The sequence below is a fragment of the Paraconexibacter sp. genome (genome assembly GCF_059438195.1).
This window is the reverse complement of record NZ_JBLKKY010000035.1, coordinates 1-48,281: the sequence shown is the minus strand read 5'-3', so window position 1 is coordinate 48,281 and position 48,281 is coordinate 1. Positions and strand designations below refer to the sequence as shown.

Sequence of the window (48,281 nt, the reverse complement as noted above, 5' to 3'; positions counted from 1 at the left end):
CGCGTCGACGCCCGCCCCGGCGCCGGCCCCGGCGCCCGCTCCGGCGCCCGCTCCGCCCCCCGTCCAGACGAGCGCGTCATGAGCGCGGTCTGGCAGGAGCGTCGGCTGCGTGCGATGGGCAGCGACGTCGCGCTCGTCGGCGGGTCCGGCGAGCTCGCGCTGGCCGAGGTCGAGGCGCGCCTCGACGCTGCCGAGCGGCACGTCCGGCACCTCGACGCCGCCTGGACCCGGTTCGATCCCGCGTCGGATCTCGCGCGGCTCAACGCCTCGTCGTCCGGTCGGGTGGAGGTGCCGGTCGTCCTCGGCGCCGCGATCGCGGCGGCGCTCGCCTGCCGCGTCCGCAGCGGGGGACTGGTCGACCCGACCTTCGCCGCGCCGATCGCGGCGCTCGGCTACGACCGCACGATCGTCGGGCTCGAGCGCGTGTCGCCCGGCGACGTCGCCGACGCGGCCCGAGTGCGTCGCGCTCGCCCCGGGCGTCCGCCGCTGCGCCCCGCCGACGTGCGGGTGAGCGCCGACCGGCGACGCATCGAGCGCGCTCCGGGCGTCGCACTCGACCTCGGGGGCGTGGGCAAGGGACTCGCCGCCGACCGCCTCGCCGCCGTCCTGCGCCCGCTCGACCGCTGGGCCGTCAGCGTCGGCGGCGACCTCCGCTGCGGCGGTCGGCGCCGCGACCTCCTGCAGGACGTCGACGTGACGCATCCGGTGACCGGGGCGGTCGTGCGGCGGCTCGCCGTCGATCGCGGAGCGGTCGCGACGAGCGCCATCACGGCGCGTGCGTGGCGGACGCCGGAGGGCGAGATCGTCCACCACCTCCTCGACCCCGCGACTGGTCGCCCCGCGTGGACGGGCCTCCTGCAGGCGACGGCCGTCGCGCGCACCGCGCTCGTCGCCGAGTGCCGCGCGAAGGAAGCGCTGTTGCGTGGGCCCGCCGGAGCTCGCCGGCTCCTCGCCCGCGACGGCGGCGTCCTCGTGCACGCCGACGGCACGGTGGAGGACGTGGCCCCGGCCGTCCGGCTCGTCCGCGAGGAGGTGGCGGCATGAGCCTCTCCGAGGTCGTCGGCGACCACGGCTGGTGGCTGCTCTCGCGCACCGCCGGCATCGTCGCCCTCCTCGCGATCACCGCCTCGGTGGGGCTCGGCCTCCTCACGGCGATCCGCGAGAAGCGCCGCCCCGGTTTCGCGGCCGCCGTCCGCGCGACCCACGAGCACCTCGCGCTCGTCGGCCTCGTCTCGATCGCGGTGCACGGACTCGCGCTGCTCGGCGACCCGTGGCTGCGACCGGGCGTCGAGGGCATCGCCGTGCCGTTCGCGCTCGACTACGAGACGGTGTGGGTCGGCCTCGGCGTCGTCGGCGGCTACCTCGCCGCGATCCTCGGGCTCAGCTTCTACGTCCGGGACAGGATCGGGCGCGCGCGGTGGCGCGCCGTCCACCGCGCATCGAGCCTCGTCTACGTGCTCGCCGTCCTCCACACGATCGGGGCCGGGACCGACGCCTCGACCGCGTGGATGCAGGTGCTCCTCATCGTCACCGGAGCGCCGATCCTCGCGCTCCTGCTCATCCGCGTCAGCCAGCCGCGGCGTCCGGCTCCCGCTCCGAAGCGGGCAAGTGGACGACCGGCACGGACGCCGGCGTGACGTCCGGGGACGGCATCTCCATGCCCTTCGCCGGGAGGCGCGACATCGCCAGCTCGGTCATCGCGGTGATCGTGAGCGACGGGTTGACGCCGATGTTCGCCGGGACGGCGGAGCCGTCGCAGACCATGAGGTTCTCGTAGCCGAACACGCGCTGCCGCGCGTCGACGACGCCGCTGCGCTCGTCCTCCCCGATGACCGCGCCGCCGAGGATGTGCGCGGTCGTCGGGATGTTGAAGAGCGCCTCGACCGTCGAGCCCTCGGCGATGCCGCCCGTGCGCTCGGCCATCCAGGTGGCCGCGTCGAAGCCGGCCTGGATGAACGTGGGGTTGGGCTTCGCCGGGTCCTGCTCGGTCTGCAGCCGCACGCCCTTCCCGAGGCGCTTCGGCCTCGACCGCAGCGCGATGGCGTTGTCGAGCGTCTGCATGACGAGGATGATCACCGTGCGGCGGCCGTCGCCCTTGAAGAACGTCGCCTTGAAGAAGCGGCGCGGGTGGCGCAGGACGGCCGCGAGGAACTTGAGCGGCCGCGTCACGCGCGTCCCGCCGCCGGTGAGCATCGTGTTGAGGTACTGCATCGCTCCGCCCGCGTCGCCGTAGACGCACGTCTCGATGTGCGTGTCGGGGTCGGGGTAGATGCTCGAGGTGATCGCGACGCGCTGCTGGATGTCCTCGGGGAAGTCGTCCGGGAGCTGGACGCTGAGGATCGCCTCGCTGTTCGTCCGCACGAGCTCGCCGAGCCGGTCGGAGATGCGCAGCGATCCGGCGTGCTTCACCCGCGCGAGGAGGCCGTTCGTGCCGAGTGCGCCCGCGGCGAAGACGACGCCCTTCGCGGTGATCTCACGACGGTCCTTGCGCAGCCACGCCCCGGCGCGCTCGTCGCTGACGACGTATCCGTCGGAGCCGTTGGCGGCGCCGAGCGGACGGACGTCGGTGACCATGCGGCAGTCCTCGACGCGCACGCCCCGGCGCTCGGCGAACCAGAGGTAGTTCTTCACGAGCGTGTTCTTCGCGTTGTGCGGGCAGCCGACCATGCAGCGGCCGCAGTCGATGCAGCCCGTGCGGTCCGGGCCCTCGCCGCCGAAGTACGGGTCGGGGACGGTGACGCCCGGCTCGCCGCGGAAGACGCCGACGCGGGTCTTCTTGTACGTGTCGGCGCAGCCCCATTCCTCGCCGAGCTCCTTGAGGAGCTGGTCGGTGGGGTCGTCGCGGTCGCAGGTGACGACGCCGAGCATGCGCTCCGCCTCGTCGTAGTGCGGGCGCAGCTCCTCGCCCCACTCGCCGAGGTGCGCCCACTGCGGGTCGTCGTAGAAGCGCTGCGGCGCGCGGTAGAGCGTGTTGGCGTAGCCGAGCGAGCCGCCGCCGACGCCCGAGCCGGAGGCGATGAAGATGTCCTTGAAGATCGTGAGCCGCAGGATGCCGCGCATCCCGAGCTCGGGACGGAAGAAGTACCGGCGCAGGTCCCACGTGCTCTTCGGCAGCTCGTCGTCGGCGAAGCGGCGACCGCATTCGAGGACGAGGACGCGGTAGCCCTTCTCGGCGAGCCGCAGCGCGCTCACGCTGCCGCCGAAGCCCGAGCCGATGACGATCCAGTCGTAGTCGTGCCTGCTCTCCGTACCCATCCGCCCATCATGACGGGTGCGTCACCTTCGTGCATCGGCACGGCGCGAGCGGGGTCCAGCGACGGGGGTAGGGTCGTCGCATGAAGATCCGCGCCGCCGTCCTCGAGGAGTTCGCGAAGCCGCTCGTCGTCCAGGAGGTCGACCTCGCCGAGCCGCGGCGGGGTGAGGTCCTCGTCCGCGTCGTCGCGTGCGGCGTCTGCCACACCGACCTGTACACGGCCTCCGGCGTCGACCCCTCCGGCTACGCGCCGACGGTGCTCGGCCACGAGGGGGCGGGCGTCGTCGAGGCGATCGGCGAGGGCGTCACGTCGCTGAAGCCGGGCGACCACGTCGTGACGCTCTTCGCGCCGCAGTGCAAGCAGTGCGAGCACTGCACGTCGGGGAAGACGAACCTCTGCATGGCGATCCGCGAGCAGCAGAACGCGGGCTACCTGCCCGACGGCACGACCCGCCTTTCACGGGACGGCGAGCCGATCCGCCACTTCATGGGCACCTCGACGTTCGCGGAGTACACGGTCATGCCCGAGATCGCGCTCGCGAAGATCACGAAGGACGCTCCGCTCGACCGCGCGTGCCTCTTCGCCTGCGGGCTCTCGACCGGGCTCGGCGCCGCGATGAACACGGCGAAGGTCGAGCCCGGCGCGACGTGCGTCGTCTTCGGCGCCGGCATGGTCGGTCTCGGCGCGGTCGCCGGCTGCCGGCTCATGGGCGCCGAGCGGATCGTCTGCGTCGACCTCTCCGAGGACCGCCTCGAGCTCGCGAAGGGGCAGGGCGCGACGGACGTCATCGTCGCGTCCGAGAGCACGACGCAGCAGATCCTCGACATGACCCGCGGGATGGGCGCCGACTTCACGTTCGAGGCGACCGGCCTCGTGAGCGTCATGCAGCAGGCCGTCGAGTGCGCCCGCATGGGGTGGGGGCTCGCCACGATGGCGGGCGTCGCGGGCAAGGGGGAGACCCTCGACATCATCCCGCGCTGGCTCATCCAGGGCCGTCGCGTCGCCGGATCGTCCTTCGGCGGCGTGAAGGGCCGCGACGAGGTGCCGGTGCTCGTCGAGCGCTACCTCGCGGGCGACATCGACGTCGACGCGTTCATGAGCCACCGCATCACGCTCGACGAGGTGAACAGGGGCTTCGACCTCATGCACGCCCAGGACGGCATCCGCTCCGTCATCCAGTTCGGAGAGGCCTAGGGCGGCCCGCCGTGGGCGGCGGGCTCAGGCTCAGTCGAGGAGCTCGAGCGCGCGCTCGATCGGACGCGCGAGGACGGCGCGGTCGCCGCGCACGACGATCGGCCGCTGCACGAGGGCCGGGTGCTCGACCATGAGCGCGATGAGCCGCTCGTCGCCGACCGACGGGTCGTCGAGCCCGAGCTCCTTGACGAGCGGCTCGCGGGTCCGCAGGACGTCGCGGGGTCCCACCCCCGCCTTGTCGAGGAGCCCGCGGAGCTCCGGCTCGGTGAGCCCGTCGACGTGGTAGCGCACCGACTCCCACTCGACGCCGCGCTCGGCGAGGAGCGCCGCGAGCTTCTTGCAGGTCGTGCAGGTCGGCTTCTCGTACACGAGGAGGTCGCTCACGGCGGCCACTGTAGCCTGGGCGCCCATGACCCGCTCGCAGCGCCTCGTCGCCGGATTCTTCGGGACGATGGGCGTCCTCCACTTCGTCGTCCCCAAGCCGTTCGTCGACATCGTCCCCGACTACCTGCCGGCGAAGAGGGAGCTCGTCTACGCCAGCGGCGTCACCGAGCTCGGCGGAGCGCTCGCGACGCTGCACCCGCGCACGCGCCGGTTCGGCGGCTGGCTCCTCCTCCTCACCCTCGCGGGCGTCTACCCGGCGAACATCCACATGGCGGTGAACCCCGACCGCTATCCGCAGGTCCCGGGCGGGCAGGCGGCCCTCATCGCCCGGCTCCCGCTCCAGTTCCTCTTCGCGTGGCTCGTCTGGAAGGCGACGCTGCGCGAGGACGCCCGCCGCGAAGGCTGAGCGAGCCCGGCCCGCGGCCTCACGCGGGCGGCGGCCACCCCTCGTCCATCTCGTACTCGTCCTCGCCGAGGGCGACGACGACGGGGTCGTTGCCGCGGGCGCTGATCGTGAGGGGCGCCTCCGGCACGTTCGTGTGCCACGTCGCCATCGCGACGTCGATCGGGCCGAGGCGGCGCGAGAGCCCGACGACGGCGCGGGCGTAGTGCTCCATGCCGCCGAGCGGCGCGGCGATCTCGCCGGTCTCCGGCGTCACCTCGAACGGCGGGAGCTGGCGCACGTCGGGCACGTCGGGCTCGGGCACGTCGAGCTCGATCGCGTGGGGGAGGACGACGGTCTCCCCGTCGATCGTCACCTCGATCGGCTTGAGGCGCTCGCAGTCGACGACCGCCGGCCCCTCGCCGGGGTCGCGGGCGACGACGGCGACGGCGCGGATCGCGCCGCTGTCGTGGATGAAGGCGCGGAGGAGCGCGACGACGCGGTCGAGCTCGCCGACGGACGCGACGACGTCGACGGGCTCGTTCTCGGGCTCGGGAGGAACGTCGGACACGCCCCGAAGGATCGCAGGCCCTTCAGGAATCCCGCCGTCGTGCCGAAGGAGTAACGATGCGAGGGCCTGGTCCGGAGAGCCTGCATACCTCGTCGAGCACGACGACCGCCGCACACCCCGCGACCGCCCTCGCGGATCTCAGCGACGAGCTGCTCGCGATCGTGGCGGCCGACGGCGCCCTCGTCGCGAGCGGCGGGGCGTGGAGGCGCGTCCTCGGCCACGACGCGGCGGACCTCACTCCGCGCCGGTTCCGCGGCCTCGTCCACCCCGAGGACCGCGAGGCCTTCGACGCCGCCTGGCGGGACGTCCTCGACGGCGACGGGCGCGAGGAGGTGCTCCTGCGGATCCTCGGCGCCGGCGGCCGCAAGCGCGAGATCACGTGGTCGGCGACCGCGCGCCCGGACGGCACGATCGGCATCCGGGGCCGGGACGACACCGAGCGGCGACGCGCCGAGCTCGACCTCGAGCGCCGGGTCGCCCGCCTCGAGCGCGCGAACAGGGACCTCGAGCAGTTCACCGCGACGGTCTCCCACGACCTCCGCGATCCGCTGCGGATGGTGACCGGCTACCTCGATCTGCTCTCGAGCCGCTGCGCGGACGATCTCGACGACTCCGGCCGCGCGTTCATCCGCCACGCCGCCGACGGCGCCGAGCGGATGCGCGCCCTCATCGACGACCTCCTCGCCTACGCCCGCGTCGGCGCCGACGGCACCCGGCTCGAGACGGTCGACGTCGGCGAGCTGCTCGACGCGGTGCGCGACGACCTGGGTCCCGCGCTCGACGAGTCGGGCGGGGTCATCGAGGCGCACGACCTCCCCGTCGTCGTCGGCGATCCGACCCAGCTCCGCCAGCTCCTCCAGAACCTCGTCGGGAACGCGCTGAAGTTCCGCGCCGCCGACGGTCCGAGGGTCGTCGTCTCCGGCGCCGAGGACGACGAGGAGTGGAGGATCTCCGTCGCCGACGACGGGATCGGCATCCCCGCGGCGCAGCACGGCCGCATCTTCGAGGTCTTCGGTCGCGCCCACGGCCGCGACGACTACCCGGGCACCGGCATCGGGCTGTCGATCTGCCGGCGCGTCGCCGAGCGCCACGGCGGCCGCATCGAGCTCCGCTCGACGCCCGGTGAGGGCAGCGTCTTCACGGTCCGGCTCCCCCGCCGCCCGTCCCCCGGTGCGCGCGAGCAGCGCCGGGACGGCGACGCCTGAGGCTGAGGCGCCGGGTCGCTCGGTCAGGGGCTCAGTCGACGCGACCGGCGATCGGCCGTCCGTCCGCGTCCCACAGCGACAGCCGCCCCGCGCCGTCGGGGTACTCGCCGATCGCGGCCTTGAAGTCCCCGCCGCCGCCGTAGAGCTCGATCGTCGCGGCGCCGCGGGCATCGCCGCCGCGCTGACCGACCCGGGTCCGCAGCGCGCCGCCCTCGTCGAGCAGCTCGACGCCGGTGCCGCCGTCCGGCCACGTCCCGAAGCCCGCGCGGTAGTGACCGTCGCGGTCCCAGAACTCGACGCTGCTCTCGCGGTCGGGGTCGGGCCCCTGCGCGAGCGCGGCGCGGAGGCGGCCGGCGGCGTCCCACATCATCGCCCCGGCGGGGCGGCCCGGCGCCTCGCCGACGTGGACGCGGTGGTTGCGCTCGGCGTCGTAGACGTCGACGCCGGCCGACCCGTCGATCCACGAGCCCGCGGTGAGGCGGAAGACGCCGCCGCGATCGGCGAGCTTCAGCGCGCTCGACCCTCCCGGCTCGACGGTGAGCGTAGCGCGCACGAGCCCGTCGGCGTCGGCGAGGTCGAGCGACAGGCCGCCGTCCGGAGCCGTCCCGAGGCGCGCGCGGACGCGCCCCGCCTCGTCGACGACCTCGAAGGCCCCGGCGCGCAGGGACGCGGGTGGGTTCGTCTCGTCGTCCATGCCCCGGATACGGCCGCCGCCGCGGCGCGGTTCGCTCGCCGTCAGGGCGCGGCGCGCGCGATCCGGTCGGCCACGACGCCCGCCCAGGCGGCGCCGATCGCGCGGAGCGCCTGAGCGCTCGCGTCGTGGTCGTAGGCGACGCGCCGCAGCTCGACCTCGTCGCGGTCGACGTGGAGCAGCGCGTAGGCGGCCCGCGCGTCGCCGTCGAACGGGAGGCCGACGCTTCCGGGGTTGACGACCTCGAGCGCGTGGCCGCCGCGCTCGATCCGCCGCGCGAACTGGACGTGGGTGTGCCCGACGACGAGCCGCCGCTCCCGCACGCTCGCCGCGAGCCTCGCGTCGCCCTCGCCGGCCTCGGGCGCGACGCCCGCCATGTCGTCCCCGGGCGCCGCGTGCACGCACCGGCAGCCCGAGACGAGGACCTCCGTCGGGAGCCCGCCGAGCCGCGCGACCGTCGCGGCGTCGAGCGCCTCGAGCGCCGCGTCCGCGGCGCCGCGGACGACGTCGTTCTCCGGGAGGTCGTCCGCGGGGTGCGTCGCGAGCCACCGGTCCCAGTTCCCCCGCAGCCACGCGGTCGGGAGCTCGATCGCCTCGAGCGCGGCGACGGTCGCGGCGGGCCACGCGCCGAAGGCGGCGGCGTCGCCTCCGAAGACGGCCGCGGTCGCGCCTGCGGCCCGCGCGTCGTCGAGCACGGCCTCGAGCGCCGGGAGGTTGCCGTGGACGTCGTAGAGGAGAGCGACGGAACCTGACATGTGACACGTCTACCATCCCGCGCCGTGGAGCTCCGCGGACCGACGCTCACCCTGCGCCCGCCCGGCCGCCGCGACGTCCCCGCGCTGTTCGCGCTCGGCTCGGATCCCGAGGTGACGCGGTGGTTCTCCTGGGGCCCCTATCGCACGGAGTCCGAGCCCGCCGACTACGTGCGGCGGGCGGAGGCGCGCCGGGAGCGCGGCGAGCAGCTCGACCTCCTCGTCGTCCATCGCGACGACGGGCCGATCGGCGTCACCGGCCTCTCGGAGTGGAGCCGCCGCGACCGCCGGGCCGTCGTCGGGACGTGGTTCGGGCGTCGCTGGTGGGGCACGGGCGTCAACGCCGAGAGCAAGGCCCTCGTCGCGCACCTCGCGTTCGGCGTCTACGGGCTCGAGCGCCTCGGGGCCTACGCCGACGTCCGTCACGCCCGCTCGCAGCGCGCGCTCGAGGGCCTCGGCTTCTCCCGCGAGGGCGTCCTGCGCGCCTTCCACCGTCACGGGGACGTCCAGAAGGACGTCGCCATCTTCTCGCTCCTGCGCGGCGACTGGGAGGCCGGCGAGCGCTGGCGCGTCCCCGTCGAGCTCGTCGGGGAGCCGCCGGCCGCCTTCAGGATCCCCTGAGGCGCGTCAGGCCCGGCGCGACTCCCAGCGGAAGCCGCGCACCGCGAGGACGACGCCGGCGACGCCCCAGAGGCAGACGATCGCGAGACCGCTGAGGTTGTCCCCGAGGGAGGCGCCGGTCACCATCGCGCCGGAGAGCCCGTCGATGAGGTGGGTGAGCGGCAGGGCCTGCGCGATGTCGCGCAGCACGTCCGGCGCGTCCTCGGCGTCGAAGAAGACCCCGGAGATGAAGATGACCGGGAGGAAGACGATGTTCACGTACGCCGGCGCGGCGTCGAAGTTCGGGATGACGTGCGACCAGGCGACGCCGAGCGCGGCGAGCGTGACGACGCCGACGAGGACGAAGACCGCGAGCTCGAGGTAGTCCCGCGGCCAGTCGACGCCGAAGAGCGCCTTGCCGGCGAGGACGACGAGCGACACCTGGACGACCGTGTTCGTCACCGCGTTGGCGAAGATCCCGACGAGGTACGACCACGAGGGCATCGGGGTCCCGCGCATCCGCTTGAGGACGCCCTGCTCGCGGAGGAAGACCATGTTCATCGCGAGCGCGCTGAAGGTCGTCGACATGACGCTCATCCCGGCGATGCCGGGGACGATGACGTCGAGGTCCTCCTGCGACCCGGCGAAGATCGCCCCGAAGAGGAGGAGGAACAGCAGGGGCAGGATGAAGTTGAAGAACGCCGCCGACGGGTTGCGCCAGAACATCCGGCGCTCGAGCCGGTACTGGTGCCAGGCGAGCGTGAGGCCGTCAGCCACGGGCCGTCGCCTCCTCGTCGGCCTGCTCCTCGGCCGTGAGCTCGAGATAGACGTCCTCGAGCGTCGGGCGCGTCACCGTGAGGTCGCGCAGCGGCTCGTCGCGGGCGAGCGCGGCGCTCGTGAGCTGGTGCAGGAGCGCCGTCGGGTCCTCGGTCTCGCGCGTCTGGAGCGTGCCGTCCTCGCCCCGCCACGTCACCCGGGTCCGGGTCGAGGAGCCGAGCTGGGCGGGGGGGCCGACCGCGACGATGCGGCCCTCCTTGAGGATCGCGACGCGGTCGCACAGCGCCTGCGCCTCGTCGAGGTAGTGCGTCGTGATGAGGACCGTCTTCCCGAGCTCCTGGAGCGACCGCACGACGTCCCAGGCCTGCCGCCGCGCCGCCGGGTCGAAGCCGGTCGTCGGCTCGTCGAGGAAGATGAGCTCCGGGTCCCCGACGAGGGCGAGCGCGAAGTCGAGCCGCCGGGCCTGGCCGCCGCTGAGGGTCCGGGTCCTCGCGCCGGCGAGGTCGGAGAGCCCGGCGAGGCCGAGCACCTCGTCGACGTCCCGCGGGCGGGGGTACATGCGGGCGAAGTGCTCGACGGCCTCGCGCACCTCGATGTGCCTGTAGAGGCCGGTCGACTGCAGGACGATGCCCACGCGGGCGCGGAGCTCGCGGGAGCGCTGCGCCGGATCGTGGCCGAGCACCGACACGATGCCGCTCGTGCGCGTCCGGTACCCCTCGAGGATCTCGACGGTCGTCGTCTTGCCCGCGCCGTTGGGTCCGAGCAGCCCGAAGACCTCGCCGCGGTGGACGTCGAAGTCGATCCCGCGGACGGCGTCGTGGGTGCCGTAGGACTTGCGCAGCTCGCGGACGAGGATGGCGATGTCGGCCGACGAGGTGGCGGGCATCGGCACCATCATGTCAAGCTGCGCCCCGTGCGATGCGCGTGCATCGACGTCGGCTCCAACACGACGCGCCTGCTCGTCGCCGAGCCGGACGGCCCGCTCCTCCGTGAGATCGCCGCCGAGCGCGTCTTCACGCGCATCGGCGCGGCCCGGGCCGGTGGCGGGCCGATCCCGCCGGCGACGGTCGCCGACGTCGCCCGCGTCGTCGCCGAGCAGGTCGCGCAGGCGCGGCGTCTCGGCGCCGAGCGGCTGCGCGCCGTCGCGACCGCGGCGGTCCGCGGCGCGCCGAACGCGGCCGCGCTCTGCGACGCCGTCCGCGCGTCCGCCGAGATCGAGCTCGAGGTCGTCGCCGCCGAGGAGGAGGCGGCGCTCGCCTTCCTCGGCGCGACCGGCACGTGCCCGGGGGCCGAGCCGCCCGAGGCCGAGCGCGCCGCTGCCGAGCGCCCGATCGCGGTGGTCGACGTCGGAGGAGGCTCGACCGAGCTCGTCGCCGGGACGCCCGCGGGCGGCGTCGAGTGGACGGTCTCGCTGCCGATCGGCTCGAGCGTCCTCGGGCTCTCGGAGACCCCCAGCGCCGCCGACCGGCTCGAGGCGCTCGTCGCCGAGGTCGCCGCCGCCTTCGAGGGGGTCGTCCCGCCCCCCGTCGACCGGGCCGTCGCCGTCGGCGGGAGCGCGGGCTCGCTGCGTCTCCTCGTCGGTGACCAGCTCACCCCCGCTGCGCTCGGGCGGGCGCTCGACCTCCTCTCCTCGACGCCGGCCGATGAGGTCGTGCGGCGCCACGGCCTCCATCCCGAGCGGGTGCGGATGCTCCCGGCCGGTCTCGCGATCCTCGCCGCCGCGGGCCGGACTCTCGGCGGCGCGCCGCTCGAGGTCGGTCGCGGCGGGCTGAGGGAGGGCGTCGTCCTCCGCGAGCTCGCGCTCGTCCGCTGACGGGACCGTGCCCGCACCCCTGACGGGGCGGGGGCGGGCGGCTAGCATCGTCCGCATGGCGAAGGCCCGCGAGATCCCCGGACTGCGTCCCGACATGAGCTTCGCCGAGGCCGCGGCCCGCACGGTGAGGGTCCGGTCGCAGGAGCTCGTCGATCACGCCGACGGCGTCCTCGACGTCACCGAGATCGAGCGCGTCCACGCGATGCGCGTCGCGAGTCGGCGGCTGCGCGCCGTCCTCGAGATCCACGCGGCCTGCTTCCCCGCGAAGCTCCACCGCTCCGTCCTCCGGGACGTGAAGGCGCTCGCGGACGCGCTCGGAGCGCGCCGCGACCCCGACGTGCAGCTCGCCGCGCTCGAGCGGTTCGCCAAGAAGGTCGGAGAGGGGGAGAGGCCGGGAATCGAGCTCTTCGCCGCGGCCGCCCGCGCCCGTCAGTCGGAGGGCAACGGGGTCCTCGCCGCCGCCGTCGCGGACATGCGCGAGCGTGATCTCGCCGGCCGGCTCCGCGCGCTCGCCGACGCCGCCGCGCCCCCGGACGAGGCGGCCGCGGACCGCGACGCCGCGGAGCTGGACATCGCGACGGAGGACGTCGCCTCGGCCGGTCCCGAGCCGCCCGGGACCGCCGATCCCGAGCCGATCGCGGTCGCCGCCGAGCCGGTCCCGGACGCGTCGGTGCCCGTGCCGGGCTCGGCCCTCGCGATCGTCCCGGTGGGCCGCGACGGAGGCGGGCCGCAGGAGGACGTCGCGGCCGAGGCGCCCGACACGGGCGGCGGCTGGCCCGGAGGGTGGGGGGCGCGCGCATGAAGGCGAAGAAGGTGAAGGGCCTCGACCCGACGGGCACGCTCGCCGACAACGTCGAGCGCATCGTCCGCGCCCGATCCGACGAGGTCCACGCGTTCGTGCCCGCGGCGCTCGACCCGGAGGAGGTCGAGGCGCTCCACGACATGCGGATCGCGGCGAAGCGCCTGCGCTACATCCTCGAGCTGCACCACGGCGCGTTCGGCCCCTACGCGGAGACCGCCGCGAAGCGCGCGAAGCAGCTCCAGGACGTCATCGGCGAGATCCACGACTGCGACGTGACGATCCCCGAGGTCGACGAGATGGTCGCCCGCTGCCGTCGCGAGGACGCCGAGGAGCTGCTGCGGCGCAGGAAGCCCACCGCGGCCGACGTCGATCCGGCGGCCGCCGCCGACCTCCCGCACGCCGAGCACTACCGCGGTCTCGAGGCGCTGCGGACCCATCTCAGCGCTCGCCGCGCCCACCTCTACGGCCGCTTCCTCGAGCTCTGGCGCGACCTCCAGCGGGAGGGCTTCCGCGCCCGTCTCGAGTTCGCCGTCGCCGAGCGGGCCGGCGGCTTCACACCGCATTCACACCCGGCCGCCGCAGGCCGCCTACCGTCGGCCGAGCGATGACCGATCCGAGCGTGCCCGCGCAGGACCCGATCCGGGCGATCGACACCGCCTCGCTCGGGGCCGAGCCCGAGGACGTCCCCGCCGATCTCAACTCCCCGGACCTCTACACGAACCGGGAGATCTCCTGGCTCGGCTTCAACGACCGCGTCCTCCAGCTCGCCGAGGACCCGAGCCAGCCGCTGCTCGAGCGCGTGAAGTTCGCCGCGATCTTCAGCTCGAACCAGGACGAGTTCTTCATGGTCCGGGTCGCCGGCCTCCACGACCAGGTCGACGCCGGCCTCGCCGACCGCGGGCCCGACGGGCTCACGCCGTCGGAGACGGTCGACGAGATCCGCAGCATCGTCACCGGTCTCGTCGCGCGGCAGTCCGCGTGCGTGCAGCGCGACCTCCGGCCCGCGCTCGAGGAGCACGGCATCCGGATCGTGTGCATGGAGGACGTGAGCGACCTCGAGCGTGACGAGCTCGCGCAGCGCTACCGGCGGCAGATCTTCCCCGTCCTCACGCCGCTCGGGGTCGGGCTCGGCCGTCCGTTCCCGTACATCTCGAACCTCTCGCTCAGCCTCGCGGTGCTCGTCCGCGATCCCGTGACCGGCGTGACGACGTTCGCGCGCGTCAAGGTCCCCAAGGAGAACGTCCCGCGGTTCATCGAGACCTCGCAGCACACGTTCGTGCCGCTCGAGGACGTCATCGCCGCCCACCTCGACGCCCTCTTCCCCGGGATGGAGATCGTCGACCACGCGGTCTTCCGCGTCACCCGCGACGCCGACTTCGAGGTCTCCGACGAGGCTGACGACCTCCTGCGGGCCGTCGAGGCGGAGCTGCGCCGGCGCCGCTTCGGAGAGGTCGTCCGCGTCGAGGTCGAGCACGACATGAGCCCTGCGCTGCGCCGCCAGCTCGTCGAGGCGCTCGGCGTCGAGGAGCGGCAGGTCTACGACATCGAGGGCCTCATCGACCTCGAGGACCTGTGGGCGATCGTGAAGCTGCCCGGCTTCGCGGAGCTGCGCGACGTCCCGTGGTCGCCGGTGACGCAGCCCCGGCTCCAGGGAGAGGACGAGGGGAAGGCCGACATCTTCGCGGCCATCCGCCAGGGCGACATCCTCGTCCACCACCCCTACGACTCGTTCGCGACGTCCGTCGAGCGGTTCGTCGAGCAGGCGGTCGCCGACCCGGACGTCCTCGCGATCAAGCAGACGGTCTACCGGACCTCCGGGGACGCGCCGCTCATCCCGTCGCTCATCCGCGCCACCGAGCGCGGCAAGCAGGCCGTGTGCCTCGTCGAGCTGAAGGCCCGGTTCGACGAGCGCGCGAACATCGGATGGGCGCGCGCCCTCGAGGAGGCGGGCGTCCACGTCGTCTACGGCCACCCGGCCCTCAAGACGCACGCGAAGTGCGTCCTCGTCGTTCGGCGCGAGGGGGACGGCGTCCGCCACTACGTCCACGTCGGGACGGGCAACTACCACCCGACGACGGCGCGCCTCTACACGGACTTCGGGCTGTTCACCTGCGACGAGGAGATCGCCGGCGACGTCGCCGACATGTTCAACTTCCTCACCGGCTACGCGCGGCCGCAGGCGTACCGGCGGGTCCTCGTGGCGCCCGCGCACCTCCGCGACGGGATCATCGACGAGATCGAGCGGACGATCGGCGCCCACGAGGAGGGCCGCCACGCGCGGATCACGATGAAGATGAACGCGCTCGTCGACAAGCGCTGCATCCGCGCGCTCTACCGGGCCTCGCAGGCCGGGGTGCCGGTCGACCTCAACATCCGCGGGATCTGCTCCCTCGTGCCCGGTGTTCCCGGGGTCTCCGACAACATCCGCGTGACGTCCGTCGTCGGCCGCTTCCTCGAGCACTCCCGGATCTTCGCCTTCGAGCGCGGGGACGAGCAGCGCGTCTTCATCGGGTCGGCGGACCTCATGCCGCGCAACCTCGACACCCGCGTCGAGCTCGTGACGCCGGTCGACGACCCGAGCCTGCGCGACGATCTGCTCGACGCGCTCGAGCGCTGCCTCGGGGACGAGATGAACGCCTGGGACCTCGCCGCCGACGGGACGTGGACCCGCCGCACGCCCGGCCCGGAGGCGCGGTCCGTCCATCGCGAGCTCATGCTCGGGCACCACGCCCGGGCGCAGGAGACGATGTCGTAGGGCGGTCGCGCGGACGGGCCGGGCCGGGGCCGCCGCAGCCGGTCGCTCAGCGGCTCGAGCGCTCACCGAGCGCCGCGCAGAGGACGTCGACGACGTGGCGGATCCGCCTCGTCCGAAAGCCGCGCGTGCGGACGCTCGTCCCGAGCCCGGCCAGCATCGTGTCGTCGTGGGCGTAGGGGAAGAAGCAGAGTCCGATCATCGAGATGAGGAGCTGCCGGCGCTCGTCGCCCTTTCGGGGCGAGCCCGGGAGCGCGTCGAGGATCGCCTCGAGCCCTTCCTGCATCGCGGTCGAATGCGGTGGCCGGGAGGCTCCGGCGCGCCGGCCTTCGTGGAGCGCCTCCCACGCCATGAGGCGGACGAACGTCGGCGTCGCGTCGAGGAAGCCGACGTACGCGCCCACGAGTTCGGTGAGCACGTCGCGCAGGTCGTCCTCGGCGAGCGGGGCGAGAGCGTCGACCTGCGCACGGACCCGATCGACCACCGGCCGCAGCCTCTCCTCTCGTCGGGCGAAGAGCCTCTCGAGGACCGCCTCGTAGAGGCCGTCCTTGCCGCCGAAGAAGTAGGCGGGCAGCGCCGACGACGCGCCTGCATCGGCGGCGATCCGTCCCATCGCCGCGCCGTCGTAGCCGTCGCGGGCGAACGCGACCTCGGCGGCGTCGAGGATCCGCTCCCGGCTCGCGCCGGCGTCCCGACGACGACCTTGTGTGCTTATTGATCGATCAGTAAGTTGCTTGGCCATGGTCACCGTGTCCCTGGACGTCGGGTCACCCTACGCCTACCTCGCGCTCGAACGCGCTCCGGGCCTCCTGCCCGGAGTCGAGATCGTCGCCGCACCTGTCCTCCTCGGCGCGATGTTCCGCGCGACCGGACGTGTCTCGTGGGCGACGACCGCGGCGCGCGAGACGGGGATGCGTGACGTCGAGCGCCGGGCCGCCGCCGCCGGCCTGCCGCCGGTCCGCTGGCCCGATCCGTGGCCGGGTGATGGACTGCGAGCGATGCGTGGCGCCGTCCACGCGACCCGCCTCGGCCGCAGCACCGAGTACGCGCGGGCGGCGATGCGCGTCGCGTTCGCCGACGGCGAGAGCCTCGAGCGGCCCGAGGCCATCGCCCGTGCCGCCGAGGCCGCGGGCCTCGATCCCGACCTCCTGCTCGCGGCGACGGACGACGACCTGATCAAGCGAGAGCTGCGTGAGCGCACCGAGGCGGCGCTCGCCGCCGGGATCGTGGGTGTCCCCACCTTCAGCGTCGACGGCGAGCACTTCTGGGGCGACGACCGCCTCGGCGACGTCGCGGCGCGACTGAACGCACGAGGCGTCGCGCCATGAGCCTCGCCGGCATCGCCTGCGTCGACGGCGTCTGGTTCGACGACGCCGCGGAGGCGTCGGTGAGCGTGCTCGACCACGGGCTGCTCTACGGCGACGGCGTCTTCGAGGGCATCCGCTTCTACGACGGCGAGCCGTTCCTCCTCGGTGCCCACCTGCGGCGGCTGCGGGCGAGCGCCCGCGCGCTCGCGCTCGGCGTTCCGTGGGACGACGACGAGCTCGGGGAGCTCTGCCGGGAGGGGGCGCGTCGGTCGGGGCTCGCCGACGGCTACCTCCGACTGCTCCTCACGCGCGGACGCGGCGCGCTCGGCGTCTCGCCGCACACGTGCCCGCGGCCGTCGCTCGTCCTCATCGCCGCGCCCTTGTCGCTCTACCCGGCCGAGGTCCGCGAGCACGGCGTCGACGTCGTGACGAGCGCGCTGCGACGCGCCGCCGGGGATGCGCTCCCTCCGCAGGTGAAGTCCCTCAACTACCTCACGAGCGTCCTCGCGGCGATCGAGGCGCGGCGGCAGGGCGCGCACGAGGCGCTCCTCCTCGACGCCTCGGGTCGCGTCGCCGAGTGCAGCGCCGACAACGTCTTCGTCGTCTCCGGCGGCGTCGTGCGCACGCCGCCCGACGCCGACGGGGCCCTGCGCGGGATCACCCGCGACCACGTCGCCGGGCTGCTCCGGGCCGACGGCGTCGCCGTCGAGTCGGCTCCGCTCGTCCTCGCCGACGTGTGGACGGCCGACGAGATCTTCCTCACGGGGACGGGGGGCGGAGGTCGTGCCCGTCGCGCGCATCGACGGCCGAGCGCTGCCCGCCGCGCCCGGCCCGCTCACGCTCCGGGCCCGGGAGCTCTTCGCGGCGTCGGTCCGTCAGTCCCCGGGCACGCTCGCCCGCACCTGATAGAGGCTCGTGAAGCCCGTCGCGAAGCCGTTGCGAGCGGCCCGGAGGTAGAGGCGCCACACGCGCACGCGCTCGTCGCCGGCGAGCCGGCGGGCCTCGTCGAGGCGCGCGTCGAGGCGCTCGATCCAGTGCGTGAGCGTGCGGACGTAGTGGTGGCGGAAGTCCTCGACGTGGTGGGTCTCGAAGCCGGCCCGCTCGAGCGCCGTCTGGATGCGCGAGAGGTGGAGCGGGGCGGCGTCGGGGAAGACGTAGCGCTCCGAGAACGGCCCGGCCTCGGGATCGCCGACGCGCAGCCGCGCGATCCCGTGGTTGAGGAGCCGGCCGCCGGGACGCAGCTGCGCCCGCAGGACCCGCGCGTATTCGTCGATCTGCGCGTTGCCGACGTGCTCGACCATCCCGATCGAGGCGATCGCGTCGTAGGGGCCGTCGGCGACGTCGCGGTAGTCCATGACGCGGATCTCGACGCGGTCGCCGACCCCCGCGGCGGCCGCTCGCTCGCGGGCGAGGCGCGCCTGCGGCTCGGAGAGCGTGAGCCCGACGACGTGGACGCCGTGGCGGCCGGCGGCGTGGATCGCGAACGAGCCCCAGCCGCATCCGACGTCGAGGACGCGCTCGCCGGGCCGGAGCGCGAGCTTCGCGCACACGAGCTCGAGCTTCGCCTCCTGCGCCTCGTCGAGGCCGACGTCCATGTCCTCGGCGCCGTCGCGGCGGAAGACCGCGCACGAGTAGGTCATCGAGGCGTCGAGGAAGAGGGCGAAGAAGTCGTTGGAGACGTCGTAGTGGTGGCGGACGGAGCGGGCGTCGCGCTCGGCGGAGTGACGGCGCCCGCGCGGCCGCAGCTCGGCGGCCGGCGGCTGCGGCGGGAGGACCGGGCCCATCGCGCGCGCGGCGGCGAGGGCGAGCCCGGCCTGTGCGCGCCGGTCGATCGGCGGGGGCTTCCAGTGCTCGAGGACGTCGATGACGCCGTCGAGGTCGTCGACCTCGAGGAGGCCGCTCACGTACGCGCGGCCGATGCCGAGCTGGCCGGGCGCGCGGAGCACGTGCGCGAAGGCGCGCCGGTCGGCGACGCGGAAGGTCGGGCCGCCGGTGCCGTCGGTCCGGTCCAGGCGCTGCCCGTCCCACATCTCGATGGTGAAGGGACGGCGGGGGAGCGCCTGCTCGAGACGCCGGAGGAAGGCGGTCGTCGCGGGCATGGTCCGACCCTAACCGAGCGGGCGGGCGGCGCCGGCGATGCGGGCCGCGCACGCGGCGATCGTCGCGGCGTTGATGTCGACGCCGTCGTCGACGTCCGGCGGGTAGCCGCCGGCGAGCGTGACGACGACGGGCAGCCCCGCCCCGAGCGCCGCGTCGAGGACGATCTCGTCGCGGGCGAGGAGACCGGGCTTCGTGAGCGCGAGCCGGCCGAGGCCGTCACCTTCCCACGGGTCGGCCCCTGCGAGGTAGAGGACGATCTCCGGCCTCGCGGCTCGCAGCGCGACGGCGAGCGCCTGCTCGAGCGACGAGAGGTAGAGGTCGTCGCCGGTCCCCGCCGGAAGCTCGACGTCGAGATCGGAGGGGATCCGCGTGAAGGGGTAGTTGCGCTCGCACTGGACGCTGAGCGTGAAGGCGTCCGGGTCCGGGCCGAGGAGCTCGGCGGTGCCGTCGCCCTGGTGGACGTCGCAGTCGACGACGAGGACGCGGCGCAGCCGACCTTCGCGCCGCAGCTCGGTCGTCGTCACCGCGAGGTCGTTGAAGAGGCAGTACCCGCGGGCCGACGCGTGACCCGCGTGGTGCGTCCCGCCGCCGAGCATGATCCCGACCTGCTGGCCGTCGAGGGCGTCGCGCGCGGCGCGCAGCGTCCCGCGCGTGCCGCGCCGGGCGCGCTCGACGAGCTCGGGGGACCACGGCAGCCCGAGGACGCGCGACTCGCGGCGGTCGAGGGCCCCGGTGCGCATCCGCTGGAGGAAGGCCTCGTCGTGGACGCGCGCGAGGACGTCCCAGCCGACGGGCGCCGGCGTGTCGGCGCGGGTCACGAGCCCGTCCGCGAGGACGCGGTCGCGCAGCCGCGCGTACTTCGCGAGCGGGTAGCGGTGCCCCGCCGGCAGCGGGAACGTGTGGTCGGCGTGCGTCCAGACGCGCATCACCGAGGACTACGTCCCGGCGCCCCGCGGGGGGCGAATCGAACGCGCGTTGATTTGACGCCCATATAGGGGGTGAATCGAACGCGCGTTGATTTCGCCCCCGGCGCGGCGGAGCGCTGGGAGGGGCGAATCGAACGCGCGTTGATTTGACGCCCATATAGGGGGTGAATCGAACGCGCGTTGATTTCGCCCCCGGCGCGGCGGAGCGCTGGGAGGGGCGAATCGAACGCGCGTTGATTTGACGCCCATATAGGGGGTGAATCGAACGCGCGTTGATTTCGCACCCCCCCCCCCGGCGCGGCGCCCGCCGCGCTCGCACCCCCGCACCCGCGCCCACCTACCAGTGCACGCCCTTCATGAGGTTCGCCATCGCGAGCTGCTCCATGCTCGCCTTCTCGTCGCCGCCCTTCTCGCCGCGGGCGGCCGCGGACTCGGGGAAGACCTTGTACGCCATGTGGAGGACCTGGTCGCTCACCTTCGGCGCGAGGGCGTAGAGGACCTCGCCGAACGTGCCGAGCCGCGTGTTGATCTGCTTCGGCTTGGACCGGAAGGCCTCGCAGATCATGTCCGCGGCCTCCGCGGGGCTGATCGTCGGGAAGTTGTCGTACATCTTCGTCGGGGCGATCATCGGCGTCCGCACGAGCGGCATGTGGATCGTCGTGAAGTGGATGCCGTCGCCGATGACCTCCGAGCTCACGACGCGCGTCCACCCGTCGAGAGCGGACTTCGACGCGATGTAGGCGCTGAAGCGCGGGGGAGACGTCTGGACGCCGATCGAGCTCACGTTCACGACCTGCCCGAAGCCGCGCTCCTGCATCGACGGCAGCAGGCACATGATGAGCTTGATGGCGCCGAAGTAGTTGAGCTGCATCGTGCGCTCGAAGTCGTGGAAGCGGTCGTGGCTGAGCTTGATCGACCGCCGGATCGAGCGGCCCGCGTTGTTGACGAGCATGTCGACGCGGCCGTGGTCGGAGAGCGCGCGCTCGGCGAGGTCCTCGATCGACTCGAGGCTCGTGAGATCGGCGGAGTAGACGTGCGCCTTCCCGCCGGCGTCCTCGATCTCCCGCTGGACCTCCTGCAGCTTGTCCGCCGAGCGGGCGACGAGGAGCGGGGTCGCGCCGGCCGCGGCGAGCTTGAGCGCCGCCTCCTTGCCGATCCCCGACGAGGCGCCCGTGATCATGACGACCTTGCCCTTGACGGCGGCCTCGAGCGAGCGGTCCTTGAAGAGGTCGGGGTCGAGGTGGCGCTCGTAGTAGGCCCACAGCTCGTCGGCGTACTCCTCGAGCGGCGGGACCTCGATGCCCGTCCCCGCGAGGGCCCGCTCGGCGTCCCGCGTGTCGAAGTCGCACGAGAAGCCGACGTGCTCGAGGACCTCGCCGGGGATGCCGACCTCGGCGAGGATCGAGTCGCGGACGCCCTTGAGCTGGGGGAGCTTGAGGAGCATCGAGATCGCGCCCTTCGGCAGCGCGTCCGTGAGGCGCTTGTCGATGCGCATGGCGAGCTGAGGCGCGTGCGCGGCGCGGGCGAAGACGTTGAGGACCTCGCCGGAGCGCATCGAGCGCGGCGCGGCGAGGTGGAAGGCCTGGCCGTCGAGCCCGTCCTCGTGGGCGATGTGGTCCATCGCCTTCGCGACGAAGTCGACGGGCACGATGTTCGTCCGGCCGAGCTCGGGGCCGACGAGCGGCACCCACTCGGGCAGGGCGTGCCGTGCCCGCTGGATGAGCTTGAAGAAGTAGTAGGGGCCGTCGATCTTGTCCATCTCGCCGGTCTTCGAGTGACCGACGACGATCGCGGGCCGGTAGACGCGCCAGGGGACCTTCGTCTCCTCGCGGGCGATCCGCTCGCTCTCGAACTTCGTCCGGTGGTACGCGGACGGGAGCGTCTGCCCCTCGTCGAACATGTCCTCGCGGAAGAGGCCCTTGTGGAGGCCCGCCGCGGCGACCGACGAGGTGTGGTGGAAGCAGCCCGCCTTCACGGCGTTCGCGAACGCCACCGCGTTGCGCGTGCCGCCGTTGTTGAGCGCCTCGTTGCGCTCGTCGTCGGCGGTCATGTCGTAGATCGCCGCGAGGTGGAAGACGTGGTCGATCTCGCCCTTGTGCTCGGAGATCCACTCCTTGTCGACGCCGAGCCTCGGCTTCTCGAGGTCGCCGACGACCGGCTTGACGCGCTTCTTCGCCTTCGGCCCCCACTGCGCGCGGAGGGCGTCGAGCTTCTCCTTCGAGCCGGAGCGCACGAGGACGTGGATGTCGCCCTTGCGGTTGTCGAGCAGCTCCTGCACCAGGAACCGCCCGATGAACCCGGTCGCGCCGGTCACGAAGTACGCCATGTCGCTGCTCTCCTCCCAGGAACCTGCAGGTCCGCGCAACCCTATACGGGGCGCTGACGGGCGGAGGGGAGTGGCGTGCGGCGGGGCGGGGACGGCGATGCGCCGCGGAGGACCGCGGCGCGGAGGGGGCTGCTACCAGCCGCCCTTCCAGATCTCGTCGTTCGCGCGGTGCTTGACAGCGGCCTTCTTCGCGTCCTTCCGGCGGTCGAGCGACCACTGGATGAGCGACATGAGGAAGATGAAGGCCGGGAAGAAGCCGATGAGGATGAAGCCGGCCTTCGTGATGATCTTGTCGTTCACCTCGCCGTAGAGGCCCTCTCCCGAGGCCTGCGCGAACGCCTGCGGGGCGAGGATCGCGAAGGTGACGAGGGTGGCGACGGCGGTACGGGCGGCGCGGGTCATCTCGTCGTGGATCGTATAGAACGAGGGCCTCATGTCGTCTCTCGAGCGAGAACGGCGTGGCGCCGGGATCGAGATCCTGCGCCTCGACCGCCCCGACGTCCGCAACGCGCTCGACCGCGCGACGCTCCGCGAGCTCCTCGCCGCGCTCGACGAGCTCGCCGCCGACGAGGCGCTGCGGGTGCTCGTCGTGTCGACGACGTCGACCACCGCGCTGTGCGCCGGCGCCGACGTCGGCGAGACGCTGACGGCCGAGGAGGGGGTCGAGCGCATGGCGCTCTTCGCCGAGGTCTACGCGCGCTTCGAGGCCGTCGAGGTGCCGACGATCGCGGTGTGCGTCGGCAACGTCGTGGGCGCCGGGGCCGAGCTCGCCGCCGGCTGCGACCTGCGCGTCGGCGGCGACAACCTCAAGCTCGCGTGGGCCGGTGCGCGGCTCGGCGTCCCCGTGGGGCCGGCGCGCCTCGCGCCCCTCGTCGGCCTCAGCGTCGCGAAGGACCTCGTCTTCACCGGCCGCGTCGTCGGCATGGACGAGGCGAAGGCGCTCGGGCTCCTCCACCGCACCGCGGCGGCCGACGCCGCCGAGGACGAGGCGGTCGCGCTCGCCGAGGTCCTCGAGGCGAACAGCGGACCCGGCCTGCGGACGCTGAAGGCGATGTTCCGCGAGTACGAGGGGCTCCCGCTCGCCGAGCGGGTCGCGCGCGAGAACGCGGGCCTCGTCGCGTTCCAGAGCGAGGGCGCCGGACTGCCGCAGCGCCCGCGCGGCTGACGCGCGCGACCGGTCGCGTCGTCCGGGCGCCGCCGCGTCGTACCCTTGGGTCGATGGCCGTGATGATCGCCTCCGACCTCGCCAAGGACATGGCGGGGGAGCCGCTCCTGCGCGGCGTGTCGTTCAAGCTCGAGCGTCGCGACCGGCTCACGATCGCCGGGCGCAACGGCGCCGGGAAGACGACGCTGCTCCGCATGCTCGCGGGCGAGACGTCGATCGACGGCGGCGAGCTCGTCCTCGAGAAGGGCTGCAAGGTCGTGCTCCACGACCAGCGGCCGCCCCGAGACCGGGACGTCACGCTCCGCGACTACGTCCTCTCCGCGAACACCGAGCCGCTCGAGCTCGAGGAGGAGCTGCGGGCGCTCGAGGCGAGGATGGGGGAGGGCGACGAGTCGGTCTTCAACCGCTACGCGGACGTCCAGGCCCGGTACGAGGCGGCCGGCGGCTACGGGTGGCGGGAGCGCGCGCAGGGCGTCATCCACGGCCTCGGGTTCGTGGACGGCGACCTCGACCGCGAGCTGAAGACGTTCTCCGGCGGGCAGCTCACCCGGGCCTCGCTCGCCCGTGCGCTCGCCGCCTCGCCCGACCTCCTGCTCCTCGACGAGCCGACGAACCACCTCGACATCGAGTCGCTCGAGTGGCTCGAGCAGACGCTCGTCGACCTCGACGCGGCGGTCATCATGGTCGCCCACGACCGCTGGTTCCTCGAGGCGGTCGGCACCTGCGTCCTCGAGCTCGAGGCGGGCCGCGCGCGGTTCTTCAACGGCACGTGGCACCAGTGGCGCAAGGAGCAGGCCGCCCGCGAGCTCGCGCTCGGCCGCGCCATCGAGAAGCAGCAGGCCGAGATCGCGCGGATGGAGAAGTTCATCGAGCGGTTCCGGGCGAAGGCGACGAAGGCGCGGCAGGCGCAGTCGCGGGTGAAGGCGCTGGACAAGATCGAGCGGATCGAGCGCGACCCGCGCGACACGCGCGAGCTCGGCTTCTCGTTCAAGCCGCCGGAGCGCTCCGGCCGGGTCATCTTCGAGCTCGAGGACATCCACATCGAGATCCCCACCGACCCGCCGAAGGTCCTCCTCTCCGACGCCGAGCTGTGGCTCGAGCGCGGCGAGCACGTCTCGCTCGTCGGGCAGAACGGGACGGGGAAGACGACGCTCGTCGACACGATCACGGGCCGCCGGGCTCTCGACGACGGCAAGCTCCGGATCGGCCACAACGTGAAGGTCGGCTACCTCTCCCAGCACGGGGAGGAGCTCGAGCAGGGCGGGGCGCGGACGGTCGTCGAGGCGGCGGTGAAGCGGACGGGCCTGTCCCCGAACCAGGCGCGGGCGCTCCTCGGCCGGTTCCTCTTCAGCGGGGAGGAGGCGGACAAGCCGCTCGACGGTCTCAGCGGCGGCGAGCGCCAGCGGCTGTCGCTCGCGATCCTCGTGTCGTCGGGCGCGAACGTCCTCATCCTCGACGAGCCGACGAACCACCTCGACCTCGAGAGCCGCGAGGCGCTCGAGGACGCGCTGAGCTCCTTCGAGGGCGCGCTGCTGCTCATCAGCCACGACCGCGCGCTCCTCGACGCCGTCGGCACCCGCACCGTCGCGATCGAGGACCACACGCTGCGCTCCTACGTCGGGGGCTACCCCGAGTACACGCAGGCCCGGGAGGAGCGCAAGGCCGCGGGCGTGGAGCCGTCGCCGCCCCCGCCGCCGCTCGCGGTGAGGGGTCGCAAGCACGTCGGCCGCGACGAGCGACGCCCGGACGGCATGGCCGTCACGAACCCGGAGCCGCCCCCCTCCAACGGCGTGAGTGTCGATCCACCCACCGAGAGCGCGGCTGAATCGACACTCACCGCTGCGAGCGGGAAGAACGGCGGCGGTGAGGCGGCGCGGCCCGCGAAGAAGGGGCCGAGCAAGAACCGGCTCAAGAAGCAGGCGACGCTCGAGAAGGCCGTCGAGGACGCCGAGGAGGAGCTCGCGCGCGTCGAGGAGGAGCTCGCCGACCCGGCGCGCTGGGCGACGAAGTACGAGACCGCGAAGTCAGAGGCGAAGCACACCGCGGCGAAGCGCGCCGTCGAGGACGCCTACGCGGCCCTCGAGGCCTTCGAGGCCGAGACCGAGTCGGTCGCCTGAGCCCGAGGCGCGCCGGTCACACGATCTTCACCGGCAGGTCACCGCACGGTCACCGCCCGGGCCGGCCTGGCGGGCATGCTCGCTCGCATGGACCGTCCCGGCGCGCTGCGCCCCGCGACGACCGAGATCCGCGGCCGGCTCGGCGTCGACATCCCGCGCGACCACTGGCCGACCGCCGCGACGCTGAAGGGCGTGGAGGCGTCGGGCTTCGCGTGGGTCCAGGTCCGCACGCCGCCCGTCGCGATGCTCGGCGACCGGGAGTCGCTGCGCCGTCACGCCCGCGCCCTGCGGGCGAACCTCGACGCCTGCGGCCTGCGGCTCGTCCTCCACGGGCCCGACGACCTCTCGGTCGGCGTCCTCGAGCACGACCGCGCCTTCGACGGCCTGCTCGACTACGCCCGCGAGGCGCGCGCCGAGATCGTCGTCTACCACGGCCTCGCGTTCCCCGACGCCGACGGGCCGGGCGGCGACCGCGCGCGTCTGCGCGCCCACGACGAGGAGCGCGCGCTCGCGCGGCTCGCCCGTCGCGCCCACGCCCTCGGGCTCACGGTCGCCGTCGAGAACCTCGCGCCCGTCCATCCCGGGCCGCCGCTCCAGTCGCACGACCCGCTCCGCGTCCACGACCTCGTCCGCCGGCTGCGGATGCCGTCGCTCGGGATGCTGCTCGACATCGGCCACGCGCACATCACCTGCGCCCTCGCCGGCACGGATCTCGGCGGCGTGCTGCGGCGCGTCGCCGACGACGTCGTCCTCTTCCACGTCCACGACAACCTCGGCTGCCGCCGGCACGACGTCGGCTTCCCGGACGTCGACCCGCTGCGGCTCGATCTCCACCTCCCGCCCGGGAACGGCACGCTGCCGTGGGACCGCGTCCGCGAGGCGCTCCGCGGGCATCAGGCCCCCCTCATGCTCGAGATCGCCCCGCCGCACCGGCCCGAGCTCGTCGCGCTCCAGCGGACCGCGAGCGCCCTCCTCACCGGCGACCGGCTCGGCGTGGAGCGCGCGGTCGCCTGCTGAGCCCGGGCGTCCGTCCCGGCGGCACGTAGTCTCCGCCGCCATGGCCGACGACGCAGAGCTCCAGGCGATCCGCGCCCTCACCTCCGCCGCGCGCGCGGTCGGGCGCGGGACGACGTCGATGCGCGTCGGCCTCGCGCACGCCCACGCGCAGCTCGAGGCGGCCATGCTTCCCCGCCCCGTCCGCGAGGCGGTGTGGCCGGACCTCGAGGAGGCGACCGCCCAGGTCGCGCCGCTCCCCTTCAAGGACGTCGAGAAGGCGCTCCGCGCGGCATGGGGAGGGCGCGTGTCCGACGAGCTCGACGAGCTCGAGGAGGCGCCCGCGCTCGTCGCGCCCGCGACCCAGACCCACCGCGGCGTGCGTGACGGCGAGCGGGTCGCCGTCACCGTCCTGCGGCCCGGGCTCGCGGAGCTCGTCCGCTCGGACCTCGGGCTCGCCGACCGGCTCGTCGCCCCCGCGCGCGCCGCCTTCCCGGGCGTGGACGTCCCCGCGGTCGTCCGCGAGGCGCGTCACCGCGTCCTCGACGACCTCGACCTCGAGCACGTCGCCTCGAACCAGCGGGCGCTCCACCGCGCGCTGCGCCGTCACGACGACCTCGCCGTCGCGCGGCCGCACACCGACCTCTCGCACGCGGGCGTCCTCGTCCGCGACGACCCCGAGGGGACGCCGGTCCTCGAGCTCGAGGACGCCGGCGACCGGGCCCGCGCCGCGGAGCTGCTCATCCGCTTCCAGGCGGGAGCCGTGCGCCACGGGACCGTCGTCGCCGACCTCCGCCCCGACGGCGTCGTCCTCGATGCGTCGGGTCGCCTCGTCGTCCTCGACGCGTCCGGCGCGGCCCCCGTCGGAGAGGGCCGGGCCGACCTCGTCGCCGACCTCCTCGACGCGTTCGCCGCCGGCGACGAGGCCGGCGTCGCGAGGGTGGCCGTCGCGCTCGGCGCGCTCGCGGACGGCGATGCCGAGCGCGCGGCCGCGGTCGCGGTCGACGTGCTGGCCGGCGTCCTCTCCGGTGGCGCGGTGCGGGTCGATCCCGACGTCGCCCGGACCGTCGTCGAGCGCGCCGAGCCGCACCGCGACGCCCTCCTCGATATCGCCCCTCGGGCGACGCTCGTCCCCGCCGACCTCTGGCCGCTGCGCGCGCTCGGGCAGACGATCGCCCTCGTCGTCCGTCTCGGCGCGGACGTCGACTGGCTCGCCGCGGGGCGCGCGGCGTCGCGTCACGGCTGGTAGCAGTTGTCCCGCTCCCCCAAGGAGGGAGCGCGGCGTTGGTCCGCCGCGCCGAGTCGCGGGGGACGGCGCGACGTAGCGTCGGAGGGATCATCCCCGAGGAGGAGAGAGCGATGCGCGAGGACGTCGAGTTCACGACGCAGGGCGGGGCGACGCTCCGCGGCTGGCTGTACACCCCCGAGGGCGCGTCCGGCGAGTCGGCGTGCGTCGTCCTCCAGCACGGCTTCTCGGCCGTCAAGGAGATGCACCTCGACGCCTACGCCGAGGTCTTCAGCGACGCGGGCCTCGCCTGCCTCGTCTACGACCACCCGGGCTTCGGCGCGAGCGACGAGGTCCCGGGGACCCCGCGGCTCGAGATCGACCCGTGGCAGCAGATCCGCGGGATCCAGGACGCGATCACCTACGCGCAGTCGCGGCCGGAGGTCGACGCCGACCGCATCGGCCTGTGGGGGTCGAGCTACGGCGGTGCGCACGCGTACGTGACGAGCGCGATCGACCGCCGCGTGAAGGCCGTCTGCGGGCAGGTCCCGCTCATCTCCGGCTCGCGGAACTTCGCGACGCTCGTGCGCGTCGACTTCTGGTCCCAGACGGAGGCGCTCTTCGCCGCCGACCGCCAGGCGCGCATGCAGGGCGCCGACCCGATCACGCTGCCCGTGGTCCACGAGAACCCGCTCGAGCAGAGCGCGCTCCCGACCGCGGACTCCTACGCCTTCTTCACGGAGGCGCAGGCGGAGCGGGCGCCGTCGTGGCGCAACGAGACGACGCTGCGGACGCTCGAGATGTTCCGCGGCTACGAGCCGGGGGCGTTCATCCCGCTCATCGCGCCGACGCCTCTCCTCATGGTCGTCGCGCCGCTCGACCGCCTCGCGCCGGGGGAGTGGGCGACGGCGGCCTACGAGACCGCGGCGCACCCGAAGAAGCTCGTCACCGTCCCGGGCGGCCACTTCGACGCCTACACGGGGGAGGGATTCTCGATCACCTCCGGAGCGGCGCGCGACTGGTTCGTCGAGCACCTCGTCGACCGGTTCAACCGGGGCACCGAGCTCCCGGCCCAGGCAGCCGCCTCGGCCTGACGGAGCCCCGGGGGCTCGCCGGGCGCTTCGGGCGCTCCGGGTGCGCCCCGGTCGCGCCGAACCGGATTCCTGGGGTGCCATGGCACCCCAGGAATCCGGTTCGGCGGTCAGGTCTGCGCGAACGCGATGTCGCGGGGGGCGGTGGTCGACCACCCGCGCTCCTCGGACCACCGGACCCTGGTGCCGTCCGGGAGGGCGGCGAGGGCGCGGCCGTGCCGCGGGCGGCCCCACAGCGTCGCGACGTAGGGCCGCTCGGCGTCGGGGACGTCCCTGAGGCCACGCGCGACGTGCGGCGCGGGGTGCGTGACGACGATGTGGCCGGCGCGCACCCACACCGGGATCGTGTCGAGCGGGGCGGGGACGACGACCTCGCGGCCGCCCGTCAGCTCGCGCCCGGACCACGTCTCGATCCACCGTCCCGGCGGCAGCACCGTCTCGCGCTCGCGCGCCCCCTCCTCGAGGACGGGAGCGACCCACAGCGACGGGCCGAAGCCGAACGCGTCGGCGACCGTCCACGCCTGCGGGTCGAAGGGCGCGAGGAGGGAGAGGGGGCGCACGATCGGCAGGCCGCAGCGCGCCGCGGTCTCCGCCGCCGCGCGGATGTAGGGCACGAGCATCTCGTGGAGGAGGACGCACCCGCGGTAGCGCTCGAGTGTCGCGCGGTCGTACGTCCACGGCTCCTGCCGCAGTCGCCCGTGGGCCTGCATAAGCGGCGTGTAGACGCCGAGCTGCGCCCAGCGCAGGAGCAGCTCGGGCGGGCAGCGGTCGACGCCGCGGTCGCCGAGATAGCCGCCGACGTCGTGCGACCAGTTCGAGAACCCCGACGACGCCGCGCTGATCGTCGCCGCGACGAGCGCCTGCAGCGACCAGAAGTCGCTCGCCTGGTCGCCGCCCCACAGGATCCCGTGCGCCTGCTGGCCGCTCCATCCCGAGCGCCCGAACACGACGCCGTCACCCGGGTGCACCTCGTCGAGAGCGCGCCGCATGCAGCGCCGGTAGAGCTCGCCCCACGCCCACGCCGCCTGCGCGCCCGTCGTCCCGTCGGCGAAGCGGACGTCGTCCTCGAGGTAGTAGCCCTCGCCGTCATCGGCCTTGATGCCGGCGACCCCGAGGCCCAGCACGCGCTGCGCCTGCTCGCGCCACCACCGCTCGGCGGCCGGGGAGGTGAAGTCGACCGGTGACCCCGTCCCCATCCACCACTTCCGCACGAGCGGCCGGCCGTCCGCCTCGCGGACGAAGTGCCCGTCGCGCGCGCCCGCCCCGTAGTTCGAGGCCGGCTCGCGGTGCAGGCGGCGCGACGCCGGGTCGGGCGGGACCTGGCCGTCGCGCGAGTCGACGTTCGTCCACGGCGTCACCCACACGACGGTCCGCACCCCGCGCTCGCGCAGCGACGCGACCATCCCCGCGAAGTCGGGGAACTGGTGCGGATTGGGGATCCAGGTGTTGTAGTTCGTCTCCCACGGCGAGTCGAGCACGATCGCGTCGAGCGGGATGCCGTGCCACGCGCATCCCGCGGCGTCCTCGAGCACCTGCTCCTCGTGCTCGTGGACATCACGCGACTTCCAGAACCCGTAGGCCCAGGCCGGCAGGCGCTGCGGGAGGCCCGTGCGCACCAGCTCCGCCCGCAGGCGCGCCGCCGGGAGGGGGCGCGTCGAGAGGTGCGCGCGGAGCGGACCCGAGGCCGCGCGGACGCTCACGACCGTCGCGTCGCGTCGCGCCCCGAGCTCGAAGCGCGTCCCGTTGCCCGCCGTCTCGAGCGCGACCGAGACGCCGCGCGAGCTCTGCAGGAACGGGACGGGCGCGTAGTCGCCCTGCGGGATCCCGCCGAGGTCGAGGAGGTCGGGCGGGCACGAGGGCCCCGTGTACCAGCGGTCCGCGCCGAGCTGGATCGCCCTCCCGCGGTGGTCGACGGCGAGCGCGTGCCGCGCTCCGAGCCCGGCGAAGCGCTCGTTCGAGCGCGTGTCCCACTCGAAGCCGATGCGCAGCGGGTCGCCCTCCGCCGTCGCCTCGAGCACGACGTGCTCGTCCGCGGGGATCGCGATCGCGAGGCGCGCCGCACGACCGCCCTGGAGCGCGAGGTCGAGGACGACGCCGTCGGCACGCTCCTCGCGGACCGCGCTCGCGACCGTCCGCTCCGGGAAGGAGAGGCTCTCGCGCGGGACGACGCCCTCGGTGTGCCGCACGAAGCGGTCCGCGACCGTCCCCTCGCTCGCCCAGACGTGGAGGCCGCGCACGAGACGCCGCCCCGCGCGGCGGACGTGGACGCGGAACGGCCGGTCCTTCACCTCGACGCGCACGGCGCCGCGCGCGATGACGAGGGCCTCGCGGTCGCGGACGACGCGGACGGCCTGCGTGCTGTCGAGGGACACCCCCGGGGAATCTCCCTGCAAGCGGCGGGGATCGCGTGACGATCGCGTGAAGGACGGGCCGCCGGCCTCGGCCGCCACGCGTCGGCCTGCGGGCGCGGCGAGGCCGGGCGTCGCCGTGACGCTAGTGCGCGCGGACGGCGTCGGCGACGAGGTCGGCGTACCGCTTCCACGTCGTCTCGTCGTCCTCTCCCGACTCGACGAGCGCGAGCGTGACGCCGCGGAAGAGCACCATGAGATCGTCGTGCGTGATGTCGTCGCGGACGACGCCCTCGCGACGCCCGCGTGCGAGCAGCGCCTCCCCGGTCGCGCGGGCACGCGCGACGGCGTCCTGGAGCACCGGGTCGTCGCACGTGCTCTGCACGCCGTGGGCGATGACGCCGCGCGCCCGCGTGCGGACCGCCGCGCGGAGGATGTCGCGCATCGCCTCCCACGCGTCCCCGGCCTCCGCGAGCGCGTGCTCGGAGAGGTCGGCCAGCCACTCGAGGCGCTCGGCGGCGACGGCGGCGACGAGGTGCTCCTTCGTCGGGAAGCTGCGGTAGACGGTGGCCTTGCCGACCCCGGCGCGGGCGGCGATGACGTCGATCCCGGCGGCCGGGCCCTTCTCGGTGAAGACCTCCGCGGCCGCGCGCACGACCGCCTCGCGGTTGCGGACGGCGTCGGCGCGCTTGCCGCGCGGCGGGGGAGAGGCGGTCGTCATGCCCGCGACATGCTGACCGCCGGGGCGGTCGCGGTCGACTCCTCGCCCGGCGTGGGGACGACGAACGCGCACGCCGTCGCGAGCGCGGCGACGCCTGCGCTCACGAGGAACGCGGTCGTGAAGCCGCTGTCGGTCGGCCCCGCCGCCGCGGCGACGGCGCTGCCCGCGAGGATCGACGCCGCGACCTGCGAGCCGAGCGACGAGCCGGCCATGCGGATGAGGGCGTTGAAGCCCGTCGCCTCGCCCGTGCGGTCGGACGGGACCGCGGCGATGATGAGGTTGGGCATCGCGGCGAAGGCGAACCCGATGCCGGCGAACACGACGGTGCTCGCGACGACGATGAGCGCGAGCGACCCGTGGGCGACGCCGAGGAACGCGAGGCCGAGCGTCGCGAGCGCGCCGCCGAGGACGAGCGGCACCCGGCTGCCCATCCGGGCGGCGAGCTGGCCGCCGATCGGCCCGGTGACGAGACTCACGAGCGACCCGGGGAGGAGGACCAGCCCGGCCCCGGTCGCGTCGAACCCGAGCCCGCCGTAGGCCTCGGGCGTCTCGGCGAGCTGCGGCACGAGCACGAAGGAGCCGAACATCCCGAAGCCGACGAGGAACGTCGCGAGGTTCGTGACGAGAACGGGCGGGCTGCGGAGCGTCGCGATGTCGGCGAGCGGCTCCGCCGTGCGCTGCTGCAGCCGCGCCCAGGCGACCAGGACCGCGACGCCCGCGCCGACGAGGCCGAGGACCCGCGGGTCCGTCCAGCCCCAGTCCGTCGCGCGGGCGACGCCCGCGAGCGGCAGGACGAGACCGACCGAGAGGACGACCGCGCCGCGCCAGTCGACGCGTCCCGGCCGCCGGACCGGCGACTCGGGGACCAGGAGCGCGATCGCGACGGCGGCGGAGAGCGACGTCACCGTGCCGGCCCAGAAGAGCCACTGCGTCCCGACGTGCTCGGCGACGAGACCGCCGCCGACGATGCCGATGCTCGCTCCCACACCGCCGATCGTCGAGATGACCGCGATGCTCACGGGGACGCGCTGGGGCGGGAACTCGTCGCGGATGATCCCGAAGCAGAGGGGGAAGATGCCGCCGCTGAAGCCCTGCAGGACGCGGCCGGCGACGAGCATCTCGAGCGAGGTCGCGAGCGCGGCGACGGTCGCCCCGGTGGCGAAGATGGCGAGCGCGACGAGGAGGACGCGCCGCTTGCCGAACATGTCGCCGAGCCGCCCCATGATCGGCGTCATCACGGCGGCGGTGAGGAGGAAGCCCGTGAGGACCCAGGCGATGCCGGCGGTGTCGGTGCCGAACTTGTCGCGCAGCTCGCCGATCGCCGGGATGACCGAGCTCATCGCGAGCGCGAACGACGCGATCGCGAGGCTGAGGACGAGGAGCGTCCTCATGGGGTCGGGGCGGGAGGAGGGGGAGGCGGGGAACGGAGTCATAAGCGGACTGTGCGGTCCGGATCGTAGCGAAGCGGACCGATGAGTCCGCTTCGTCGGTCGGATCGTCCCCGCCCGAACGTTCACGGCCTCGTCACGACCTGATGGCCGGGCGTTCACAAGACCCCCTGCATGCAGGCACGACCCTCGTCATCACATGAACGACGAGACCAAGGGAGACGCACCGATGACGCTCCACCGCACGAGCCGGGCGGACCTCCACTGCCACAGCACGGCGAGCGAGCTGTCGAAGCTCGGCGTCCAGCGCGCTCTCGGCCTGCCCGAGTGCGCGACGCCGCCGCAGGACGTCCTCGAGCTCGCCGAGCGGCGGGGCATGGACTTCATCACGATCACGGACCACGACACGATCGACGGCGTCCTCGAGATCGCCGACGACCCGCGCGTCTTCATCTCCGAGGAGGCGACGATCTGGTTCAAGGGCGAGCCGCAGGCCGTCCACGTCCTCTGCCTCGGGATCACCCCCGACGACCACGAGTGGATCCAGGCGCACAACCACGACGTCGAGCTCGTCGCCGAGTACCTCCACGAGCGCGACATCACCTGCGCGCTCGCGCACCCCTTCTACGCGGTCGAGGCGCCGCTCACGCCGCGTCACCGCCGCCGGCTCGCGCGGCTCTTCCCGATCTGGGAGACCCGCAACGGCTCGCGCGCCCGCGAGCTCAACGCACCGGCGGCCGTCTACATCGAGACGCACGGCGGGACGGGCGTCGGCGGCTCCGACGATCACGCCGGCGTCGACATCGGCCGCACGTACACCGAGACGCCGGAGTGCGCGACGTGGCAGGAGCACCTCTCCCACATCCGCGCCGGACGCGCCCTCGCCCGCGGCGAGCAGGGCTCCGCCGCGAAGTGGGCGCACGCCGCGATGGGCATCGCGACCCGGGCGCTCGGTCGCGGCGAGTCGGACGCGGCTCCCAACCCGCAGCTCGTCCTCCAGATGGTCGAGCGGGTCATGCGCGAGGGCGACGCCCGCTCGGGTGCCGCCGTGGGCGCCGATGAGGAAGGGGGCCCCGGCTCCGCCGGCGACGTCCGCCGGCTCCGCCACCCCCTCGGCCCCGAGGACGCCCGCGCGCTCCTGCGCTCCTGGCTCGACGCGATCGAGTTCGACGGCACCGAGGCCGAGCTGCTCGCGATGCTCCAGGACGAGGACTTCAGCCACGCCGACCTCTTCCGCCGTGCCCGGCGTCACCACGAGCGCAAGCTCTCCGCGAAGGTCGACGAGGTCGTCGCGCTCACGCGCGACCCGACGAAGGGCGCGACCGACTACCTCGGCGCCGCCTCGGGCATCTTCGAGGCCTGCGTCGCCGCGATCCCCTACGCGCCGGCGACCGCCTTCCTCGGCAAGGAGAAGGCGAAGCTCGTGCATCGCGAGAACGAGCCGGTCCGCGTCGCCCTCGTCGCCGACGCGGTCGGCGGGATGCACGGGGTCACGCACACGCTCGACGAGATCCGCGAGCGCGGCGTCCCGGGCTTCGACGTCGAGGTCGTCGGCACCGATGCGAACGTCGACCGCCGGCTCAGCGCGGTCGCCGAGATCGACATCCCGTTCTACGCGGGCCTCGAGGTCGGCGTCCCGAGCCTCCCCGCGGTCGTCGAGACGCTCGCCGAGGGCCGCTACGACCTCGTCCACCTCTGCTCGCCGGGCCCCGCCGGGATCGCGGCCGCGCTCGTCGCCCGCATCATGGACCTCCCGGTCCTCGGCAGCTACCACACCGAGCTCGCCGCCTACGCCGGGCTGCGCGCCGCCGACCCGCTCCTCGAGCAGGGGTCCCGCATGGCGATCGCCGCCTTCTACGGCCAGTGCGACCACGTCGTCACGCCGTCCGAGGCGAGCGACGAGGTCCTGCGCGGCATGGGGATCGACGAGGAGCGGATCGGGCGCTGGGACCGCGGCGTCGACATCGCGCGCTTCGACCCGGCCAAGCGCGTCGAGGGTCACCTCCCCGGCCAGGTGAGCGTCCTCTACGCGGGCCGCCTCACGAAGGAGAAGGGCGCGGACCTCCTCGCCGACACCTTCCTCGAGGCACGGCGGCGCAACCCGCGGCTCCACCTCTGCCTCGCCGGCGGCGGCCCGGAGGAGGAGCAGCTGCGCGAGCGCCTCGGCGAGCATGCGACGTTCCTCGGCTGGCTCGAGGGCGAGGACCTCGCCCGCGCGTACGCGAGCGCCGACGTCTTCCTCTTCGCGAGCCGCACCGACACCTTCGGCCAGGTCCTGCTCGAGGCGCAGGCGAGCGGGCTGCCGGTCGTCGCGGTCGCCGAGGGCGGGCCCCGATCGATCGTCGAGGACGGCGTGAGCGGCCGGCTCTGCCCCCCGGACCGGGTGGCGCTCGCGGCCGCGCTCTGCGAGGTCGCCGACCAGCCGCTGCAGCGGGAGCGCCTCGCTCGCGGCGGGCTCGCGGCGGTGCGGGACCGGACCTGGGAGGCGGCGCTCGGCCGTCTCGCCGACGGGTACCGCCTCGCGCTCGGCCGGCGTGCGGTCACCGAGACGCGCTCGCGCCGTGTCGCGTGAGTCCTCGACAGCGACGCTGAACCGGCGGGCCGACGCCGCCGTGCGGGCGGCGCGCCGCCTGCGCGGGACGCACGACGACCTCCCCGCCGTCGGTCGGCGTCGACCGCTGCGGGTCGCCGACGTCGCGCTCTGGTACGGAGAGCGCGGCGGCGGCATCCGCACCTACCTCGACGCGAAGGTCGCGCACGTCGGTGCGACGCGGGCGTTCGAGCACCACATGATCACGCCGGGTCCGCGGGAGCGCCACGAGGGGGGCCGCCACGAGCTGCAGGCCGTCCGGGTCGCGACCGCCAACGGCTACCGGATCCCCGTCGGCGTGGGCGCGCTCGGGCGGACGCTCCGCGCGCTGCGGCCCGATGTCGTCCTCCTCCACGACCCGTTCTGGGGGCCGCTCGGCGTCAGCGACGTCGCGCACGAGGTCGGAGCGGTCGTCGTCGCGGTCCACCACGGCTCGAGCGAGCTCGACGCGGCCGGCATGCCCGGCGCGGGCAGCTGGCTCGGCGACCGCGTCTACGTCCCGCTCCTCCGGCGGTGGATGCGCCGGGCCGCCCGCGGCGTCGACGCGGTCATGTCCGTCGTCGACTGCACCCAGGACTGCGGCCGGCCCGCCGACCTCCCGCTGCGGCTCGGCGTCCACCAGGCGTTCAGGCCGCAGCCCGACGTGCGGCGGTGTGACCACGTCCTCTACGTGGGGCGGCTCGCCCGCGAGAAGGGCGTCTTCACGCTCCTCGAGGCAGCGGCGCGCACGACCGATCCGTGGGAGCTGCGGCTCGTCGGCTCCGGCCCGGCCGAGGGCCGCCTGCGCGAGCGGGCCCGTCGGCTCGGGATCGCCGACCGCGTCACGTTCGCCCCGTTCGTCTCCGAGCGCCGCGCGCTCGCCCGCGCGACCCCACCGGACCACGCCGCGTCGGCGGCGCTCGGCCGGCGCTTCACCTGGCGCCGGCTCTTCACCGAGGAGCTCGGGGCCCTCGAGGAGCTCGCGGGCAGGGCGCGGGGATGAGCGCGCTCGCGGTCGCGCTCCACGACGTCGAGCCGGCGACCTTCGAGCGCTGCGCCCTCATCCGCGACTGGCTCGACGACCACGGCGTCGACCGGGTCACCCTCCTGGTCATCCCGGCGCGGGACCTCCATCCGTTCCACGACCGCAGCCCGGGACTCGCCGACTGGCTCGCGGAGCGCTCGGCGGCCGGCGACGCGATCGCCCAGCACGGCTTCCAGCACCGCCAGTCCCGTCCGGCCCCGCTCCTGCGCCGGCGGCTCGCCGAGTGGCAGGGTGCCGGCGCGGCGGAGTTCGTCGGCCTCGACGGCGACGAGACCCGACGCGCGGTCGATGCGGGCCGGCGCGTCCTGCGACTCGCCGGGGTCCAGCCGCGCGGCTTCGTCGCGCCGGCCTACGCCTACACCGAGGCCCTCTGCGAGACGCTCGCGGAGCGGTTCGAGTGGTGGGCCTCGCTCGGCCGACTGCACCGGGACCGGGGGACGCACGCCGAGCTGTCGCCGGCCCTGTGCCTGGGGACCTCCACGGCGCTCAAGCGGCTGTCGTCCCCGCTGCTCGTGCGCGTCGGGGCGATGTGCGCGGGGGACGTCCTGCGGCTCGATCTCCACCCTGCGGATCTCGACCACCCGCGGCACGTCGGCGCGGTCGAGCACGTGCTGCGCCGGGCGCGCCGCCGGACCGCGATCACCTACGACGAGCTCGCCGCGGCCGGCGCCGGATGACGGCCCCGGGCGCGTCCGCGGTGGGGGAGGCGGACGTCCTCGTCATCGGCCTCGACGCGCTCGCCGAGCGGACGCTGCGCGAGAACTGGCGTGTCGGCGAGAGGCGCGGGACGCCGTACGCCTTCACCGTCCCGGCGACGCCGCGCTACCGGCACATGTGGCACTGGGACTCGTGCTTCCACGCGATCGCGTGGACGCGCTACGACCGGGCCCGCGCCCGCGCGGAGCTGCGGACGATCCTGCGCTCGGGCGATCCCGACGGGTTCCTCCCGCACACCGTCTTCTGGGACAGCCCGGCCCGCTGGCGCCGCGCTCCCCTCTATGCGACCGAGCGGACGTGGGGGAGCTGGCGGACGACCTCGATCGACCCGCCGCTGCTGCCGTGGGCCTGGGACAAGGTCGCGGCGGCGGACGCGGGCGAGGGTCCGGCGTTCGCCGTGGAGGGGCTCGACGCGCTCGGCAGGCACCTCGACTGGCTCGCGGCGACCCGCGATCCCGACGACGAGGGCCTCCTCACGATCGTGCTCCCCGACGAGTCGGGCCTCGACGACTCCCCGATGTACGACGCGGCGTTCGGCCCGCACGTGCACTACCGGCCCGGGTACTTCCGCCTCGTCCGGCGCTGGGGCCGCATGGGGTGGCAGGTGCCGCGCATCGCCCGCGAGACCGACCTCCACGTGAAGGACGTGCTCGTCACGGTCGCCTACGCGCTCTCCCTCCACGCGATGGCGCGGCTCAGCGGCGACGATGGCTGGGCGCGGCGCGCCGGCGCCGTCGAGCGGGCCCTCGTCGACCGCTGCCTCGACCCGTCGACCGGGCTCTTCCTCCCGCTCGCCGGCCGCGACCGGCGCCCCGTCCAGGTCTCGACCTGGGCGTGCCTCGCGCCGCTCGCGCTCCCCGGGATCCCGGAGGACGCCCGCCGCCGGCTCGTCGAGGAGCATCTGCTCGACCCGTCGCGCTACCTCGCCCCGGTCGGCATCCCGTCGGTCGCGATGTCGGAGCCCTCGTTCCGGCCGACGTTCGACCGCTGCAGGACGTGGCGGGGCCCGTCGTGGGTGAACACCGCGTACCTCCTCGTCCCGGCGATGCGCGAGCTCGGCTACGACGAGGCCGCCGATCGGGTCGTCGTGACGCTCGCGTACGCCGCCCTGCGCGGCGGGCTGCGCGAGTACTACCACCCGCTCACGGGGGAGGGCCTCGCGGCGCGGGGCTTCGGCTGGTCGTGCCTGCTCGCGGAGCTCTGCGACGACCTGTCGCTGGGCCGCTGAGTCGCCTACTCGTCGTCGTCGGCGGGCAGCGACGCGCCGGACGGGGAGCGCCGGACCTGCGGGTTGTCGATCTCGCCGATCCGGTCGATGAGCTTGATCCACTGGTCGGGCGCGAGCGCCGCATCGACGCGCTTCCGGGTCTCCGGATCCTCCTGCACGGACGGGCGGAAGCCGACGTGGAGGTGATCGGCGTGATCGGGGAGGGCGATCGTGTTGTCGGCGCCCTCGACGGTGAGGAGGCTGATGATCTGGTCGGGGCGCGTCGTGCCCTGGAGCGTGACGAGGCGTCGCACGGCGGCCTCGGTCACGGAGCCGGGGCCCTGGTTGCCGAGGACGGGGAGACCGTTGATCTTCGAGATGTCGACCGCGTTGCCGGAGACGTGGTGCGACACCGCCCCGGCGGACGTGAGCCGGCCGCGCCGACCGCAGAGGAGCGAGCTCACCGTCGGCCGCAGGCCGCTCGCCGCGAGGACCTCGAGCGTCGCGAGGACGCGGCGGTCGATCGCGCCAGAGCGGATGTCCCGGCGGCCGCAGTCGTAGATCTCGATGCGCGGGTTCTCGAGGACGCGCTTCTGGAGGGCCTGCTTGCCGAGGAGCAGGATCTGGCCGATCGTCGCTCGCTCGCCGCCGACGAGCGGGTTCTCGCCCTTCGCGCGGTGGACGGCCGTCGACTCGAGGAGCTTCCAGCCGTCGAGGATCGGCTTCGGCGCGACGCGCGGGGCGTCGTCCCCGGCGGGGCGGATCTCGAAGAGGACGTGGGGGGAGCGCCCGGCCGGGCGCGGGCCGATGCGGCCGAGCGTCGTCCCCGCGAGGACGCGAGAGCCCTCGCGCAGCGCGCGGCGGACGAGGCCGTCGTCCTTCGCCGCGGCGCCGCGCGCCGACTCCTCCACGCGCGGGCGGGCCGGGTTGGCGTGGAGCCGCTGCTTGCCGCCCGGCGCGTCGCTCGCGGCTGGCGCCGGCTCGGCCTCGGCCCGGGCATCCGCCCGCTCGGCCGCCGACGTCCCGTCTTCGGGCACGAGGTGGCTCTCGGCGAGCTCCCCGAGGCGGCCGTAGGTGTAGACGTTGCCGTAGGTGTCCTCGAGCTGGACGAAGCGCCCGAGTCGCGGGTGCGTCCCCATGCGGACGACCTTCCCGTCCTGCACGGCGAGGACGGGGGTGCCCGACTCGGCGTGGATCCGCACGCCCTTGTCGCGGCGGTCCCCGGCATAGCGCGCCTCGGCCTCCACGGGGAACCGCCCCTGGGTGAGGCCGGTGAGCGAGCCGACGAGGTCGGCGGGCAGGCCGCCGATGAGCCGGGCGCGCATGAGCACGCTGTCGACGTACCAGTCGGCGTGGTTGTAGGCGAAGATCGCCTTGCGGAGGTCGGTGTCGGCGCCGGCCGCCTTGAGGTAGCGCGCCGCGGCGAAGATCGCGTCGACCGGGTTGTACGGGTCCTTCTTGCCGTCTCGGTTGGCGTCGACGCCGTAGGCCTTCCACGAGGACGGGATGAACTGCATCCAGCCCAGAGCGCCGGCCGAGCTCACGTTGAGGTTGCGGCCGTAGTCGGTCTCGATCTCGTTGATCGCCGCGAGGATCTCCCAGCGCACGCCGTACTCGATCCCGGCCGCCTGGTAGATCGGCAGCAGGAACGGCGGGATCCGGAACTTCTCGATGAAGAAGTCGGGGACGCCCGCCGGCGCGGCGCCCGGCAGGGCGAGGCTGAAGGTCGGGTCGGCCGCGGTCGGGACGCCGTCCGCGGTGCGGCCGCCGGCCTCGTCGTCGCCACCCTCGCGCTCCTCGGCCTCGTCGCGCTTCTCGGCCTCGCGCTCCTCCGCGTCGGGGCGGGCGTCCTTCTCGGCCTCGGAGGCGGCGCGTTCCGTGCGATCGGCGTCGCGTGCGTCCTCCTCGTCGCCGCCGTCGTCCGTCCGCGGGGCGGGCGTGCGCGCCTCGGGCGGCCCGGCCGGGGCGGCGGGCGTCGTCGGCGGCGGGGTCGACGGCCCGCGCGTGCTCTCGGTCGTCTGCGGCGGCGCGGTGCGACCGGGCGTCGTCGCCGGCCCGGACGGACGGGGAGCCGCGTCGACGAGCTCGTCGTCCGTGTCCGCGAGCGAGGGCGCGGCCCCGCCGAGGGCGGAGAGCGCCGCGGCGACGGCGAGCCCGCGCCGCAGGCGGACGGCGTCACGCCGGCCTTCGCTGGGCGGGGGAGTGCGGTCGGACGCGGGACGCACGACCGCGCATCGTAGTGGGCCGGTCGGAGGCCGCGCGGGCTCAGCGTTGCCGCGCCTTGAGCGCGATGCCCTCCAGGAGGTTCGCGACGGTCTCGCAGGCGTCGACCGAGGCTTCGATCTTCTCGAAGATGTCCTTCCAGCGGATGACGACCATGGGGTCCACGCCGCCGGCGAAGAGCGACGCGAGCCCGTCGCGCTCGAGCCGGTCGCCCTCGTTCTCGAGACGGTGGATCTCGACGAGGTGCGGCGCCAAGTCGCTGCCCGAGCGCAGGCACCGCAGGGCGCGCGAGACCTGCTCCGTCGCGCCGACGAGAACCTCGGTCAGGCCGACGGCCTGCTCCATGGGAGCCTCCACCGCGAAGAGCGAGAAGGCGTCGGCCGTCTCCTCCGCGTAGTCCACGATGTCGTCGAGCGCCGTCGCCAGCGCATGTCCGTCGGCGGGGTCGAGTGCCCGGCGGCGGCGGCCGGGGCCGTTGAGCCGGTGGATGATGTCGTGGGTGATGCGATCGCCCTCGTGCTCGCACGCGACGAGCTGCGCGGTGACCTCCGCGTGCTCGGGACAGTCGCGCACGAGGTCGCGGAGGAGCGCCCCCGCGCGCTCGACGTTGCGGCCGGCCTGCTCGAGCAGGCCGAGGAGCGCCTCGTCGGTCTCTGGACGGCGGCGGAAGCCCATCGCCCGCACCGTAGAGCGGCGGACCGACGGTGTCGCGGGTCTTCACAGGTCTTTCACGTCCGGTTCACGGCTCGGTCACAGGCTCGCGGGGGCGACTCGCGACGATCGCGACGCGATGGACACCGCCGGGACCCACGACGGATGCCTGCGCGTCGGCGCGCTCGAGGTCCGTCCCGACGAAGGATTCGCGACGGTCGGCGGGCACGCGATCGTGCTGTCGGTGCGCGAGCTCGGCCTCCTCGTCGCGCTCGTGCGCCGGGCGGGGCACGTCGTGAGCCGCGACGAGCTCTACCGGCAGGTCTGGGGCGGCGACCTCCGCCGCGGCGACCGCTCCGTCGACGTCTACGTCCACAAGCTGCGCGTGAAGCTCGACGCGGCGCTTCCGGGCCTGCGCTCGATCCACACGCACGTCGGCTTCGGCTACCGCCTCGATCTCGAGCGGCGGGTGGACGACGCCGCTTCACATGCTTTTCACAAAGAAGGCACCGGTCGGTAACAGACTCCAGCCAGACCGCTGGAAGCCTGCCGCCGGCATGGTCTACCCAAAGGAGATGCAGTGAGGTCACACAAGCTCATCGTCGCTCTCGCGACGAGCGCGCTCGCGTTCGGTGTCGCAGCCTGCGGCGACGACGACGAGGAGACGACCGCCGCGGGCGGCGACTCCACCGGGCAGTCCGCGGGCGGCGAGGATCTCTCGAACCTCAGCGGCACGCTCCGCTTCGACGGCTCCTCGACGGTCCAGCCCCTTGCCGAGGCCGCCGTCGAGCTCTTCGGCGAAGTGGCCCCGCAGGTGCAGATCACCGTCGGCGGCATCGGCACCGGGGACGGCTTCGACCGCTTCTGCCGTGGCGAGCTCACGGCGGCCGACGCGTCGCGCCGCATCGAGGCGGACGAGATCGAGGCGTGCGAGGAGGGCGGCGTCCAGCCGGTCGAGGTGCAGGTCGGCATCGACGGCCTCTCGGTCATCGCGCACCCCGAGCTCGAGGTCCCGAACGACTGCGTCACCACCGAGCAGCTCAAGCAGCTGCTCGCGCCGGATGCGACGGTCTCCAACTACTCCGAGCTCGGCGAGGGCTTCCCGGACCAGGACGTCCAGTTCTTCACGCCCGGGACCGAGTCCGGCACGTACGACTACTTCACCGAGGCGGTCCTCGAGACCGACGCCGAGCAGCGCACGGAGAAGGTGCAGACCTCGGCCGACGACAACCAGATCATCACGGGCATCTCGGGCACGAAGGGCGCGCTCGGCTACGTCGGCTACGCCTTCGCGGTCGAGAACGAGGACAAGGTGAAGACCCTCGCGGTCGACGCCGGCGAGGGCTGCGTGGCTCCGTCCACCGACACGATCGCGAGCGGGGAGTACAGCCCGCTGTCGCGGCCGCTCTTCATGTACCCGAGCGTCGAGAGCGCGAAGGATCCCGCCACGAAGGGGTTCATCCAGTTCATCCTCGACAACAACCAGCGGGTCACCGAGGCCTCGGGCTACATCCCCGTGACCGAGGAGATCAAGGCGACCGCTGAGTCCAACCTCGAGAGCGCGACGCCGATCACGGTCGCGGACCTCGAGGGCTAGGACCCAGGAGGCACGGAGTCATGGAGGGCAGCCAGCATCTGGTGGCGCGCGCGGGTGCGCAGAGCATCGATCTCACGCGCACGCGCTCGCGCCGGTCGGTCGGCGAGGCGGCCATCAAGGTCGTCCTCGCCGCCGCCGCCCTCATCTCCGTCCTCACGACGACGGGCATCGTCGTCGAGCTCCTGCGGGAGACGGTGAAGTTCTTCGAGGAGGTCCCGTTCGGCGACTTCTTCGCCGGGACCGACTGGGCTCCGCTCGCCGGCGGCGACTCGCAGGCGTTCGGCGTCGTCCCGCTCATCTGGAGCACGCTCTACCTCACGGCCATCGGCATGGTCGTCGCGATCCCGGTCGGCCTCGGCGTCGGCGTCTACCTCGCCGAATACGCATCCCCGCGGGTCCGTCGCGTGATGAAGCCCGTCGTCGAGGTGCTCGCCGGCATCCCGACGATCGTCTTCGGCTACTTCGCGCTCACCTTCTTCACCCCGATCGTGCTCCAGGACATGCTCGGGATCGAGGTCCAGGTCTTCAACGGCCTCTCGGCCGGCATCATCCTCGGCATCCTCGTGCTCCCGACGATCGCGTCGGTGAGCGAGGACGCGATGTCGGCGGTGCCGCAGTCGCTGCGCGAGGGGGCCTTCGGCCTCGGCGCGCCGAAGTGGCAGGTCGTCGTCCGCGTCGTCATGCCGGCCGCGCTCTCGGGGATCGTCGCCGCGGTCGTCCTCGGAGCCTCGCGGGCGATCGGCGAGACCGTCCTCATCCTCGTCGCGGGCGGCAACAACCCGAACCTCACCTTCGATCTCACCCAGGCCCACCAGAACATGGCGGCGTTCATCGCGCAGACGGCGCGGGCGGACGTCTCGGCCGGCGGGATCGCCTACGCGACGATCTTCGCCGTCGGGACCACGCTCTTCGTGCTCACGCTCGCGCTCAACCTCATCGCGATCCGCTTCGTCCGCAAGTACCGGCAGGTGTACGAGTAGCCATGCCGGTGGTCGAGACCGACATCGTCCGCAAGACGGTCACCCGCTCCTCCGGCGGGGAGCGCACGCGGGAGCTCGTGTTCCTCTCGGGGCTCGTGCTCTCGCTCCTCGTCGCCGTCGTCTTCCTCGCCGTGCTGATGGTCGACACCATCGCCGACGGCGCGGGAAGCCTCAGCACGAGCTTCCTCACGGACTACCCGTCGAGGCTCACGCCCGAGGAGTCCGGGATCCGCAGCGCCCTCATCGGGACGCTCTACCTCATGGTGCTCGTCGCGGCGTTCATCGTCCCGATCGGGATCGCGACCGCGATCTACCTCGAGGAGTACGCGAACCCGGAGCGCTGGTGGAACCGCCTCATCGAGGTGAACATCCAGAACCTCGCCTCGGTCCCGTCCGTCGTCTACGGCATCCTCGGACTCGCCTTCATCGTGCGCGGACCGGTCGAGATCTTCGGGCTCGGAGAGGGGCAGCCGACGCTGCTCGCCGGCGCTCTCACGCTCGGCCTGCTCGTCCTGCCCGTCGTCATCATCGTCGCGCGGGAGGCCATCCGAGCGGTCCCGCCGTCGATCCGAGAGGGCTCGATGGCGCTCGGCGCGACGCAGTGGCAGACGATCTGGAAGCAGGTCCTTCCGGGGGCCTTGCCGGGGATCGCCACGGGTGTCATCCTCGCTCTGTCACGCGCGATCGGCGAGACCGCCCCGCTCATCCTCGTGGGCGCGGCGGCCTTCCAGCGCTTCGACCCCGAGCTCGACGGTCCCTTCTCCGCGCTTCCGATCCAGATCTTCAACAACGTCGGGGAGCCCGAGGCGATCTTCCGCGATCTCGCTGCGGCGACGATCCTCGTCCTCCTCGCGATCCTCCTCCTCATGAACTCCGTCGCGATCTACCTCCGCAACAAGTACGAGCAGAAGTGGTAGCCGACGACCCCGATCCCCAGGACCAAGGACGACGCATGCCTCCCGAGGACACCGCCCAGCAGGCCCATGGCCGGTCGAGCGCCGGTGCCGCCCCGTCGCACGAGGCGGGCCATCGCCCGGATCTCCACATGGCAGTGGCACAGCACGGCGCGATGCCGGCGACCGCTCGCGAGGCCGTCTTCCAGCTTCGCGACCTCGGGGTCGCCTACGGCGGCAATCCCGCCGTCCTCGACGTCTCGATGGACATCCTCGAGAACGACATCACGGCGTTCATCGGGCCCTCCGGCTGCGGGAAGTCGACGGTCCTGCGGTGCCTCAACCGGATGAACGACCTCATCCCGTCGGCGAAGGTCCAGGGCCAGCTCCTCTACCACGGCGTCGACCTCTACGCGCCCGACGTCGACCCGATCAGCGTCCGCAAGCGGATCGGCATGGTCTTCCAGAAGCCGAACCCGTTCCCCAAGTCGATCTACGACAACGTCGCCTTCGGGCCGCGCGTGCTGGGGATGAAGCCGCCCGAGCACGCGGACATGGACGAGATCGTCGAGACGTCGCTGCGCAAGGCGGCGCTCTGGGACGACGTGAAGGACCGGCTCAAGGACAACGCGTTCGGGATGTCCGGCGGTCAGCAGCAGCGGCTCTGCATCGCCCGCGCGATCGCGGCCTCGCCCGACGTCATCCTCATGGACGAGCCGTGCTCGGCGCTCGACCCGATCTCGACGGGGAAGATCGAGGAGCTCATGCTCGAGCTCAAGGACCAGTACTCGATCATCATCGTGACCCACAACATGCAGCAGGCGGCCCGCGTGAGCGATCGGACGGCGTTCTTCATCGTCGACCTCTCGGCGGGCGAGAGCCAGCGCATCGGGCGGCTCGTGGAGCTCAACCCGACGCAGAAGGTCTTCACGAACCCCGACGACGAGCGCACCGAGCAGTACGTCACCGGCAAGTTCGGCTGACGCGGGCATCCGGCGCATGTCCCACGACCCCAGGGCCCACTTCGTCGAGGAGCTGCGCCGCACGGAGTCCGCGGCGCTCGGCGGGCTCGACATCGTCGTCTCGCAGATCGACCGCACGCTCGAGGCGCTCGAGCACCAGGACGTCGAGCTCGCCCAGTACGTCGTCGCCGACGACGACCGGCTCGACGGCCGGTACCTCGAGGTCCATCAGTCGATCCTCTCCCTCATCGCGCTCCAGGCGCCGGTCGCCGGCGACCTGCGCCTCGTCGCGGCGCTGCTCCACCTCGTGAAGCACATGGAGCGCATGGGCGACCAGTGCGTGAACATCTGCAAGCTCATCCCCATCGTCGGGCACGAGCCCCCGGTCCAGGACGAGATCCTCGGGAAGATCCTGCGGATGGGGAGGCTCGCGCGCTCGGAGGTCCTGCAGTCGAAGCAGGCGTTCGCGATGCGGGACACCGCGCTGGCCGAGGACATCGTCCGGCAGGACGCGGAGATCAACCAGCTCAACCGCGAGCTCTTCCGCCTCGCCGTCGAGGTGGGGACGAACGAGGACCTCCGCGAGTGGGGGATGGCGATGGTGATGATCGCCCGGGCCCTCGAGAGGATCGGCGACAACGCCGTCGACATCGGCGAGCAGACCGCGTTCGTCGTGACGGGGCTCTTCCGGGAGTTCTCGGACTCCTCGCACCCCGCCGGCAGCGATTCCCCGCCGTCGCCGCCCGCCGCGAGCGCGTGATCCTCCGAGAACGTGCCGTTCGGCACGTGCTCGGCCGGCTGTGAAAAGGCTGTGACGATCGGGGTCGCGGAGGTTGTCCGGCGGCCCCACGTCGTACACTGACCGCGTCATGTCGGACCTCACTTCCGCCGGCGCCGAGCAGGACCGCTCCGCCGCCTCCGGCACCGCCGCACCGCTGCGGGTCGCCGTCATCGACACGGACTCCGGGTTCCTCCAGGTCCTCGGCAAGCGACTCGAGCGCCTCGGATGGGAGTCTCGCGTCCTCGCCGGCCCGGCTCCCGTCGACTCGCTCGTGGAGATGCGCCTCAGCGCCGTCGTCGTCGACCTGACGACCGTCGGCCCGTCCGCCTGGGAGTACCTCGAGAAGCTCTGCACCGGCCTTCCGGGCCTCGGCGTCGTCGTCTGCACGGGGCAGTCGACCGTCGCGCAGCGCGTCCGCGGCCTGCGGATGGGCGCCGACGACTGGCTGACGAAGCCGTGCCACCCCGAAGAGCTCATCGCGCGCATCGAGGCGGTCGTCCGCCGCCGACGCCGCACGGAGGCGCGCTCCGAGGGCCCCATCGCGGCCGGCGAGATCTCCATCCGCTCCGACCGCTTCCAGGCGTTCGTCGGCGACACGTCGATCGACCTCACGCGGCGCGAGTTCGAGCTCATCGAGCTCCTCGCGGGCGCCGAGGGCCGCGTCCTCGAGCGCGAGGAGATCTACCAGCGCGTGTGGGGCTACGCGATGGCGCGCGGCGACCGCTCCGTCGACGTCTTCGTCCGCAAGCTCCGGCAGAAGCTCGAGAAGGCCTCGCCGCAGTGGCGGTACATCCACACGCACTTCGGCGTCGGGTACCGCTTCGCCGCGGAGCCCGCCGACGGCGAGGTCGGTGCCGAGCAGCAGGCGGTGCGGGAGGACGACGCCGTCCTCGAGGCCGAGCCGGCCGCGCCGACGACCGGCTAACGTTCGGGACGTGAACGTCCCGGTCGGTCTCCGCAACGGGCTCATCGTCGTCGCGATCTCGGCGGCGATCCACTTCACGCCGGGCGGCGGGCGGACGGCGGACGTCGTCGGCGCGCTCCTCTCGATCCTCATCATCGTCGCGTTCGTGCTCATCGGCGCGCGTCTCTACCGCGAGCACCGCACGACGATCTTCTCGCTCGGCGAGCGTCACCGCGGCTATCTCTACGGCGCGCTCGCCGTCATCGTCGTGGCGATGGCGGGCCGCGAGCGGATGTGGGACACCGGGCCGGGCATCCTCCTCTGGCTCGCCGCGATCGGCGCGGCGTCCTACGCGCTCGTGCTCGTGTGGCGGCACTGGCGCGAGTACTCGTTCTGATCCGCAGGCCGCCCGAGGCGGTCCACACGAGGGCGCCCGCCGGATCCGGCGTGTTGCCGTCCGTGAGCGGCGCGTGACCGCGCGAAGTCGTCACACGATCTGCGGGAGATCTCCGCGATCGCCTGTCGAGATGTCACAGCCCCTCGGGCGATGCTCCCGGCGTGCGGCGACGGATGCGATCCACGGACGGTCAGGCGAGCGTCGAGCTCGTCGCGCTCCTCCCGCTCCTCGCCCTCGTCCTCGCCGCCTTCGCGCAGCTCACGCTCGCCGGGTGGGCGGCGTGGTCGGCGAGCGGCGCCGCACGCGCGGCGGCCCGGGCGCACGCCGTCGGGGCGGCGCCGCTCGCCGCGGCGAGGCACGCCGTCGCGGCGCCGCTGCGCCGCGGGGTCGCCGTCGCGACCGACGGTGACGCCGTCCGCGTCACGGTCCGCGTGCCGCTCCTCGTCGGAGGCGGCACGCTGACGTCGGTCG

46 protein-coding genes and 1 pseudogene are annotated in these 48,281 nt (G+C 73.8%); 30 read left to right on the top strand and 17 right to left on the bottom strand.

The genetic code is table 11. The annotated features are described in order from the left end of the window. Nucleotides 1-78: 78 nt before the first annotated feature. Nucleotides 79-1,044 (top strand): FAD:protein FMN transferase, encoded by a 966-nt coding sequence (locus tag ACME2J_RS13105; protein ID WP_495545369.1) that lies wholly within the window; start codon nt 79-81, stop codon nt 1,042-1,044. Next, nucleotides 1,041-1,637 (top strand): ferric reductase-like transmembrane domain-containing protein, encoded by a 597-nt coding sequence (locus tag ACME2J_RS13100; protein ID WP_495545368.1) that lies wholly within the window; start codon nt 1,041-1,043, stop codon nt 1,635-1,637. Before ACME2J_RS13105 ends, ACME2J_RS13100 begins: the two co-directional genes overlap by 4 nt. On the opposite strand, the gene ACME2J_RS13095 is transcribed toward ACME2J_RS13100, so the two are convergent. Further along, the gene (locus ACME2J_RS13095) at nt 1,567-3,255 is read right to left on the bottom strand and encodes a GMC oxidoreductase (RefSeq protein ID WP_495545367.1); all 1,689 of its coding nucleotides are present in this window, start codon (nt 3,253-3,255) and stop codon (nt 1,567-1,569) included. The two genes, ACME2J_RS13100 and ACME2J_RS13095, sit on opposite strands and share 71 nt — an antisense overlap. An 80-nt stretch (nt 3,256-3,335) precedes the next feature. On the opposite strand from ACME2J_RS13095, the gene ACME2J_RS13090 reads away from it, so the two are divergent. Beyond that, the gene (locus ACME2J_RS13090; RefSeq protein WP_495545366.1) at nt 3,336-4,448 is read left to right on the top strand and encodes an alcohol dehydrogenase catalytic domain-containing protein; all 1,113 of its coding nucleotides are present in this window, start codon (nt 3,336-3,338) and stop codon (nt 4,446-4,448) included. A gap of 30 nt (nt 4,449-4,478) precedes the next feature. Here ACME2J_RS13090 and ACME2J_RS13085 read toward each other — a convergent pair whose 3' ends face one another. Next, nucleotides 4,479-4,832, bottom strand: a complete 354-nt coding sequence (locus tag ACME2J_RS13085; RefSeq protein WP_495545365.1) for an ArsC/Spx/MgsR family protein — start codon at nt 4,830-4,832, stop codon at nt 4,479-4,481. Nucleotides 4,833-4,857: 25 nt separating this feature from the next. On the opposite strand from ACME2J_RS13085, the gene ACME2J_RS13080 reads away from it, so the two are divergent. Continuing rightward, a complete protein-coding gene (locus ACME2J_RS13080) occupies nt 4,858-5,238 on the top strand; it encodes a DoxX family protein (protein WP_495545364.1) in 381 nt (126 codons plus the stop codon). A gap of 19 nt (nt 5,239-5,257) precedes the next feature. On the opposite strand, the gene ACME2J_RS13075 is transcribed toward ACME2J_RS13080, so the two are convergent. Next, the gene (locus ACME2J_RS13075) at nt 5,258-5,785 is read right to left on the bottom strand and encodes a hypothetical protein (RefSeq protein WP_495545363.1); all 528 of its coding nucleotides are present in this window, start codon (nt 5,783-5,785) and stop codon (nt 5,258-5,260) included. A 56-nt stretch (nt 5,786-5,841) separates the two neighbouring features. Between ACME2J_RS13075 and ACME2J_RS13070 the strand changes: the two genes are divergently transcribed. Continuing rightward, on the top strand, nt 5,842-6,990 hold the full coding sequence (locus tag ACME2J_RS13070; RefSeq protein WP_495545362.1) for a sensor histidine kinase: 1,149 nt from the start codon (nt 5,842-5,844) through the stop codon (nt 6,988-6,990). A gap of 31 nt (nt 6,991-7,021) precedes the next feature. Here the strand turns inward: ACME2J_RS13070 and ACME2J_RS13065 are convergent, their stop codons facing one another. Together ACME2J_RS13065 and ACME2J_RS13060 are read right to left on the bottom strand one after the other, a co-directional pair. Next, nucleotides 7,022-7,684 (bottom strand): hypothetical protein, encoded by a 663-nt coding sequence (locus tag ACME2J_RS13065; RefSeq protein WP_495545361.1) that lies wholly within the window; start codon nt 7,682-7,684, stop codon nt 7,022-7,024. A 41-nt stretch (nt 7,685-7,725) separates the two neighbouring features. After that, on the bottom strand, nt 7,726-8,436 hold the full coding sequence (locus ACME2J_RS13060; protein ID WP_495545360.1) for a metallophosphoesterase family protein: 711 nt from the start codon (nt 8,434-8,436) through the stop codon (nt 7,726-7,728). Nucleotides 8,437-8,460: 24 nt separating this feature from the next. On the opposite strand from ACME2J_RS13060, the gene ACME2J_RS13055 reads away from it, so the two are divergent. Next, on the top strand, nt 8,461-9,054 hold the full coding sequence (locus ACME2J_RS13055) for a GNAT family N-acetyltransferase (RefSeq protein ID WP_495545359.1): 594 nt from the start codon (nt 8,461-8,463) through the stop codon (nt 9,052-9,054). Nucleotides 9,055-9,060: 6 nt separating this feature from the next. Here the strand turns inward: ACME2J_RS13055 and ACME2J_RS13050 are convergent, their stop codons facing one another. Both ACME2J_RS13050 and ACME2J_RS13045 read right to left on the bottom strand, forming a co-directional pair. Further along, nucleotides 9,061-9,810, bottom strand: a complete 750-nt coding sequence (locus ACME2J_RS13050; RefSeq protein ID WP_495545358.1) for an ABC transporter permease — start codon at nt 9,808-9,810, stop codon at nt 9,061-9,063. Then, nucleotides 9,803-10,696 carry an ABC transporter ATP-binding protein gene (locus ACME2J_RS13045; protein ID WP_495545357.1) on the bottom strand — a complete coding sequence of 298 codons (894 nt, stop codon included), beginning with the start codon at nt 10,694-10,696 and terminating at the stop codon, nt 9,803-9,805. The genes ACME2J_RS13050 and ACME2J_RS13045 overlap by 8 nt, the downstream gene beginning before the upstream one ends. A gap of 27 nt (nt 10,697-10,723) precedes the next feature. Between ACME2J_RS13045 and ACME2J_RS13040 the strand changes: the two genes are divergently transcribed. The 4 genes from ACME2J_RS13040 to ppk1 are packed head-to-tail and all read left to right on the top strand — an operon-like array spanning nt 10,724 to nt 15,180. Further along, the gene (locus ACME2J_RS13040) at nt 10,724-11,623 is read left to right on the top strand and encodes a Ppx/GppA phosphatase family protein (RefSeq protein ID WP_495545356.1); all 900 of its coding nucleotides are present in this window, start codon (nt 10,724-10,726) and stop codon (nt 11,621-11,623) included. Between the two features lie 55 nt (nt 11,624-11,678). Next, nucleotides 11,679-12,425: a CHAD domain-containing protein gene (locus ACME2J_RS13035; RefSeq protein WP_495545355.1), complete on the top strand. Its 747-nt coding sequence runs from the start codon at nt 11,679-11,681 to the stop codon at nt 12,423-12,425. After that, complete coding sequence (locus tag ACME2J_RS13030) at nt 12,422-13,033, top strand: CHAD domain-containing protein (protein ID WP_495545354.1); 612 nt, start codon at nt 12,422-12,424, stop codon at nt 13,031-13,033. Before ACME2J_RS13035 ends, ACME2J_RS13030 begins: the two co-directional genes overlap by 4 nt. Continuing rightward, nucleotides 13,030-15,180, top strand: a complete 2,151-nt coding sequence (gene ppk1 / locus ACME2J_RS13025) for a polyphosphate kinase 1 (protein WP_495545353.1) — start codon at nt 13,030-13,032, stop codon at nt 15,178-15,180. The genes ACME2J_RS13030 and ppk1 overlap by 4 nt, the downstream gene beginning before the upstream one ends. Before the next feature lie 46 nt (nt 15,181-15,226). Here the strand turns inward: ppk1 and ACME2J_RS13020 are convergent, their stop codons facing one another. Then, on the bottom strand, nt 15,227-15,919 hold the full coding sequence (locus tag ACME2J_RS13020) for a TetR/AcrR family transcriptional regulator (protein WP_495545352.1): 693 nt from the start codon (nt 15,917-15,919) through the stop codon (nt 15,227-15,229). Between ACME2J_RS13020 and ACME2J_RS13015 the strand changes: the two genes are divergently transcribed. Beyond that, on the top strand, nt 15,918-16,505 hold the full coding sequence (locus ACME2J_RS13015) for a 2-hydroxychromene-2-carboxylate isomerase (RefSeq protein WP_495545351.1): 588 nt from the start codon (nt 15,918-15,920) through the stop codon (nt 16,503-16,505). The two genes, ACME2J_RS13020 and ACME2J_RS13015, sit on opposite strands and share 2 nt — an antisense overlap. Continuing rightward, a pseudogene (locus ACME2J_RS13010) lies at nt 16,502-17,203 on the top strand (aminotransferase class IV); the annotation flags it as partial. The gene ACME2J_RS13015 and the pseudogene ACME2J_RS13010, both read left to right, overlap by 4 nt. Nucleotides 17,204-17,359: 156 nt before the next feature. On the opposite strand, the gene ACME2J_RS13005 reads toward ACME2J_RS13010, so the two are convergent. From ACME2J_RS13005 to ACME2J_RS12990, 4 genes are all read right to left on the bottom strand, one after another. Continuing rightward, entirely contained in the window at nt 17,360-18,583 is a 1,224-nt protein-coding gene (locus tag ACME2J_RS13005) for a class I SAM-dependent methyltransferase (protein ID WP_495545350.1), read from the bottom strand. A 9-nt stretch (nt 18,584-18,592) separates the two neighbouring features. After that, nucleotides 18,593-19,510, bottom strand: coding sequence for a histone deacetylase family protein (locus tag ACME2J_RS13000; RefSeq protein WP_495545349.1), 918 nt, complete (start codon nt 19,508-19,510; stop codon nt 18,593-18,595). 337 nt (nt 19,511-19,847) lie between these two features. After that, a complete protein-coding gene (locus tag ACME2J_RS12995; protein WP_495545348.1) occupies nt 19,848-21,836 on the bottom strand; it encodes an SDR family oxidoreductase in 1,989 nt (662 codons plus the stop codon). A gap of 132 nt (nt 21,837-21,968) precedes the next feature. Further along, nucleotides 21,969-22,238, bottom strand: a complete 270-nt coding sequence (locus ACME2J_RS12990) for a hypothetical protein (RefSeq protein WP_495545347.1) — start codon at nt 22,236-22,238, stop codon at nt 21,969-21,971. A 31-nt stretch (nt 22,239-22,269) separates the two neighbouring features. On the opposite strand from ACME2J_RS12990, the gene ACME2J_RS12985 reads away from it, so the two are divergent. The 5 genes from ACME2J_RS12985 to ACME2J_RS12965 all read left to right on the top strand — a co-directional run bounded on the left by ACME2J_RS12985 (nt 22,270) and on the right by ACME2J_RS12965 (nt 28,430). Beyond that, nucleotides 22,270-23,001, top strand: coding sequence for an enoyl-CoA hydratase/isomerase family protein (locus tag ACME2J_RS12985; RefSeq protein ID WP_495545346.1), 732 nt, complete (start codon nt 22,270-22,272; stop codon nt 22,999-23,001). Between the two features lie 53 nt (nt 23,002-23,054). Beyond that, nucleotides 23,055-25,118 (top strand): ABC-F family ATP-binding cassette domain-containing protein, encoded by a 2,064-nt coding sequence (locus ACME2J_RS12980; protein ID WP_495545345.1) that lies wholly within the window; start codon nt 23,055-23,057, stop codon nt 25,116-25,118. An 87-nt stretch (nt 25,119-25,205) separates the two neighbouring features. Further along, entirely contained in the window at nt 25,206-26,135 is a 930-nt protein-coding gene (locus tag ACME2J_RS12975; RefSeq protein ID WP_495545344.1) for a sugar phosphate isomerase/epimerase family protein, read from the top strand. Nucleotides 26,136-26,175: 40 nt separating this feature from the next. After that, nucleotides 26,176-27,360, top strand: coding sequence for an AarF/UbiB family protein (locus tag ACME2J_RS12970; RefSeq protein WP_495545343.1), 1,185 nt, complete (start codon nt 26,176-26,178; stop codon nt 27,358-27,360). Nucleotides 27,361-27,470: 110 nt separating this feature from the next. Beyond that, entirely contained in the window at nt 27,471-28,430 is a 960-nt protein-coding gene (locus tag ACME2J_RS12965; protein ID WP_495545342.1) for an alpha/beta hydrolase, read from the top strand. A 107-nt stretch (nt 28,431-28,537) separates the two neighbouring features. On the opposite strand, the gene ACME2J_RS12960 is transcribed toward ACME2J_RS12965, so the two are convergent. The 3 genes from ACME2J_RS12960 to ACME2J_RS12950 all read right to left on the bottom strand — a co-directional run bounded on the left by ACME2J_RS12960 (nt 28,538) and on the right by ACME2J_RS12950 (nt 32,887). Next, nucleotides 28,538-30,799: a glycoside hydrolase family 31 protein gene (locus ACME2J_RS12960; RefSeq protein ID WP_495545341.1), complete on the bottom strand. Its 2,262-nt coding sequence runs from the start codon at nt 30,797-30,799 to the stop codon at nt 28,538-28,540. A 121-nt stretch (nt 30,800-30,920) separates the two neighbouring features. Next, on the bottom strand, nt 30,921-31,496 hold the full coding sequence (locus ACME2J_RS12955) for a TetR/AcrR family transcriptional regulator (RefSeq protein WP_495545340.1): 576 nt from the start codon (nt 31,494-31,496) through the stop codon (nt 30,921-30,923). Further along, the gene (locus tag ACME2J_RS12950) at nt 31,493-32,887 is read right to left on the bottom strand and encodes an MFS transporter (protein ID WP_495545339.1); all 1,395 of its coding nucleotides are present in this window, start codon (nt 32,885-32,887) and stop codon (nt 31,493-31,495) included. Before ACME2J_RS12950 ends, ACME2J_RS12955 begins: the two co-directional genes overlap by 4 nt. A 196-nt stretch (nt 32,888-33,083) precedes the next feature. Here ACME2J_RS12950 and ACME2J_RS12945 point away from each other — a divergent pair, with 196 nt between their 5' ends. The 4 genes from ACME2J_RS12945 to ACME2J_RS12930 are packed head-to-tail and all read left to right on the top strand — an operon-like array spanning nt 33,084 to nt 38,443. Continuing rightward, on the top strand, nt 33,084-35,456 hold the full coding sequence (locus ACME2J_RS12945) for a glycosyltransferase (RefSeq protein WP_495545338.1): 2,373 nt from the start codon (nt 33,084-33,086) through the stop codon (nt 35,454-35,456). Further along, a complete protein-coding gene (locus ACME2J_RS12940) occupies nt 35,446-36,456 on the top strand; it encodes a glycosyltransferase (RefSeq protein ID WP_495545337.1) in 1,011 nt (336 codons plus the stop codon). The genes ACME2J_RS12945 and ACME2J_RS12940 overlap by 11 nt, the downstream gene beginning before the upstream one ends. Continuing rightward, the gene (locus tag ACME2J_RS12935) at nt 36,453-37,175 is read left to right on the top strand and encodes a DUF2334 domain-containing protein (protein ID WP_495545336.1); all 723 of its coding nucleotides are present in this window, start codon (nt 36,453-36,455) and stop codon (nt 37,173-37,175) included. Before ACME2J_RS12940 ends, ACME2J_RS12935 begins: the two co-directional genes overlap by 4 nt. Beyond that, entirely contained in the window at nt 37,172-38,443 is a 1,272-nt protein-coding gene (locus ACME2J_RS12930; RefSeq protein WP_495545335.1) for an MGH1-like glycoside hydrolase domain-containing protein, read from the top strand. The genes ACME2J_RS12935 and ACME2J_RS12930 overlap by 4 nt, the downstream gene beginning before the upstream one ends. 5 nt (nt 38,444-38,448) lie before the next feature. On the opposite strand, the gene ACME2J_RS12925 is transcribed toward ACME2J_RS12930, so the two are convergent. Further along, nucleotides 38,449-40,647, bottom strand: a complete 2,199-nt coding sequence (locus ACME2J_RS12925) for a lytic murein transglycosylase (RefSeq protein ID WP_495545334.1) — start codon at nt 40,645-40,647, stop codon at nt 38,449-38,451. A gap of 40 nt (nt 40,648-40,687) precedes the next feature. Next, a complete protein-coding gene (locus ACME2J_RS12920; protein WP_495545333.1) occupies nt 40,688-41,320 on the bottom strand; it encodes a DUF47 domain-containing protein in 633 nt (210 codons plus the stop codon). 115 nt (nt 41,321-41,435) lie between these two features. Here ACME2J_RS12920 and ACME2J_RS12915 point away from each other — a divergent pair, with 115 nt between their 5' ends. From ACME2J_RS12915 to ACME2J_RS12875, 9 genes are all read left to right on the top strand, one after another. Then, nucleotides 41,436-41,816: a winged helix-turn-helix domain-containing protein gene (locus ACME2J_RS12915; protein ID WP_495545332.1), complete on the top strand. Its 381-nt coding sequence runs from the start codon at nt 41,436-41,438 to the stop codon at nt 41,814-41,816. Between the two features lie 60 nt (nt 41,817-41,876). Continuing rightward, the gene (locus ACME2J_RS12910; protein ID WP_495545331.1) at nt 41,877-42,893 is read left to right on the top strand and encodes a phosphate ABC transporter substrate-binding protein PstS family protein; all 1,017 of its coding nucleotides are present in this window, start codon (nt 41,877-41,879) and stop codon (nt 42,891-42,893) included. Between the two features lie 20 nt (nt 42,894-42,913). Further along, entirely contained in the window at nt 42,914-43,873 is a 960-nt protein-coding gene (pstC, locus tag ACME2J_RS12905; protein ID WP_495545330.1) for a phosphate ABC transporter permease subunit PstC, read from the top strand. 2 nt (nt 43,874-43,875) lie between these two features. After that, entirely contained in the window at nt 43,876-44,790 is a 915-nt protein-coding gene (pstA, locus tag ACME2J_RS12900) for a phosphate ABC transporter permease PstA (protein WP_495545329.1), read from the top strand. Nucleotides 44,791-44,918: 128 nt separating this feature from the next. Continuing rightward, nucleotides 44,919-45,749: a phosphate ABC transporter ATP-binding protein PstB gene (gene pstB / locus ACME2J_RS12895; RefSeq protein ID WP_495545370.1), complete on the top strand. Its 831-nt coding sequence runs from the start codon at nt 44,919-44,921 to the stop codon at nt 45,747-45,749. A 16-nt stretch (nt 45,750-45,765) separates the two neighbouring features. Beyond that, on the top strand, nt 45,766-46,488 hold the full coding sequence (gene phoU, locus ACME2J_RS12890) for a phosphate signaling complex protein PhoU (RefSeq protein WP_495545328.1): 723 nt from the start codon (nt 45,766-45,768) through the stop codon (nt 46,486-46,488). Nucleotides 46,489-46,597: 109 nt separating this feature from the next. Further along, complete coding sequence (locus ACME2J_RS12885; RefSeq protein WP_495545327.1) at nt 46,598-47,434, top strand: response regulator transcription factor; 837 nt, start codon at nt 46,598-46,600, stop codon at nt 47,432-47,434. A gap of 10 nt (nt 47,435-47,444) precedes the next feature. Continuing rightward, nucleotides 47,445-47,810, top strand: a complete 366-nt coding sequence (locus ACME2J_RS12880) for a hypothetical protein (RefSeq protein ID WP_495545326.1) — start codon at nt 47,445-47,447, stop codon at nt 47,808-47,810. Nucleotides 47,811-47,983: 173 nt separating this feature from the next. Next, nucleotides 47,984-48,281: TadE/TadG family type IV pilus assembly protein (locus tag ACME2J_RS12875; RefSeq protein ID WP_495545325.1), on the top strand; the 298-nt coding region annotated here is incomplete at its 3' end.

Coding starts and splice junctions, on each gene's coding strand:
- ACME2J_RS13105 (WP_495545369.1), top strand. CDS start 79: ATGAGCGCGGTCTGGCAGGAGCGTCGGCTGCGTGCGATGGGCAGCGAC.
- ACME2J_RS13100 (WP_495545368.1), top strand. CDS start 1,041: ATGAGCCTCTCCGAGGTCGTCGGCGACCACGGCTGGTGGCTGCTCTCG.
- ACME2J_RS13095 (WP_495545367.1), bottom strand. CDS start 3,255: ATGGGTACGGAGAGCAGGCACGACTACGACTGGATCGTCATCGGCTCG.
- ACME2J_RS13090 (WP_495545366.1), top strand. CDS start 3,336: ATGAAGATCCGCGCCGCCGTCCTCGAGGAGTTCGCGAAGCCGCTCGTC.
- ACME2J_RS13080 (WP_495545364.1), top strand. CDS start 4,858: ATGACCCGCTCGCAGCGCCTCGTCGCCGGATTCTTCGGGACGATGGGC.
- ACME2J_RS13070 (WP_495545362.1), top strand. CDS start 5,842: ATGCGAGGGCCTGGTCCGGAGAGCCTGCATACCTCGTCGAGCACGACG.
- ACME2J_RS13065 (WP_495545361.1), bottom strand. CDS start 7,684: ATGGACGACGAGACGAACCCACCCGCGTCCCTGCGCGCCGGGGCCTTC.
- ACME2J_RS13060 (WP_495545360.1), bottom strand. CDS start 8,436: ATGTCAGGTTCCGTCGCTCTCCTCTACGACGTCCACGGCAACCTCCCG.
- ACME2J_RS13045 (WP_495545357.1), bottom strand. CDS start 10,696: ATGCCCGCCACCTCGTCGGCCGACATCGCCATCCTCGTCCGCGAGCTG.
- ACME2J_RS13035 (WP_495545355.1), top strand. CDS start 11,679: ATGGCGAAGGCCCGCGAGATCCCCGGACTGCGTCCCGACATGAGCTTC.
- ACME2J_RS13030 (WP_495545354.1), top strand. CDS start 12,422: ATGAAGGCGAAGAAGGTGAAGGGCCTCGACCCGACGGGCACGCTCGCC.
- ppk1 (WP_495545353.1), top strand. CDS start 13,030: ATGACCGATCCGAGCGTGCCCGCGCAGGACCCGATCCGGGCGATCGAC.
- ACME2J_RS13015 (WP_495545351.1), top strand. CDS start 15,918: ATGGTCACCGTGTCCCTGGACGTCGGGTCACCCTACGCCTACCTCGCG.
- ACME2J_RS13020 (WP_495545352.1), bottom strand. CDS start 15,919: ATGGCCAAGCAACTTACTGATCGATCAATAAGCACACAAGGTCGTCGT.
- ACME2J_RS13005 (WP_495545350.1), bottom strand. CDS start 18,583: ATGCCCGCGACGACCGCCTTCCTCCGGCGTCTCGAGCAGGCGCTCCCC.
- ACME2J_RS13000 (WP_495545349.1), bottom strand. CDS start 19,510: ATGCGCGTCTGGACGCACGCCGACCACACGTTCCCGCTGCCGGCGGGG.
- ACME2J_RS12995 (WP_495545348.1), bottom strand. CDS start 21,836: ATGGCGTACTTCGTGACCGGCGCGACCGGGTTCATCGGGCGGTTCCTG.
- ACME2J_RS12990 (WP_495545347.1), bottom strand. CDS start 22,238: ATGACCCGCGCCGCCCGTACCGCCGTCGCCACCCTCGTCACCTTCGCG.
- ACME2J_RS12985 (WP_495545346.1), top strand. CDS start 22,270: ATGTCGTCTCTCGAGCGAGAACGGCGTGGCGCCGGGATCGAGATCCTG.
- ACME2J_RS12980 (WP_495545345.1), top strand. CDS start 23,055: ATGGCCGTGATGATCGCCTCCGACCTCGCCAAGGACATGGCGGGGGAG.
- ACME2J_RS12975 (WP_495545344.1), top strand. CDS start 25,206: ATGGACCGTCCCGGCGCGCTGCGCCCCGCGACGACCGAGATCCGCGGC.
- ACME2J_RS12970 (WP_495545343.1), top strand. CDS start 26,176: ATGGCCGACGACGCAGAGCTCCAGGCGATCCGCGCCCTCACCTCCGCC.
- ACME2J_RS12965 (WP_495545342.1), top strand. CDS start 27,471: ATGCGCGAGGACGTCGAGTTCACGACGCAGGGCGGGGCGACGCTCCGC.
- ACME2J_RS12955 (WP_495545340.1), bottom strand. CDS start 31,496: ATGACGACCGCCTCTCCCCCGCCGCGCGGCAAGCGCGCCGACGCCGTC.
- ACME2J_RS12950 (WP_495545339.1), bottom strand. CDS start 32,887: ATGAGGACGCTCCTCGTCCTCAGCCTCGCGATCGCGTCGTTCGCGCTC.
- ACME2J_RS12945 (WP_495545338.1), top strand. CDS start 33,084: ATGAACGACGAGACCAAGGGAGACGCACCGATGACGCTCCACCGCACG.
- ACME2J_RS12935 (WP_495545336.1), top strand. CDS start 36,453: ATGAGCGCGCTCGCGGTCGCGCTCCACGACGTCGAGCCGGCGACCTTC.
- ACME2J_RS12930 (WP_495545335.1), top strand. CDS start 37,172: ATGACGGCCCCGGGCGCGTCCGCGGTGGGGGAGGCGGACGTCCTCGTC.
- ACME2J_RS12920 (WP_495545333.1), bottom strand. CDS start 41,320: ATGGGCTTCCGCCGCCGTCCAGAGACCGACGAGGCGCTCCTCGGCCTG.
- ACME2J_RS12915 (WP_495545332.1), top strand. CDS start 41,436: ATGGACACCGCCGGGACCCACGACGGATGCCTGCGCGTCGGCGCGCTC.
- pstC (WP_495545330.1), top strand. CDS start 42,914: ATGGAGGGCAGCCAGCATCTGGTGGCGCGCGCGGGTGCGCAGAGCATC.
- pstA (WP_495545329.1), top strand. CDS start 43,876: ATGCCGGTGGTCGAGACCGACATCGTCCGCAAGACGGTCACCCGCTCC.
- pstB (WP_495545370.1), top strand. CDS start 44,919: ATGGCAGTGGCACAGCACGGCGCGATGCCGGCGACCGCTCGCGAGGCC.
- phoU (WP_495545328.1), top strand. CDS start 45,766: ATGTCCCACGACCCCAGGGCCCACTTCGTCGAGGAGCTGCGCCGCACG.
- ACME2J_RS12885 (WP_495545327.1), top strand. CDS start 46,598: ATGTCGGACCTCACTTCCGCCGGCGCCGAGCAGGACCGCTCCGCCGCC.